The organism is Streptomyces sp. NPDC006385 (assembly GCF_040612485.1).
GTDB lineage: Bacteria > Actinomycetota > Actinomycetes > Streptomycetales > Streptomycetaceae > Streptomyces.
In genome coordinates this window covers 1-55,133 of the sequence record NZ_JBEXQG010000015.1, presented here as the reverse complement: position 1 = coordinate 55,133, position 55,133 = coordinate 1, and the positions used below count along the sequence as shown (strand labels likewise).

Sequence of the window (55,133 nt, the reverse complement as noted above, 5' to 3'; positions counted from 1 at the left end):
CATGTGCTGCTGCGCCGCGTCGAGCGCGCGGCACTGGCCGCCACCACCCCGCGGTCCGGCATCCTGCGGCTCGGCGAGCTGGAGATCGACCACGCACAGCGACGGGTGCGGGTGCGCAGTGAGGACGTCCACCTCACGCCGACCGAGTTCGACCTCCTGGTGTGCCTGGCGAACACCCCGCGCGCCGTGCTCTCGCGCGAGCAGCTGCTCGCCGAGGTCTGGGACTGGGCGGACGCCTCCGGCACCCGGACCGTCGACAGCCACATCAAGGCGCTGCGCCGGAAGATCGGCGCCGAGCGGATCCGCACCGTGCACGGCGTGGGCTACGCCCTGGAGACGCCGACGCCATGAGCGACGGGCCGGCCGCGCGGAGAGGCCCCGGGGAACCCTGGGGCAGCGTCAGTCCGTTCTCGATCAAGACCAAGCTGGGCGCGCTGGTCGTCATCGCGGTGCTGATCACGACAGGTCTGTCGATGATCGCCGTGCGCACCCAGACGGAGCTGCGCTTCATCACGGTCTTCTCGATGATCGCCACCCTGCTCATCACGCAGTTCGTGGCGCACTCGCTCACCGCCCCGCTGGACGAGATGAACGCGGTGGCCCGGTCCATCTCGCACGGCGACTACACGCGCCGGGTCCGTGAGAACCGCCGCGACGAGCTGGGCGACCTGGCCGAGACGATCAACCGCATGGCCGACGAGCTGGAGGCCCAGGACCAGCAGCGCAAGGAGCTGGTGGCGAACGTCTCGCACGAGCTGCGCACCCCCATCGCGGGCCTGCGTGCCGTCCTGGAGAACGTGGTCGACGGCATCGCCGAGGCCGACCCCGAGACGATGCGCACGGCGCTGAAGCAGACCGAGCGGCTGGGCCGCCTCGTGGAGACGCTCCTGGACCTGTCCCGCCTGGACAACGGCGTCGTACCGCTGCGCACGCGGCGCTTCGAGGTGTGGCCGTACCTGTCGGGCGTGCTGAAGGAGGCCAACATGGTCGCCTCGGCGCGCGGGGGCATGGCGTCGGGCTCCGGCAGCCACACCCGCACCGACGTCCATCTGCACCTCGACGTCTCCCCGCCGGAGCTGACCGCGCACGCCGACCCCGAGCGCATCCACCAGGTCGTCGCCAACCTCATCGACAACGCGATCAAGCACAGCCCGCCGCACGGCCGCGTGACGGTCAAGGCGCGGCGCGGGTCCCACCCGGAGTCGCTGGTGCTGGAGGTCCTGGACGAGGGTCCGGGCATTCCGAGGTCGGACTGGCACCGGGTCTTCGAGCGGTTCAACCGGGGCGCCGTCAGCCGGCCGCACGGGCCGGGCAGCGACGGCGGTACAGGTCTGGGGCTGGCGATCGCGCGCTGGGCCGTCGATCTGCACGGCGGCCGGATCGGAGTGGCCGAATCCGATCGGGGTTGCCGGATCCTGGTCACGCTTCCGGGGCAGCCTTCTTTGCCAAGTTGACGTAAAGTTCGAAGCGGAGCCACAAGATCCATGTGCGTCCGGGCCGACGGGCACGTGTGATCAGGTGCAGGCCCGCAGCTTCGCTGTGTCAGGGCCCGCTCGACCCTTCCCGGATGAAGCGGAACCACGCTTGTTTCCCGCCATTTCCTGCCCCGAAACACGCTTTCAGATGTGACTTACGCGACGATGACCTTGCTCGGCCTGACCTTCCCGGCCCTGGAGGCGTAGCCTTAATTCCCGCTGTCCATCACCTTGTGAAGCGGAAGAGGGCGGTTGCCGCCGTGTCGCCACAGTCCCCCAGTAACGCATCGAGCATCTCGACCGACGCAGACCAAGCGGGCAAGAACCCCGCGGCCGCGTTCGGTCCGAACGAGTGGCTCGTCGACGAGATCTATCAGCAGTACCTCCAGGACCCCAATTCGGTAGACCGCGCCTGGTGGGACTTCTTCGCCGACTACAAGCCGGGGGCGGCCGCCGCCTCGGCTCCGGCGGGTACTGCGGCCGCGGGGGCCGCAGAGACCACCACCCCGGCTCCGGCCGCTCCGGCCGCCGCGTCGGTCCCCGCACCGGCCCCCGCGGCTCCGAAGCCCGCGGCCGCCGCTCCGGCCCCGGCCGCGGCGAAGCCCGCCACCCCCGCCCCGGCCGCGAAGCCCGCTCAGCCGAAGAAGGCCGAGCCCGCCGCCGAGGCACCGGACGGTCCCGAGTTCGTGACGCTGCGCGGCCCGGCCGCCGCGGTCGCGAAGAACATGAACGCCTCACTGGAGCTGCCCACGGCCACGTCCGTGCGCGCGGTCCCGGTGAAGCTGCTCTTCGACAACCGCATCGTCATCAACAACCACCTCAAGCGGGCCCGGGGCGGGAAGATCTCCTTCACGCACCTGATCGGCTACGCGATGGTGCAGGCCGTCAAGGCCATGCCGTCGATGAACTACGCGTTCGGCGAGAAGGACGGCAAGCCGACGCTGATCAAGCCGCCGCACGTCAACCTCGGCCTCGCCATCGACCTGGTCAAGCCGAACGGCGACCGCCAGCTCGTCGTCGCGGCGATCAAGAAGGCCGAGACGCTGAACTTCTTCGAGTTCTGGCAGGCCTACGAGGACATCGTCCGCCGCGCCCGCGACGGCAAGCTGACGATGGACGACTTCACCGGCGTCACGGTCTCCCTGACCAACCCCGGTGGCCTCGGCACCGTCCACTCGGTCCCGCGTCTGATGCCCGGCCAGTCGGTGATCATGGGCGTCGGCTCCATGGACTACCCGGCCGAGTTCCAGGGCACCTCCCAGGACACCCTGAACAAGCTCGGCATCTCGAAGGTCATGACGCTCACGTCGACCTACGACCACCGGGTGATCCAGGGCGCCGCCTCCGGCGAGTTCCTGCGCCAGGTCGCGAACCTGCTGCTCGGCGAGAACGGCTTCTACGACGACATCTTCGAGGCGCTGCGCATCCCCTACGAGCCGGTCCGCTGGCTCAAGGACATCGACGCCAGCCACGACGACGACGTCACCAAGGCCGCCCGCGTCTTCGAGCTGATCCACTCCTACCGGGTCCGCGGCCACGTCATGGCCGACACCGACCCGCTGGAGTACCAGCAGCGCAAGCACCCCGACCTGGACATCACCGAGCACGGGCTCACGCTGTGGGACCTGGAGCGCGAGTTCGCCGTCGGCGGCTTCGCCGGCAAGTCCCTGATGAAGCTGCGGGACATCCTCGGTGTGCTGCGCGACTCGTACTGCCGCACCACCGGCGTCGAGTTCATGCACATCCAGGACCCGAAGCAGCGCAAGTGGATCCAGGACCGCATCGAGCGCTCGCACTCCAAGCCGGAGCGCGAGGAGCAGCTGCGCATCCTGCGCCGGCTGAACGCCGCGGAGGCCTTCGAAACCTTCCTGCAGACGAAGTACGTCGGTCAGAAGCGCTTCTCCCTGGAGGGCGGCGAGTCCGTCATCCCGCTGCTCGACGCGGTGCTCGACTCCGCCGCCGAGTCGCGCCTGGACGAGGTCGTCATCGGCATGGCCCACCGCGGCCGGCTGAACGTCCTGGCCAACATCGTCGGCAAGTCGTACGCGCAGATCTTCCGCGAGTTCGAGGGCAACCTCGACCCGAAGTCGATGCACGGCTCCGGCGACGTGAAGTACCACCTGGGCGCCGAGGGCACCTTCACCGGCCTCGACGGCGAGCAGATCAAGGTCTCCCTGGTCGCGAACCCCTCCCACCTGGAGGCGGTCGACCCGGTCCTGGAGGGCGTCGCACGCGCCAAGCAGGACATCATCGGCAAGGGCGGCACGGACTTCACGGTCCTGCCGGTGGCGATCCACGGCGACGCGGCCTTCGCCGGCCAGGGCGTGGTGGCCGAGACCCTGAACATGTCGCAGCTGCGCGGCTACCGCACCGGCGGCACGGTCCACATCGTCATCAACAACCAGGTCGGCTTCACCGCGGCCCCCGAGTCCTCGCGTTCCTCCATGTACGCGACGGACGTGGCCCGCATGATCGAGGCCCCGATCTTCCACGTGAACGGCGACGACCCGGAGGCCTGCGTCCGCGTGGCGCGGCTGGCCTTCGAGTTCCGCCAGGCGTTCAACAAGGACGTGGTGATCGACCTCATCTGCTACCGCCGCCGCGGCCACAACGAGACCGACAACCCGGCCTTCACCCAGCCGCTGATGTACGACCTGATCGACAAGAAGCGCTCGGTGCGCAAGCTGTACACCGAGTCCCTGATCGGCCGGGGCGACATCACCCTGGAAGAGGCCGAGCAGGCGCTTCAGGACTTCCAGGGCCAGCTGGAGAAGGTCTTCACGGAGGTCCGCGAGGCCACCTCGCAGCCGGCCGCCGCCGAGCCCACGGAACCGCAGCCCGAGTTCCCGGTCGCCGTCGGCACGGCGGTCACCACGGAGACCGTCAAGCGGATCGCCGAGTCCCAGGTCAACATCCCCGACCACGTCACCGTCCACCCGCGTCTGCTGCCTCAGCTGCAGCGCCGGGCGTCGATGGTCGAGGACGGCACCATCGACTGGGGCATGGGCGAGACCCTCGCAATCGGCTCCCTCCTGCTGGAGGGCGTCCCGGTCCGGCTGGCGGGCCAGGACTCGCAGCGCGGTACGTTCGGCCAGCGCCACGCGGTCATCATCGACAACCGCACGGGCAACGAGCACACGCCGCTGCAGTACCTCTCCGAGGACCAGGCGCGGCTGAACGTCTACAACTCCCTGCTCTCCGAGTACGCGGCGATGGGCTTCGAGTACGGCTACTCCCTGGCCCGTCCCGACGCGCTCGTGATGTGGGAGGCGCAGTTCGGCGACTTCGTCAACGGCGCCCAGACGGTCGTGGACGAGTTCATCTCGTCGGCCGAGCAGAAGTGGGCCCAGACCTCCGGCGTCGTGCTGCTCCTGCCGCACGGCTACGAGGGCCAGGGCCCGGACCACTCCTCGGCCCGCCCGGAGCGGTTCCTGCAACTGTGCGCGCAGAACAACATGACGGTCGCGATGCCGACGTCGCCGTCGAACTACTTCCACCTCCTGCGGTGGCAGGTGCACAACCCGCACCACAAGCCGCTGGTGGTCTTCACGCCGAAGTCGATGCTGCGCCTGAAGGCGGCGGCCGCGAAGGCGGAGGAGTTCACGAGCGGGCAGTTCCAGCCGGTCATCGGTGACTCCTCGGTCGACCCGGCCGCGGTCAAGAAGGTCGTCTTCTGCGCCGGCAAGGTCTACTACGACCTCGACGCCGAGCGGAAGAAGCGCGGCGTGACGGACACGGCGATCATCCGCATCGAGCGCCTGTACCCGCTGCCGGGTGCCGAGCTCCAGGCCGAGATCGCCAAGTACCCGAACGCCGAGAAGTACCTGTGGGCCCAGGAGGAGCCGGCGAACCAGGGTGCGTGGCCGTTCATCGCGCTCAACCTGATCGACCACCTGGACCTGGCGGTCGGCGCCGACGTCCCGCACGGCGAGCGCCTGCGCCGCATCTCGCGTCCGCACTCCTCGTCCCCGGCCGTCGGCTCCGCCAAGCGGCACCAGGCCGAGCAGGAGCAGCTGGTGCGTGAGGTGTTCGAGGCGTGAGCCTCTGACACCAGGCCGTACCGAAGGCCCGGTTCCAAGTCCAGTGGACTCGGAACCGGGCCTTCGGCGTTGACGGTCGACCGGCTGCACGCACACGTGCCGGGGCTGCACATATCCTCACTGCATGTACTTCACCGATCGAGGCATCGAGGAACTGGAGAAGCGGCGCGGTGAGGAGGAGATCACCTTCGAGTGGCTGGCCGAGCAGCTGCGTACGTTCGTCGATCTGAACCCGGACTTCGAGGTGCCGGTGGAGCGGCTGGCGACGTGGCTGGCCCGGCTGGACGACGAGGACGACGACCTCTAGGGCCTGTTGCGAATGTGGCGTCGTCGCCCGAAGGGCGGCCGCGCGGCGGCGGGCGTCGCGCGGCAGGCGCCACTTTCGCAACCGGCCCCAGGCGATCGGCCGTGCGGGTCGCCTTCGCGTCGTACGCGGTGACACCGCACCGCCACCCCCTCAGTCCAGCGGCCGCACCGCCTCATACGCCAGCCCCAGCGCGCCGTGGGCCAGCAGCACCGCGCCCGCCGCGATCCAGCCGCCGTCGCGGTGCCGCAGACCCCAGGCCGCGAGGGGCAGGCCGGCCGCGACCTGGGTCAGGGCGAGGGCATGGGCCCTGGGGCCGCCTGCCCAGGGCAGCCAAGGGCCGAGGCGGCCGCCCTCGACGGCGTCGAGCTCCGCGCGGAGGGCGTCGCGCCAGCCCGACCACTCGATCCGAATGTGCGGCCGGCCGCGAGCGGCCTCGTGGAGGCTGTCGGCGCTTTCGCCGGGAGTGAGGCCGACGGGCAGGGACACGCCCGCGCGCGTGAGGACGGCGATGAGGCCACGCATGCGTGCCCGTGCGTCGGCCGCGGCGTCGGGGCGCGTCAGCTCGTCGAGGGACTGCATGTCCAGGACCGGATCCAGGCCCAGCCGGCCGGCGAAGGTGCGCATGGCCTCGTCCTCGCCGGCCGGCGTGCCGTTGGCGAGCCAGACGTAGCCGACGGGGCGCCGGAAGCCGGAGGCAAGGGTGTATCCGGCACGGTCGGCGTCCCACCACAGGGCGAGGACGGGCCAGGAGGCGCCGACGGCGAGGGCGGTGGCCCAGCCGGTGAGGACCCGGTCGACCGGTTCGTCGCCCGCCAGCCAGGGCCTGCCCTCCGGGACGAGCACACTCCACTCCCCGCCGGCCGGCACGAGCAGCATGTGCTCGCGCAGCAACTGGGCGGCGTGGGCGACGGACTCGGGCTCCGCGCGGCAGAGCAGCAGGGCTCCCGGGGCGGGACGGGCCTGGCGAGCGGTCCTGGACTCTTCCGTCGGCATGGCAACACGCTAGGCCGGTTTGTCCACCTGGCGTGATTTGTGATCACCAGAACGAGTGCCTTGACTTTCGATGTCCGCGATATATCGTGTTTCTCGTAAGACGCGATATGGCGTGTCGTGTTCAGGTCCGGCCCATGCGGCCGTGTCCGGTCGCCCAGGAGGTCCGCACCATGTCCGAGTGGTCCGTTTCAGAGCCGAGGAAGCTCACCTTCGACGAGCCGGTGAGCGAGCTCCAGGTGCGCATCGTCAACGGAACGGTGAACGTGGTGGGGACGGACGAAGGTTCCGCCCGCCTGGAGGTCTCCGAGATCGAGGGCCCGCCGCTGGTGGTGACCCAGCAGCGCGGCACCCTGACGGTGGCGTACGAGGACCTGCCCTGGAAGGGCTTCCTCCAGTGGCTCGACCGCAAGGGCTGGCGCCGCAGCGCGGTGGTCTCCCTGGCGGTGCCTCCCGGCACCCGTGTCGAGGTGGGCGTGGTCGGCGCCGGCGCGGTGGTCTCCGGGATCCACGGCCCGTCGGTCGTCAAGGGCGTCACCGGCGACACGACCCTCGTCGGCCTGTCCGGCCCGGTCCGCGCCGACACGGTGTCGGGGAACGTGGAGGCCCAGGCCGTCACCGGCGATCTCCGTTTCCATTCGGTCTCCGGTGACCTCACGGTCGTCGAAGGCTCCGGCTCCGCCGTGAAGGCCGACTCCGTGAGCGGCTCCATGATCGTCGATCTCGACCCGGACGGCCCGACCGATGTCCGGCTGACCAGCGTCTCCGGCGAGATCGCCATCCGCCTGCCCGCCCCGGCGGACGCCGACGTCGAGGCCAACACCGCGAGCGGGACGATCTCCAACGCCTTCGAGGGCCTGCGGGTCCACGGCCAGTGGGGTGCCCACAAGATCACCGGCCGCCTGGGCGCCGGCACGGGAAAGCTCCGGGCGACGACGGTCTCCGGCTCGATCGCCCTGCTGCGCCGCCCGCCCAAGGAGGACGAACCGTGGGAGGCGGAGCTGTGGGAGGAGCCCGAGCCCACCCCGCACACCCCAGAGGTCACGGAAGCCGCCGACTCCATGCGTCCCAGTGACGCCACACATCCCACCGACCCGGTGAACAGCGCACAGGACGACTCGGGGGACAATTCCGTCTCCGGCCGGGACGAGGGCCCCACCGACGCCCCGGCCGACGGCACGACCGACAAGAAGGTGCTCTGACATGCCTCCCGTCTTCGCCCACGGACGCCTCCGCCTGTACCTGCTGAAGCTGCTGGACGAGGCCCCGCGCCACGGCTACGAGGTGATCCGCCTCCTCGAGGAACGCTTCCAGGGGCTGTACGCACCGTCGGCCGGCACCGTCTACCCCCGCCTGGCCAAGCTGGAGGCCGAGGGACTGGTCACCCACACCACCGAAGGCGGCCGCAAGGTGTACGCCATCACGGACGCCGGTCGCGCGGAACTGGCCGATCGCAGCGGGGAACTGGCCGACCTGGAGCTGGAGATCAGGGAGTCGGTCGCCGAGCTCGCCGCCGAGATCCAGGCCGATGTGCGCGGCGCGGCCGGCGACCTGCGGCGCGAGATGCGGGCGGCGGCGTCCGAGGCCCGCCAGGGCACCGGCGCCAAGGCGGACCGGCCGTTCGGTGACTTCACGGACTACACCGACAAGGAGGCGTGGCGCGCGGCCAAGGAGGAGATGCGCCGTGCCAAGCAGGAGTGGAAGGAACAGGCCCGACGCGCCAAGGACGAGAGCCGCCGTGCCCGCGAGGAGGCGCAGCGCGCCCGGCGCCAGGCCAAGGAGGCGCAGGACCGCGCCCGGGCCCAGGCCCAGGAGGAGGTCCAGCGCATCGCCCGCCGGGTCCAGGAACACGTACAGGACCACTTCGCGCGCGGCGACTGGCCGACGGGCGTGAGGGAGGGCCTGACGGAACTGGCCAAGGAGTTCGGCGACTTCGGCATGGACCTGGGGAAGGAGTTCGGCAGGGACTTCGGCTTCGGCCGCCAGGGCGCACCCAAGTCGGCGCAGCAGCACCCCGACTACTCCGAGACACCGGAGGACTTCCCGGCGGACTACGAACCCGCCTGGACCCATGAGCCCCCCACCGGAGACCCGGCCCGCGACCTGGACCGCCTGCTGGACCGCTTCCGCGACGACATCCGCGACGCGGCGAGGGACCACGGCGTGACAGCGGACCAACTCCACGACGCCCGCCGCCACTTGTCCACAGCGGCGGCGCACATCGGGGCACTCCTGCGCACACCGAAGCCCTGAGGCACCACTCCGGGCGGTACGGCAGGCAACTCAGCCGCACCGCCCGGGACCGACCACGCAGCCCCCTCAACCAGCCTTGGCCTCCCCTTCCCCGTACAGCACCCGCGTCAGCGCCTCGTACGTCACCCCGTGGTCGGCGAGGACCTCGGCGGGTACGCCGGGCCGGGCCGTCAGGGACAGCAGGATGTGCTCATCCCCGATGCGCCGGTCCCGGCGGGCGACGGCGATGCGCAGGGAGCCCTCCAGCACGTCCTTGGCACCCCGGCTGAAGGAACGGTGCCCGGACCACCACCCCTTGTCCTTCCGGTCCCCTGACATCGCCCCGGCCCCGTGGACCTCCTCCACCCGGGCGACGATCTCCGCCACGTCGATCCCGAGCCCGGCCAGCGCCTCGGCCTCGGCCTGCGACAGCCCGCCCCGCCGCCGGGCCTCCCCCAACGCCCGCTGTACGGACTCCAGCCACTCCCCGCCCCCGAGCGCGGTGAGCGCGAGCGAGGCCCGGCCGCCCTCCCGGTCGAGCAGGGCGAGCAGCAGGTGCTCGGCGTCGACGGTCGAGGTCCCGCCCCGCTCCGCGTGCTCGACGGCACCCGTCACCACGGCCCGGGCATCCTTCGTGAACCGTTCGAACATCAACGCCTCCCGTACTTCTTGTGCACGGCCTGCCTGCTGACACCGAGTTCCGCGGCGATCTCCTGCCACGACCACCCCTGATTGCGCGCACTGCGCACCTGCACGGCCTCCAACTGCTCCAGCAGCCGGCGCAACGCCGCGACGGCCCGGAGTCCGACGCGCGGATCGCGGTCACCGGCACGCTCGGCGAGGTCTGTTGCTTCGGTCATGATGTCAACTTACATTGACACACAGAGCGCGTCAATCCCAGTTGACAGCCGCCCGGGTGGGCACGCGGGCAAGCAGGCAAGGGCAAGCGAACGGCGTGACAAGCGAACGGCGGGCCCGGGCAGAGCCCGAACCCGCCGCAGCTGCCTGCCGGTAGCAGAACCGTCAGTTGGTGAGCACGATCTTCCCGAACTGCTCGCCCGACTCCATCCGTTCGAAGCCCTCACGGGCCCGGTCCATGGGAAGCACCTCGTCGATGACGGGCCGCACACCCGTGGCGGCGCAGAAGGCGAGCAGATCCTCGAGCTCGTCCTTCGTCCCCATCGTGGACCCGACGACCTTGAGCTCCAGGAAGAAGATCCGGGTGAGTTCGGCATGCGAGGGCCGGTCACCACTGGTGGCACCGGAGATGACCAGCGTGCCCCCCGGCTTGAGCGACTTCACCGAGTGCGACCAGGTGGCGGCGCCGACGGTCTCGATCACGGCATCGACCCGCTGCGGCAGGCGGGCGCCCGACTCCAGGGCCTCGACGGCGCCCAGCTCGACGGCGCGCTTGCGCTTGGCCTCGTCCCGGCTGGTGGCGAAGACACGCAGCCCCGCGGCCTTGCCGAGCACGATGGCGGCGGTGGCGACGCCACCCCCCGCCCCCTGCACGAGCACGGAGTCACCGGGCCGTACCCCGGCGTTGGTGAACAGCATCCGGTACGCCGTCAGCCACGCGGTCGGCAGACAGGCGGCCTCCTCGAAGGAGAGCTCCTTGGGCTTGGGCAGGATGTTCCAGGTCGGCACGGCGACCTGCTCGGCGAACGTGCCCTGGTACCGCTCGGTGAGGATGGACCGCGGTTCCTTGGGCCCCACCCCGTGGCCGCTCTGTCCGATCACGGAGTGCAGGACGACCTCGTTGCCGTCCTCGTCGACACCGGCGGCGTCACAGCCGAGGATCATCGGCAGCCGGTCCTCCGGGAGGCCGACGCCTCGCAGTGACCAGAGGTCGTGGTGGTTGAGGGAGGCGGCCTTGACGTTGACCGTGCTCCAGCCGGGACGGGCCTCGGGGGCCGGGCGCTCCCCCGACTCCAGTCCGGACAGCGGCTGGTCGCGGTCGATTCGGGCGGCGTAGACAGCGAACATGACCTTGACGATAGGGGCCCGCGACGACCGACGGAACAGCGGCGCCTTGTGAGACATGCCCTCTTGTCAAGGTGCCCGGCCGGGGGACGTTTCCCGGACGGCCCCTCCTCAGGCAGAGAATTCCCCGGACGGCCCCTCCTCAGGCACAGAAGTGGCCCCGCCCGACCCGGACGGGGCCACTCCGCACAGCCTCAGCGGTACGTCAGCGCCGAGCGACGCCCTCCGCCCGAGCCGCAGCGGCCACGGCGGCCGTGACGGCCGGGGCGACCCGCTCCTCGAACGGCGACGGGATCACGTAGTCGGCGGCGAGATCGTCACCCACGACACCCGCCAGCGCCTCAGCGGCGGCGATCTTCATGCCCTCGGTGATCCGGGACGCCCGCACCTGAAGCGCGCCCGCGAAGATCCCCGGGAACGCCAGCACGTTGTTGATCTGGTTCGGGAAGTCCGACCGCCCGGTGGCCACGACCGCCGCGTACTTGTGCGCGACGTCGGGGTGCACCTCGGGGTTCGGGTTGGCCATGGCGAAGACGAACGCGCCCTCGGCCATGGAGGCGACCGCCTCCTCCGAGACCGTACCGCCGGAGACGCCGATGAAGACGTCGGCACCCGCCAGCGCCTTCTCCAGCGACCCGGTGATGCCCGCCTTGTTCGTGAAGCCGGCCAGCTCCCGCTTGACCGACGTCAGGTCCTCCCGGTCGGCCGACACGACGCCCTTGCGGTCGGCCACCGCGACGTCCCCGATCCCGGCCTCGACGAGCATCTTCGCGATGGCGACACCGGCGGCCCCGGCGCCCGAGATGACGGCCCGGAGATCTCCGAGCCCCTTCCCGGTCAGCCGCGCGGCGTTGCGCAGCGCGGCCAGCGTCACGACGGCCGTGCCGTGCTGGTCGTCGTGGAAGACGGGGATGTCCAGCCGCTCCTGGAGCTTGCGCTCGATCTCGAAGCAGCGGGGCGCCGAGATGTCCTCGAGGTTCACACCGCCGAAGGACGGCGCGAGCCGCACCACGGTCTCGACGATCTCGTCGACGCCGGTGCAGTTCAGCGCGATCGGCACCGCGTCGACGCCGCCGAACTGCTTGAACAGGATCGCCTTCCCCTCCATCACGGGGAGGGAGGCCTCGGGCCCGATGTCGCCGAGCCCCAGCACGGCCGTGCCGTCGGTCACGACGGCGACGACGGACGACTTCCACGTGTAATCGTGCACCAGCTCCGGCTGCTCGGCGATCGCGCTGCACACCTTCGCGACGCCGGGCGTGTACGCCAGGGACAGGTCGTCCTTGTCCCGGACCGGCACGGTGGCCTGCACGGCCATCTTGCCGCCGCGGTGCAGCGCGAACGCCGGATCGAAGGAATCGAGGGGCTCGACCCCGCCGTCCTGATCGGTATTGCTTCCGCTGCGAGGATTGACAATCTCCGCTGCCACTTTGTCTGACCCCTTAAGTCTTCATGGTTTGAGGGTGGGACCACTCCTGGTGAGAAGTGGGCGGGACCGCGTATGACCCTGCTCGTTGATACGTACGACGTACGACGTACGGGACATACGCGACGGGCGCGCCGCACACGCGCCCTGAGCCCCGGATGAGGGGTGTAAAGACCCTTCTTACCGGACGGACCGCACCGACGACGAGTCCAATTGGTGCAAGATCACATGACGGGCACGGAAACAACGGCAGCGACGACACGAATCGGACACGACCGGGCGACGACACGGCTGTGATTCGTGACCAGATAAGCGGACAATCAACACCTGTGACCGCAAAAAACACCAATCACCGCAAACCTGTCATGCGACCGTGCCGCAACGCGGGTCGGGCCGAAGATCTTCCGGCTGGAAGCACAGATTCCCGTAGAAGGTCCGGCCGTGATGTACCGGCCTGAGGCGGTTCGGGGGTCACCCGTTACCCGATTTTGACATGGCGGCCGCCCTGAACGGCCGAGTCCGAATGGCAAGATGCCGTAATCACACGAGGTCGCGACACTCGAAGATGTGTGTGCTCTCATCGATCCGAGACCCAAGGCAACTGCCGAACCCATCGACAGGCGCCCGCCCCATCGGCAACTCCACCCATCCGCCGGAGGAACCCACCATGACCGCATGCTCCACCCGTCGTACGACCGCCGCACGCTCCCGGTTGGCAGCGGTCGGCTCGATCGCGGTCGCAGGCGCCCTGATTCTCACCGGCTGCGGTGACCAGACGGACAACAACAGCGAGAGCGACACCTCGGACACCACGGCGTCGGCGGCACCGCTCGCCAACAAGCTCCCCGAGGACATCCGCAAGGCGGGCGTCATCAAGGTGGGCTCCGACATCGCCTACCCGCCGGTCGAGTACATGGAGGGCGGCAAGGCCGTCGGCATCGACCCGGATCTCGCCGACGCCCTCGGCAAGCAGCTTGGCGTGAAGTTCGAGTTCCAGAACGCCAAGTTCGCGCAGCTCATCGTGGGTCTGCAGTCCGAGCGATTCGACGTGGTCATGTCAGCGATGACCGACACCAAGGACCGTCAGAACGGCATCGACTCCGACACCGGCAAGAAGGTCGGCAACGGCATCGACTTCGTCGACTACTTCACCGCTGGTACATCGATCCTGGTCCAGAAGGGCAACCCCAAGGGCATCAAGTCCCTGGACGACCTGTGCGGCCGGGTCGTGGCACTGCAGAAGGCCACAACATCCGAAGATGTCGCCAAGGCACAGAGCAAGAAGTGCACCGAGGACGGCAAGAAGGCCATCACGCTGCAGACCTTCGACACCGACCCCGAAGCGCTGCTCCGTCTGAAGCAGGGTGCGTCCGTCGCCGACCTGAACGACTTCCCGGTCGCCGCATACAACGCGAAGACCTCGGGTGGCGGCAAGGACTTCGAGGTCGTCGGCGATCAGATCGAGGCCGGCCCGTACGGCATCGGCGTCAGCAAGGAGAACACCCAGCTGCGCGACGCAATCCAAGCGGCCATGAACGCGATCATCGAGAACGGCGAGTACAAGAAGATCATGGAGAAGTGGAACGTCACGGACGGCGCAGTGACCGAGGCCAAGATCAACGGCGGCTCCTGACCCTGCCTGACGCAACACTGAAGGGCAGTCACTGTGACTGACACTGTCGACAAGACACCGGCATCCCCCGTGCCGCCGGAGCAGATCAAGGCCATCCCAGTGCGCCACTACGGCCGCTGGGTGGCCGGCGCGGTTGTCATCGCCATCCTGGTGCTGATCGGGATCGCGTTCTCCAACGCGGACATCAACTACAGCGTCATCCCGGACTACGTCACGGACGGGACGATCCTGTCCGGCGTCTGGCACACGCTGTACATCTCCGTGCTCGCCATGCTGCTCGGACTCGTCCTGGGCGTGGTCCTCGCGGTGATGCGGATGTCGTCAAACCCGGTCACCAGCGCCGTGGGTTGGTTCTACGTCTGGTTCTTCCGCGGCACGCCGGTGCTGGTACAACTCCTCCTCTGGTACAACATCGCGCTTGTGTTCCCCATCCTCAACCTGGGGTTCTACAAGGATGAGATGAACCAGGTGATGACGCCGATGCTGACGGCGCTGCTGGGGCTCGGCCTGAACGAGGCCGCGTACATGTCGGAGATCGTCCGGGCCGGCATCCAGTCGGTGGACGAGGGGCAGACGGAGGCGTCGCACGCGCTGGGCATGACCCAGGGCAAGACACTGCGGCGTGTGGTCCTCCCTCAGGCGATGCGCGTGATCGTGCCGCCGACCGGCAATGAGTTCATCAACATGCTCAAGACCTCGTCCCTGGCGTATGCGGTTCAATTCAACGAACTCATCAAACGGGCCCAGGACGTCTCCAGTACGTCACTGGCGGTCGTCGAGATGTACTTCGTCGCGTCGATCTGGTACCTGATCCTGACCAGCGTCTTCAGCATCGGTCAGTACTATCTGGAACGCCGCTATGCTCGCGGCTCGTCGCGCAGCCTGCCGCCGACCCCGTTGCAGCGTCTCAAGAAGAACCTCCGTCTGTTCGGTTCGTTCCGCCGCCCGGAGGTGGCCCGATGAGCAGCCTCAGCAAGGACATCGGCAAGAGCGCGGGCGGCCACCCGATGGTCAGGGCCGAGGGCGTGCACAAGTCTTTCGGGCTCGCGCACATCCTCAAGGGCATCGACCTGGAGGTGAATCCGCGCGAGGTCTTCTGTCTGATCGGTCCTTCCGGCTCCGGCAAGTCCACCTTCCTGCGGTGCATCAACCATCTGGAGAAGATCAGCGCCGGTCGGCTGTACGTCGACGGCGAGTTGGTTGGCTACCGGCAGAAGGGCGACAAGCTCTACGAGCTGAAGGAGAGGGAAGTGGCTGCACAACGGCGGGACATCGGCATGGTGTTCCAGCGCTTCAACCTCTTCCCGCACATGACGGCGCTGGAGAACGTCATGGAGGCACCTGTCCAGGTCAAACGTGAGACCAGGTCGGTCGCCCGGGAGCGCGCGGAGCGCCTCCTGGACCGGGTGGGCCTCGGCGACCGGAAGGGTCACTACCCTGCCCAGCTCTCCGGCGGTCAGCAGCAGCGCGTCGCCATCGCCCGCGCGCTGGCGATGGAGCCCAAGCTGATGCTCTTCGACGAGCCGACCTCGGCTCTCGACCCGGAACTCGTCGGCGAGGTCCTCGATGTCATGCGCGACCTCGCCGAGGACGGTATGACGATGATCGTCGTCACGCACGAGATGGGTTTCGCCCGTGAGGTCGGCGATTCGCTGGTATTCATGGACAACGGCTTGGTGGTCGAGACTGGCCACCCGCGCGAGGTCCTGACGAACCCTCAGCACGAGCGGACCAAGTCGTTCCTGTCCAAGGTGCTGTAGGCGACATACCCACGCAAACGACTGTCGGGGTGGTACGGGCCATGAACCCCGTACCACCCCGACATCTTCGGTGGCTCACACTGCAAGTCCCCAAGCGGCGGGAGCAGCGGATCCGGTTAGGGAACTCAGCCCATCCACCGGTTGTTCCACTTCCCGTCGTAGTACACCTGCCATCCGTAGTCCACCATCTCGGAGTTACGGGAGCAGAATTCGGTACGGCTGGTCCCTCTCGTGACCGAAGGACCATAGTTCATGGCGGACCCGCCCAGCGCCGCACACTTCGCCATCGCCCGGGCCGGGCGGTTGCAGCGGTTGAGGGCTATGTCGATCTGGTACCCGCCCTGGCCCCCCGATGAGATTTTCTTACCGTAAACGTCCATGGCGCACGGTGGGTCAGCGGCAGCCGGGCTGGCAGCCAACGGAACCATCGCCGCCGCAGCGAGAACGGCCGGCGCCAAAGCGCCAAGTATCTTGCTACGCAAGGTCTTCCCCTCTTTCTTTTTTGCGCCGCCCGGCTGGTCAGAACCGGACGCATGGGCGCATGTTGTCCGGCGGATCACCAAATCCGCCTTGGGGAACGTACACTTCGACCACAGATCGATCAAGAGCCTTTATCTATCGACCATTTTCAGTCGGAAGGGCCCAGGTCGGACGACGAGACGGGGCAATACGGCAACATCCCGGCGCCCCCTTCCCCTGCCCGAGTGTCCCCGCCCCGCTGAAAATGACATACCGCTGCGCCTACTCTCAGCGCCAGCAACAGCGTGTCCGAAGGCGAGCACCACACCGGCCATGCCTCCCCGAAGCCCTTCTCACGCAGCACGCGCATGTGCCACTCGACCCACGGCATGTCGCCGTCGGCGTGCTCGCCGTAGATCGCGAAGCGCCGGGCCGTGGGTTCGGCGAGGCCCAGGCCAGGGAGCGCGCGAGGGAGTTCCTCGGCCGTGTCGGCCTCGCCGACACGGCCGGGATCTACCCCTCCCAGCTCGCCGACGGCCACCAGCAGCGCGTGACATTACCTGGGCGCTGGCGATGGACCCGAAGCTGATGCTCTTCGACGAGCCGATCTCGGCCTTCGACCCGGAGCTGGTCGGTGACGTCCTCGACGTCATGCGTGACCTCGCCGAGTTCGGCATGACGATGGCCGTCGTCGCCCACAAGATGGGCTTCGCCCGCTAGGTCGGGTCGACAGCCTGGTCTTCGTGACTCCACCCACGCGTAAACGCGCGGGCTTCCTGCGTCGGTGGCTAAGCCCCCGCGCAGAGGACCAGCCCGGCCCTGTGTAGGACGTTCAACGCGCCCACCGTGTCGGCGTTCTCAACGAACCCACACTTGACGCACTCGAACTTCGCTTGGGTGATTCGGTTCTCCTTCGCGATATGCCCGCATCCGCCTATCGCAGGCGGGCACGTGCGGGAGGTGTTGCGGGCGTCCACTTCGATCACGCGGCGAGCGGCACTCTCAGCCTTCTGCGCCAGGACCGCAAGGAACTGTCCCCAACCCGCGTCGAGAATGCTTTTGTTCAGCCCGGTCTTCGCGGCGGCGCCGTTCGGCAGGAAGGCGCCAGGCTACTCGGGGTCGGGCTTGGGGGCCGGGGCCTTGGTCATCCCGGCTGTGTTCAGCCTCTCGTGCCCGATCACGTCGTGCTCACGCACGAGCTTCAGGGCCGTCTTGTGGTGGTGGTCCAGGCGCTGGCGCCGGATCTTCGCGTGCAGCTTGGCGACCTTCCGGGCCGCAGCCCGGTGCTTCTTCGTGCGGCGCTTGGTGCGCTTGGGGAAGGTGGCAAGGTACTGCTGGGCTGCGGCCAGCTCGTCCGCCTTCGTGGCGAGGAAGCGCGGGTTCGGCTCATGCCCCCCGCCTGAGTCGGTGAAGAAGTGCACCGTGCCCATGTCTATGCCCACGATGCTGCCCGTCGCTGGGAGCGGTTCGGCGGGGACCTCGTCGCAGGCAAGAATGACGTACCAGCGGCGGCCTTCCCGCTTGATACTGATCGTCTTGACCCTGCCGCGTACTGGGCGGTGCTGGTGCACGCGGATGTGTCCGAGGCCTTGCAGGCGTACGCGGGTCTGGGTGCCGTGGGGGGTGGAGTCCCAGCGGCAGCCGTCCCCGTCCTTCGGGAAAACCACGGTGTCGAAGTGTCCGACGCCCTTGAAACGCGGATATCCCGGCTTCTGACCTGCCTTGACGCGCCGGAAGAACGCCTGGAATGCCTTGTCCAGGCGCCGCAAGGTCGTCTGCTGCGAGCTGAACGACCAGCGCTCCTGACGCTCCGGATCGAAGGCGCGGATTTCCTTGAGCTGCGCCGACTGGTCCCCGTACTTGATGCTGGTCTTCGAGCTGTGCCGATAGGCGTCCCGGCGTTCCTGCAACGCGCCGTTGTAGAGCGAGCAGTGATCAGCCATCATCGCCCGCAGCGCGGCTTCTTGACCGGCGGTGGGGCGCAGGAGGAACTTGTACGCCCGTATCACGAGCGCGCCTCCTCGTCCTTCTTCCAGGGACGTTCCCACTGGGTGTTGATGTACTTCTCCACCGTCGCCGCCGACACGGCGCCGACCGATGCCGCGAAGTACGACGATGACCACAAGGTGGGCATCCGTGACTTCAGGTGCGGGAACTCCTCCCGCAGCACGCGGGAAGTGAAGCCCTTGAACTGGTTTGCCACATACGAGGCAGACGATTTCGCATCGTGCTTGACGAACAGGTGCACGTGGTCGGGCATCACCTCAAGGGCGATGATCTGCCAGCCGCGCTCGTCCGCCTTCTGCCGGATCAGCTCGTCCAGGCGTTCCGCGACCCGGCCGCCGAGGACCGGACGGCGGTACTTCGGGCACCACACCACGTGGAGCCCGAGGTCGCACACACCGCCAGAGAACCGGCGAACCTTCCTGGTCACAGTCACGCGATCACTATACACACGCGACAGGTCTAGTGCGGCAGAGATGTGGTAAAGGCGAACAGTGCAGATCCGTGCACCGAGTTGATGTCAGAGCAGTCCAGAGAAGCGATTCCCCACCCCGCTAAAGTGGGGCACCCCCTCGCTAGATCCCTGATGGACGGCGCGTGGTCGTCGAGTCCGGCGACCCGCGCGAGGTCATGACGAACCCGCAGCACGAGCGGACGCAGGTGTTCCTGTCCAAGGTGCTCTGACGGTCCCGCGAGAAGGGGCGGTACGGGATTCCTGTACCGCCCCTTCCGCACATCTCGCCCCGGCGCTACTTGAGCGCCAGCAGCAGCGTGTCCGAAGGCGAGCACCACACCGGCCGCGCCTCCCCGAAGCCCTTCTCGCGCAGTACGCGCGCGTGCCACTCGACGGGCGGCATGTCACCGTCGGCGTGCTCACCGTAGATCTCGAAGCGGCGGGCCGTCGGCTCGGCGAGGACCGGGTCCTTGGCAGCGAGCTGCCACCACTCGGACCAGTCGAGGGCACCGTCCGCTTTGGCCTGATCCATGCGGGCGTGACGCTGGGCGCGCTCGGCGGCGTTGATCCGGGGCGTGGACTCGTCGATCATGTGGTCCGCGTTGAGGAAGACACCGCCGTCGCGGACGAGTTCCGCGACCTGACCGTAGAGGGCGGCGAGGGGTTCACGGTGCAGCCAGTGCAGGGCCGTGGCGGTCAGGACGGCGTCGTACGAGTCGTACGGCAGCTTCGCCGGCCAGTCGGGCGTCTTCAGGTCGGCCGTCACGAACGAGACCCGCCCGTCGCCCGCGAAGGAGCCCTCGGCGATGGCGAGGAGTGCCGGGTCGAGGTCGACGCCAGTGCTGACGGCGTCCGGGAACCGCGCGAGCAGCCGGGCCGTGATGCTTCCCGTACCGCACGCGAGGTCGAGCACGCGCGGGGCGGGGCCGACGAGGGCCTCGACCATGTCGAGCATGATCCGGAACCGTTCCTCGCGGTCGGGCATGTACCACTCCTGCTGCCGGTCCCAGCTCTCCTGCCAGGCGGCCCAGTCGGCTCCGGCCGTGGTGGTGATGTCCGTGTTCGTCATCGAGCCCCTCCATCGCGCACGTCACGTAATACCCTGGAAGCACGACCGGCTGTTACCCGACCGCACCACGACGATAGAACGCCTCCGTAAGGACTACAAGTGGAACTGGCCTATTACTCGGATTACGCCGTGCGCCTCGTCAACAGCGAGGACCCGGCCCGGGGCAAGGACTCGCTGACCTCGGTGGAGGCCATCCGCGACCTGTTCGGCGTCAACCAGTCGGCGGCCCGCCGCGCCACCGACGCGGACGTCACGCGGTTCCGCTCGGTCCGGGCGAGGCTGCGCTCGGTCTTCGAAGCGGCGGACCAGGGCGACGAGACCCTGGCCGTGGACCTGCTGAACGCACTGCTGCTGGAGTTCCCGGTGAGCCCGCAGATCTCCGGCCACGACTTCCGGGACGACGACGGCCGCCCCCTGTGGCACATGCACCTCGCGGACCACCCGTCGAACGCGACCTCCGGCTACGCGGCCATCGCGGCGATGGGCCTGGCGTTCCACCTGACGGAGTACGGCGTCGACCGCCTGGGCCTGTGCGAGGCGGCCCCCTGCCGCAACGCCTACCTGGACACGTCCACCAACCGCTCCCGGCGCTACTGCTCGGACCGCTGCGCGACCCGCGCCAACGTGGCCGCCTACCGCGCCCGCAAGCGCCTGGAGGCCGACCGGTCGGCGAACACGGGCCGCACGGCCGACAGCGCCCAGCGCGCCAGCGCGAAGGGCGAGCGCTGATCCGGCTTGCGCGGCCGGTAGCGCAGGCGCACCTTGCCCAGAATCAGCTCGTCGGGCACGACGCCGTAGTCGGTGCTGTCGCCACCGGCGTACGCGTTGTCCCCGAGCACCCACCAACCGCCCTCGCGGCGCTCCGCGGCGCGCTTGACGACGAGCAGGTCCTGCTGGAACGGATGCCGCAGGATGATGACGTCACCGGCCCTGATCCGGCCCCGGTGCAGCACGACGAGCAGATCGCCGTGGTACAGCGTGGGCACCATCGACGGCCCGGTCACCTCGGCCCACCCGAAGGGCCGGCCGGCCCGCCCACACTCGGTCTCCTGCGACAGCTCCGGCATCCCCGGCACCTCCCCGGTACGGTCCTCCACCAGTCTCAGTCTCACCCTGGACTTTTGTCCTAAGCCCATGGGGGCACTCGCGAAAACCCGTCTTGCAGGGAGTAATGTCCCACCTGAGAAGACGATCACGAGGAAGGAATGCTCCATGCTTTCCCGCCTGTTTGCCCCCAAGGTCAAGGTCAGCGCGCACTGCGACCTGCCCTGCGGCGTGTACGACCCGGCCCAGGCCCGCATCGAGGCGGAGTCGGTGAAGGCCGTCCAGGAGAAGATGGCCGCCAACGACGACCCGCACTTCCAGGCGCGTGCCACGGTCATCAAGGAACAGCGCGCCGAACTGGCCAAGCATCACGTCTCGGTCCTCTGGAGCGACTACTTCAAGCCCCCGCACTTCGAGAAGTACCCGGAGCTGCACCAGCTGGTCAACGACACCCTGAAGGCCCTGTCGGCCGCCAAGGGCTCGACCGACCCGGCGACCGGCCAGAAGGCGCTGGACTACATCGCCCAGATCGACAAGATCTTCTGGGAGACCAAGAAGGCCTGACCCAGGCGTTTCTTCGTCGCACTCCCGAAGGGCCCAGCCGGAACAACCGGCTGGGCCCTTCGACGTTCTCGGAGGCGACGAACCGTCAATCACCGACGAATGCCGTGAATCCGACGGATCGGGGGACTCAAGGTTCCCTGACCTGCGGGTGATTGTGTTCACGCCGTCGGCACTGGCTGGGGTCTGTCCGGTGCCGTAGGTTCTGGCATGTCCACTCCGTCGCGCTGACCTGCGACGCGAGTGGTGTACGGGGGAAGGTGAGCGACTCTCCGATCTCGTCTCGGCCTGTGCGGCCGAGGCGTTCTGCGGCGTGTTCGGCGACAGCGGGCGAGTGGGGACCACATCGACCGGCGACCTGGCCCCCGCCGGTTGGAATGTCGATCCCTGGAGAATCCCCTGCGCCGCCGCCTGCCCCTGTGGCCGATCCCGCTGCTGTGGACCCTCGCCCTAGGGCTGTGGGGGCTGTCCCGGCAGCACAGCGTGTGGCGGGACGAGGCCGCGACCTGGCAAGTGGCCCGGCGGCCCGTCGCCGACATCTGGCACATGCTGGGGCAGGTCGATGCCGTGCACGGGCTCTACTACCTGCTGATGCGCGCGCTGTTCGCCTGCTTCGGTCCCGGTACCACGACCCTGCGCCTGCCCTCGGTCCTGGCCATGGCGGTGGCGGCGGTCTGCGTGGCGGTCATCGGCCGACGCCTGGCCGGGTACGGGGCGGGGCTGGCGGGAGGGCTGGCGTTCGGGCTGCTGCCGGCCGTGCAGTTCCATCTCCAGGAGGGCCGCCCCTACGCCCTGGTCACGGCCGGAGCCGGGATGTCCACCCTGCTGCTGGTGAGCGCCCTTCAGGGGCGTGGCCGAGCGGTGCACTGGGCCGCGTACGGCGGCACGGTCGCGGTGTGCGGCCTGCTGAACTGGCTGTCCCTGCTGATCCTGCCCGCGCATCTGGCGACCCTGCTGTGGACGCGGGCCCGGCGCCGGACGTGGACGCGCTGGGCGGTGGCCTCGACCGGTGCCGTGGCGGCCGTGCTGCCGTTGGTCCTGTTCAGTCGGCGCCAGGCGGCCCAGGTCTCCTGGATACCGCCGCTGACCTGGCACATGCTGATCGGCCCGGCGATCCTGCTGGCGATCGGCGGCCTCGGCGCCCTGCTGGACCGGCCCCGAGCCGGGCGGCTGTCGGTGGCGGCCGTCGGGCTTCCGCTGCTGGCGGTGCCGCAGCTCTGCCTCCTCGGCCTGTCCCTGGTCCGGCCGCTGTTCCTGGACCGCTACGTCCTGTTCAGCATGCTCGGTCTCGCACTGCTGATCGGTGCGGCGCTGGGCACGGCGGTACGGGTGGCCGGGCCGCGCTTCCCGAGCGGGTCTCGGTGGATCGTGCCGGTCGTGGTCGCCGTGGCGGTGGCGGCGCTGTTGCCGCAGTCGCTCGCCAAGCGGTCGCCGGCAAGCCGGGTGGACGACGTCCTGGCCGTGGCGGCGGACGTACGGCGTCTGAAGGAGAGCGGGGACGCGGTGGTCTTCATACCGGCGGCCCGGCGGGACACCGCGCTCGTCTCCCCCGAGCACTTCGCCGGCCTGCGGGACGTCGCGCTGGCGCGGAGCCCCGTGGCGTCCGGGACGTTGAAGGGCCAGGAGGCGGATCCGGCCCGAATACGGACCGCGATGCTGGCACACCAGCGGATCCTGCTGGTCACCGACGCACCCGATGTGGCCCGGCCCGTGTCGAACGAACGGGACAAGGTGAAGTCCGCCGTGCTGAGGGAGCACTTCAGGGTGGAGGCCGACGAACAGGTCCGCGGGCGGCGGGTGACGGTGTACGAGCGCACCCGGGGTGACTGATGGGCCCGTACGCACCCCGTCAGTGGAACTGCGGAACGATCAGCCAGATCCCGTACGCCACCGCCGCCGCGCACGCCAGGAAGCACAGCCCGGCCTGGACGAGGCCCGCGGCGGAGGTGCCGCCCTCCTCATGGGCCTCCCCGGAGCGGGCCAGTCCCAGCACGCCGAGGGCGAAGACGGCGACCACGGCCACCGTGACGGCGAGGCTCACCGCGGTGACCTGGCCGAGTGCGGTCCAGTCGAGGTTCATGGCGTGAATGTCCCTTCTCAGGCGGCCGTGCCGACCCGCGCCGGCTCCGTGCCGCGGATCGTGACCTCGTGGGTGTCGTTGACGTTGTGCGCGGACACCGGATTGCGGCGGGAGACGAGCACGATGCCGGCGGCCAGGGCCGCCCCCACCAGGGCGACGACGGCCGTACCGATGTCACCGCCGTGCTTGACCACGCTCGCCGAGACGCCACCGACCAGCGCGGCGGCGGGCAGGGTGACCAGCCAGGCCACGACCATGCGGCCGGCCACGCCCCAGCGGACCTCCGCCAGACGACGGCCGAGGCCCGCGCCGAGGATGCTGCCGGAGGCGACCTGGGTGGTGGACAGGGCGAAGCCCAGGTGGGCCGAGGTCAGGATCACCGTCGTGGAGGCCGTCTCGGCGGCGAAGCCCTGCGGGGACCGGATCTCCGTCAGGCCCTTGCCCATGGTGCGGATGATCCGCCAGCCGCCGAGGTAGGTGCCGAGGCCGATGGCCAGTCCGGCCGAGGCGATCACCCACAGGGGCGGGCCCGCGTCGGGGCCCAGCGCGCCCGCCGAGATCAGGGTCAGCGTGATGACGCCCATCGTCTTCTGCGCGTCGTTCGTGCCGTGCGCCAGGGAGACGAGCGAGGCGGAGGCGATCTGGCCGAGGCGGAAACCCCTGGTGACGGACTGTTCGCGGGCGCGGGAGGTGAGCCGGTACGCGAGGTACGTGGCCAGCAGCGCCGCCACGCCCGCCACCACCGGCGAGGCCACCGCCGGGATCAGCACCTTCTCGACGACCTTGTCGAAGTGCACGCCGTGCGACCCCGCACCGACCCAGACGGCCCCGATCAGCCCGCCGAACAGCGCGTGCGACGAACTGGACGGCAGCCCGGCCAGCCAGGTGAGCAGATTCCACAGGATCGCCCCGACCAGGCCCGCGAAGATCATGCCCGGAGTGACGAGGGTGTCCGCCACGATGCCGCCGGAGATCGTCCTGGCGACCTCGGTGGACAGAAATGCGCCGACCACGTTCAGGACTCCGCTGAGGAGAACGGCCGTCCTGGGCTTGAGGGCCTCCGTGGCGATGGAGGTCGCCATCGCGTTCGCCGTGTCGTGGAATCCGTTGGTGAAGTCGAAGGCGAGGGCCGTCGCGATGACGACCACCACCAGGAAGGTGATGTGGTCCATTCCCCCATGCAAACAAGCATGGGCCGATATGCGGGGAACTGACGGGCAAAGCGTGTCCCAGGAGCCGGCGCGCGGACGGTAAGGCGCCCGCAAAGCCGGTGGGGGTGACGGCGACGGCCCGGCACCGCCACTGCCGCCGCCAGCGCCACTGCCACCGCCACCGCCGACTTACGATCGCCCCATGAGCATCCGCTGGCTCTACGCCTTCGTCGACCGTCCCGCCGCGTCCTTCGGCGTCGCGCACGCCTTCTGGACCGCGGTGACGGGCACCCGGCTGTCCGAATTCCGCGGTGAACGGGGCGAATTCGTGACCCTGCTGCCGGGCGGCGGGGCCGACGCCTGTGTGAAGGCCCAGGGGGTCGGCGCGGGCGCCGGTGGCGCCCATCTCGACTTCGCGGTGGACGACGTACCGGAGTTCGTGGAGTCGGCGCTCCGGCTGGGGGCGGGCGTCGCCGCCGAGCACGAGGGGTGGGCGGTGCTGCGGTCGCCCGCCGGGCAGGTGTTCTGTGCCGTGCCCTGGCACGGGGAGTCGGTGCGCCCGCCCGTGGTGCGCGGCAGCCGGCTCGACCAGGTCTGCCTCGACGTGCCGCCATCGGCCTACGATGCCGAAGTCGCCTTCTGGAGCGCCCTGTCGGGCACCTGGAGGTCGCACCGCGGCTCCCTCCCGGAGTTCCATGTGCTCACTCCGCCGCCCGGGCTGCCGATCCGCATCCTGCTCCAGCGGCTGGGCGAGGAGCGCCCCGCCTCCGCCCATCTGGACCTCGCCTGCGCGGACATCGAGGCGACCCGCGCCCGGCACGAGGAGCTGGGCGCCGGCTTCGTGGCCCAGGGCTCCGACTGGACGGTGATGCGGGATCCGGCGGGCGGGACGTACTGTCTGACCGGCCGCGACCCGGAGACCGGGCGGGCCGGCTAACGGCTCCTGATGAAGCAGAGCGTCCGGCCGTTCTCATCGGGCGTGGCGCCCGCGCACGCCGACTCCCACCCCTGAGGCAGTGACGGCGTAGGGCCGGCCTCCTCCCAGCCGTACCGCCGCGGCTCCGCCGAGTCCTGCAACCACAGCGTCAGCCCGCCCGCGACGGCCACGAGGACCGCCCATACCGCCACGGCCCACCGCCATGACCGGCGTCGACCCGTCACGGCCACGGCTCCACGTCCACCACCGCGTCCACCGGGATCGGCCCGTACACATGCGGGAACGCCTCGCCGCCGGGCTCCGGCGCCTCGTACGTCACGGGCACGTCCGGCCGCGTGGGGTCCACGACCAGCACCACCAGCTCCTCGGGGCCGTCGTAGGAGCCGTACAAGAAGGCGGCCACGCGCGGGAGTTGGGCGCGGGTCGAGCAGTGGATGAAGCCCTCCTCCGCGAGGGTGCGACCGCGCGTCGACATCTCGTAGGCACCACGTCGGCGGGCCGCTTCCCACAGCGAGCGCTCGGTGAGGTGAAGGATGTACGTGTGTTCGGACATGGGCCACGCTACGGCCTCAGCCGCGCCGCCCGCGCGCGCAAATAGCGCTGTTCCGGCAGGCTCAGGGTCTTGGCGGCCGCGGACTCGTAGGCTGCGCGGGCCTCGTCGTGGGCGCCCGCCCGCTCCAGGAGGTGGCCGCGGACCGCGTCCAGGCGGTGCCCCGCACCCAACTCGCCCTGCAGTGCGCCCAGTTCGGCCAGTCCCGCGCGCGGGCCACGCACCATGGCGACGGCGACCGCTCGGTTGAGGCGCTCGACCGGGCCGGGGACGAGGCGTACGAGGACGTCGTAGAGGCCGAGGATCTCCCGCCAGTCGGTCTGCTGCGCGGAGGGCGCCTCGTCGTGGACGGCGGCGATGGCGGCGCGGAGCTGGTAGGGGCCGGCGCGGCCCCGGGCGAGGGCCCGTGTGACCAGGGCGACACCCTCGTCGATCGCGGCCTTGTCCCAGTGGTCGCGGTCCTGTTCGTCGAGGGGGACGAGCTCCCCGTGCGGGCCGGTGCGCGCGTCGCGGCGGGCGTCGGTGAGCAGCATCAGGGCCAGCAGGCCGGCCACCTCGCCGTCGTCGGGGAGAAGGCGGTGGACCGCCCGGGTCAGCCGGATCGCCTCGCCCGCGAGGTCCCGGCGCTGGAGGCTCCCGCCCGAGGTCGCCGTATAGCCCTCGTTGAAGATCAGGTACAGGATCTGGAGGACCGCGGGCAGGCGGTCCTCCCAGTTGTCGGGCCGCCCGAACCGCACCCCGCGGACCTTCTGCTTGGCCCGGCTGATGCGCTGGGCCATCGTCGCCTCGGGGACCAGGTACGCGCGGGCGATCTCCGCCGTGGTCAGTCCGCCGACCGCGCGCAGGGTGAGGGCGATCTGGGCGGGCGGGGTCAGGTTCGGGTGGCAGCAGAGGAAGAGGAGCGTGAGGGTGTCGTCCTCGCGCGGAGCACGGTCCGCTCCTGGTGGCGGGGCGGTGAAGGCGTCCCGTGGCGTCAGCGCCGCGACCTTGTCCTCCCTGGCCCGGCGTGCCTCGTCCGCGCGCAGGGCGTCGGTCAGGCGGCGCGCGGCGACCTTGATCAGCCAGCCGCGCGGGTTGTCCGGGAGGCCGGTCCGCGGCCACTGCTCGGCCGCCGCGAGCAGGGCCTCCTGTACGGCGTCCTCGGCGGTGTCGAAGTGGCCGTACCGCCGCACCAGCGCGCCGAGGACCTGCGGCGCGTGGCGGCGCAGCAGGTCCTCGGTCTCGGGTGTGGCGCTCATGTACGGCTCAGACGTCCCCGGAGCCGTCGTCGATGGGCCGGATCACCACCGGGTACACGGGGGCTCCGGCGGGCTGGGGGCAGCGGAGGATGCGGTCGGCGATCTCGGTGACCCGCTCCAGGCTCGCGCAGTCGAGCACCCAGAAGCCGGCCAGCAGCTCCTTGGTCTCGCTGTACGGGCCGTCGGTGATCACCGCCTTGCCGTCCTCGCCCAGCGTGACGTGCCGGGTCTTGGCGGGTTCGGCCAGCCCCTGCCCGTCGACCATCTCGCCGGTCTCGGCGAGGTCGTCGTTGAGGGCGCTCATGAAGGCGTACATCGCCTGGACCTCCTCCTGGGTCCAGGCCGGGGAGTGCTCCGACGCCTTGCCCTGCATCGCCTCGTAGTCCGCCTGCGTGCCCTGCACCATGACCAGGTACTTCATGACTGAACTCCTTCGGTGTCCGTCGGCTCGGGCCACCCTTGGTGGGCGGCTCTCACAGGGGACGTCGGAGCCGGACCAGGATTCTCGACAGGGGCCTCAGGATTTTTCCGCGTCCGTCTGTCCGTCCGCCCCTCCGGCCTCCCGCACGGCCGTCTCTCCGCCCTCCTGCACGGCCGTCCCCCCGGCCTCCCGCACGGCCGTCCCCCCGGCCTCTCCGGCGGTCGCTCCGCCACCTCGGGCGGCCGTCCTTCCGGGCTTCTTCCGGCGCGCCTCCTCGCCGGCCTCGGCGCCCTCCTCGACGTACGCCTCGCACTTCGGGTTGCGACAGGGGCCGGCCACCCACACCGGGACCCACGCGCCCAGCGTCTTGTGACGCTTGACGACCGTCTCCACGGGCTGTCCGCAAGCGGGACAGACGTGTTCTTCGCTGTCCATGTCTTCAGAGTAGGGCGGGCGGGGCGTCAGCGCTTCCTGCTGTACGTCCTCACCAGAACGCCGTTGCCGAACGCGCGCACCGAGTCGAGGGCGAACTCGGTGACGGCGAAGCCGGCGCCGAACATCGGCATGCCCGTGCCGAGCACGATCGGGTACGTCTTGATGACGAGTTCGTCGATCTCGTCGAGCAGTTCACCGGCGATCTTCGAGCCGCCGCACAGGTAGATCCCCAAGGCACCGTCCTCGGCCTTGAGTTCGCGCACCTCGGCGACCAGGTCCTCGCCGAGGATCCGGACGTGGGGGTCGGGTGACTCGGTCAGGGTGCGGGAGGCGACGTACTCGCGCAGATGGGCGTACGGCCTGGTGATGCCCTCCTTCAGGGCCAGGTCGTAGCTGCCACGCCCCTGGATGATCGTGTCGAACCTCTTGTTCTCCAGGTCGTCGACACCGGCGGCCCGGCGGCCGTGGGTCGGCAGGGTCTCCGGGTATTCCGTCTTGAGGAACTCGAAGAACTCCTCGTCGACGAACGGGTACATGGACGAGGCGTCGCCACCCGGGTCCCCGATGAAGCCGTCGAGGGAGCAGGCGATGTAGTACGTGAGCTTTCGCAAGTGGGGCTCTTTCCGTCGACGAACCTCGTTACTACTCCAGTTGTAGTACTCCATTCATAGTGGTCGCAAGGGCATTTCTGGCATCGGCTGGAAGTGCGAGAACGAATTCCGCGATCCGGCGGGGATCGGAGCCCGAGCGGGCCAGGCTTGTCCTGTAGGCGGCTCAGCCGCGCGGCTCGCGCCACATCGGCCACATCTGGGGGCCGTCGGGTAGGTCCAGCGGACGGTCCAGGAGCTCGAAGCCGAGGCGCTCGTACAGCTTCCGGCTGCGGGCGCTGCTCGCCTCCAGGTAGGCCGGCAGGCCCTCGCGGTCGCAGCGGTCGAGGACCGAGGCGATGAGCGCGGTGCCGAGTCCCTCGCCCTGGTGCTCGGGGGCGGCGGCGATCATCCACAGGTACTCGTGCGCACGGCCGACCGGGTGGATACGGGCTGTCAGACGGCCGATCAGCTCGACGCGTTCGTTCTCCGGGTCGATGGCCTCGCGCAGCCGGGCGGGCCCTTCGTCGTCCTGGTCGTGCGCGTCGGCCGGCACGGACATCCACAGCGCGCACGCCGTGCCGTCCTCGGTGACGTCGATACGGCCGACGGTGAGCACGATGTCGGTGAACGCGGCCATGAGCAGGGGATGGGTGGTACGACGGTGCTCCTCGCCCGGGAACACCCAGCCGCTGACCGGATCGTCCTGGAAGGCCGCGTCCAGCAGCCGGACCACCAGTTCCCGGTCCGCCTCGCCCGCCGTCCGGATCGCCACGCCCATGTGTACCCGCCCCTTCCTGTCAACGGCCTTGATCGTAGGGCGATGGGGGCGTGTGCGGCGCCCGTGGGGCCGGTTTGTCGAGATCTGGCCGGTGCGCAGGGACGGGCCCCGCACACCGTGGGGATGTGCGGGACCCGCGGGTCCGGAGCCGCCCGACAGCCGCACGGGGTCAGGAACCGTACGGCCCCGGCGCCTCCGGAGTCTGAACCACGGCCGACTGAGCCGGCCTCGCACCTCACGGCCGCCGGCGGCCGGGGGCTTTGGCGGTGTGCCCGTCGGCTGCCGGGCCTTCGACCGTTGCCCGACGGCTGCCGGGGGCTTTGGCCGTGTGCCCGCCGGCTACCGGACCTTCGACCGTGCGACCGCGGACTGCGGGGCCCTTGATCGTTGCCCGCCGGCTGCCGGGGCCTTCATCTCCACCCGTCGACTGCCCGGGGGCCTTCAGCTCGCCCCGTCGGCTACCGCGGACTTGGTCTCACCACCGTCCGCTGCCACGGCCACGGCCACGGCCGACACGACCGCCGGCCGCCCCGGCACCGTGCAACCGCCGGCTGCTGCGGACTTGGTCTCACCACCGTCCGCTGCCACGGCCACGGCCCATACAACCGCCGGCCACCACCGCCTCGCGCCATACCACCGCCGGCCGCTGCAACCCCGGGACGTATGCCCCGCGGCTGCCACGGCCCCGGCACCGTGCAACCGCCGGCTGCCGAGCCACGGCCCCGGGACGGTGTGACCGCCGGCGACCGTGGGTCTCAGGCGGTGCGACCGCCGGCGGCCGTGGTTCTCAGTTGCTGCGTCGCGTCACGAACTCCGCCAGAGCCAGCAGTCCGCCCGCCTCCTCCGGGTCGGGGACGGCACGGGCCAGTTCCTGCATGGCGCGGGCCATCCGGTCGGCGGCCTGGGCCTGGGCCCAGTCGCGTCCGCCGGCTCGCTCGACGGCGAGCGCGGTCCGCGCGATGTCCTCTTCGCCCTCCTCGTCGTACGGCGACTCGTACAGTGCGGCCAGTTCCGCAGCCGCCGGCCCCCCGGAGGTCAGCGCGGCGACGACCGGCAGGGACTTCTTGCGCGCGGTGAGGTCCGCGCCGACCGGTTTCCCGGTGCGACTCGGGTCCCCCCATATACCGATCACGTCGTCGATGAGCTGGAAGGCGAGCCCGGCCTCCCGGCCGAACGCGTCCAGCGCCGCCACGTCCTCGTCCGCCGCGCCCGCGTACAGCGCGCCGAGGGCGCACGCGCACCCCAGCAGCGCGCCGGTCTTGGCCTCGGCCATGGCGAGCACCTCGTCGAGGCCGACGTCCCCGGGACCCCGCTTCTCCATCGCCGTGTCCGTGTGCTGGCCGGCGCACAGTTCGACGACGCAGCCCGCGAGCCGCGCGGCGGCCGCCGTGGACGCCGGGTGGGTGTCCTCGGCGAGCAGCCGCAGGGCCAGCGCCTGGAGGGCGTCCCCGGCGAGGATCGCGTCGGCGTCGCCGAACACGGCCCACGCGGTGGGCCGGTGCCGACGGGTGGTGTCCCGGTCCATCACGTCGTCGTGCAACAGCGTGAAGTTGTGCACCAGTTCCACCGCGACGGCCGCCCGTACGGCCGCCGCCCGCGCCCCCGGCCCCCCGAGCGCGGCGGCCGCGGTGAGGACGAGGGCGGGACGGATCGCCTTGCCCGCGTTGCCCGTGGCCGGGGTCCCGTCCGGGTGCTCCCAGCCGAAGTGGTAGCGCGCGACCCGGCGCATGGATCCCGGCAACGAAGCGACGGCGGCGCGCAGTTCGGGCTCCACCAATGCCCGGGCACGCTCCAGGATGACCGCCGCCTCGGGGCCGTCGAGCGGACCCGGCCTGCCGTCTCTCTGGGTCGCGATGGACCTCCGCCTTTCGAACGCCTCGGTGGACGGCCCCGCCCCGGTGGGGCGTTGCTGCGTCCCCGTCATGAACTCACCCATGGCATCGTCTCGGAGACGCGGCGGACGGTGTCCCGTCCGCTGTGGCTGGGCGCCTGCCCCGAGGGTGTACCCACGCGCGGGACGCGGGACACGGCGTACCGGAGGGGGAGGTCACCGCCAGCGACCGATCTCGACGTTCTCCAGCACGCCGAGGGCGTCCGGGACGAGCACCGCGGCGGAGTAGTAGGCCGTCACCAGGTACTTGATGATGGCCTGTTCGTTGATGCCCATGAAGCGGCAGGACAGGCTCGGCTCGATCTCGTCCGGGATGCCGGCCTGCTGAAGGCCGATGACGCCCTGCTCCGCCTCGCCCGTACGCATGGCGATGATCGAGGTGGTCCGGGCCTCGGTGACCGGGATCTTGTTGCACGGGAAGATCGGCACACCGCGCCAGGTGGGGATGCGGTTGCCGGCCATCTCGATCGTCTCGGGGACGAGGCCGCGCTTGTTGAGTTCACGCCCGAACGCGGCGATCGCCCGCGGGTGGGCGAGGAACAGCTTGGTGCCGCGCCGCCGGCAGAGCAGCTCGTCCATGTCGTCGGGGCTGGGCACGCCGTCGTGCGGCTGGAGCCGCTGGTCGTACTCGCAGTTGTGGAGCAGCCCGAACTCGCGGTTGTTGATGAGCTCGTGCTCCTGGCGCTCCTTGAGCGCCTCGACCGTCAGCCGCAGCTGCTGCTCGGTCTGGTTCATCGGCTGGTTGTAGAGGTCGGCCACGCGCGTGTGGATGCGCAGCACGGTCTGGGCGATGCTCAGTTCGTACTCGCGGGGCCGGGCCTCGTAGTCGACGAAGGTGTGCGGGATGTCCGGCTCGCCGCTGTGGCCGGCCGCGAGGTCGACCTCCTTCTCGCCGTACTTGTTGGTGCGCTGTTCGGGGATCGCCCGCAGCCGCTCCAGGTGCTCGCGCAGGGAGTCGGCGCGCTCCGCGACCTGCTCGACGTCCTGGCGGGGCAGGACGAGCACCGTGCACGCGGTGACCGCCCGGGCCGTGTACTCCCAGATGGAGTCGGCGTCGAGGAGCGCCTGGTCACCGAGGTAGGCGCCGTCGGCGAGGACCCCCAGCGACTCGTCCTCGCCGTACGGGCCCGTACCGAACTTCTCCACCCTGCCGTGCGCCAGCAGGTACACCTCGTCGGTCTGGCTGCCGAACGAGGCGATCACGTCCCCCGCCGCGAACTCGCGCTGCTCGCAGCGCCGGGCGAGCTCGGACAGCACGTCCTCGTCCTCGTACGACCGCAGCGCCGGCAGCTCGGTCAGCTCGTTGGGGATGACCTCGACGCGGTCGCCGGTCTTCACGAACGTGATGCGTCCGTCTCCCACGGCGTAGGTCAGACGCCGGTTCACCCGGTACGTGCCACCCTGCACGTTCACCCATGGCAGCATGCGCAGCAGCCAGCGGGAGCTGATCTCCTGCATCTGGGGTGCGGACTTGGTCGTGGTGGCCAGGTTCCGCGCGGCCGCAGTGCCGAGGCTCTGCTGCGGCTTGCCCTGCTCTGTGCGGACCTCTTCGCCTACCGACATAGAGAATTGCCCTCCCGGTCATGCACATGGCGCCGATCTGGCGCCGCGCATCGCAATCTGCACGACAGAGCCTTCCATCACGGAGTGCGTCTGTGCTATTACCCGAAAGAGCGGGAATGGATCACTGGCCGCTGGGCAAATAGAAGGCCCTTGTCGACCCGTGGACGTACGGCGGTCGTCCCGGGCGGGCCACGGTGGCTGTCCAAAACCAGTCGTACAGCGTGCGATTCAAGAGGGCCGAGGAGTCCCGTCTGCCCGTTTTCGGTAAAGCACGGGTACGGGACGGCCGCGCACGGCGGCCGACGCACGGCACGAAGGAGGCGGTCATGGCCACACCCATGTCCGCGAGGAGATTCCTGGAGAGACTACGGGCGGAGGGCGCGACGGTCGTCGAGGTCGGTGACTGGGAGCACCACAACCGCAACCACGTGGGCCCGTGGGGCCCCGTCCACGGCGTGATGATCCACCACACGGTGACCAAGGGCAGCGCGCGGACGGTGGAGCTCTGCCGCAAGGGCTACGCGGGGCTGCCGGGTCCGCTGTGCCACGGCGTGATCACCAAGGACGGCAGGGTCCACCTCGTCGGCTACGGCCGCGCCAACCACGCCGGCCTCGGCGACGACGACGTACTGCGGGCGGTCATCGCGGAGACGGCCCTGCCGCCGGACAACGAGGCCAACACCGACGGCAACCGTCACTTCTACGGCTTCGAGTGCGAGAACCTGGGCGACGGACAGGACCCGTGGCCGGAGCCCCAACTGGAGGCGATCGAACGGGTCTCGGCGGCCGTCTGCCGTCATCACGGCTGGACCGAGCGATCGGTGATCGGGCATCTGGAATGGCAGCCGGGGAAGGTGGACCCGCGGGGGTTCACGATGGCGTGGATGCGGGGGCGGATCCGGGAGCGGCTGAGGTAGCACGACCGGGGCGGGGCGACAATGGCCACGTGACCAGCGCCGACCCCACCGCTCTGTGCCCCCGGCTCCCCTCCCCCGTGCAGGAGCCGGCGGACGAACGTTTCACCCGGCACGGCGTCCGCCTGGCCCTCAAGCGCGACGACCTGATCCACCCGGAGCTGACCGGCAACAAATGGCGCAAGCTCGCGCCGAACCTGGCGGCGGCGGCCGGCCGCACCGTCGTCACCTTCGGCGGCGCCTACTCCAACCACCTGCGCGCCACCGCCGCCGCGGGCCGCCTCCTCGGCCTGCCCACCGTCGGTGTCGTACGCGGCCAGGAGCTCGCCGACCGACCGCTCAACCCGTCGCTGGCGCGGTGCGTGGCCGACGGCATGCGGCTGCATTTCGTCGACAGGTCCACGTACCGCCGCAAGACCGAGCCGCAGACGCTGGCGGCCGTCCTGCGGGCGGCGGGTGCGGAGGGGGCGTACGTCGTCCCGGAAGGCGGCAGCAACGCCCTTGCCGTACGAGGATGCCGGGCGCTCGGCGAGGAGCTGCGCGGGCGGGCCGACGTCGTCGCGGTCGCGTGCGGCACGGGCGGGACGCTGGCGGGGCTGGCCGCCGGCCTCGACCCGGGTCAGCGGGCGCTGGGCATCCCCGTCCTGAAGGGCGGCTTCCTGGCCGACGACGTACGGGCGCTCCAGCGGGAGGCGTTCGGCGGGCCGCGGGGAAGGTGGCGGCTCGACGAGCGGTTCCATTTCGGGGGCTACGCGCGCACGACGCCCGAACTCAATGCCTTTGCGGAGGACTTCGAGGAGCGGCACGGGGTGCCTGTCGAGCGTCTTTATGTCGCCAAGTTGCTGTACGGACTTGTCGCGTCGGTACGGGAGGGGGCGTTCGGGGCGGGGACCACCGTGGTCGCGGTGATCACCGGGGCCCCGTTCGCCGGGTGACCGCCGGTCGCGGGGCCGACCACCGGCCGAGGAGCCCTCGGGACCTCACCCCGCCTCCCGATAGGCCGCCGCCTCCTCCAGGTCCAGCCTGCGCAGCAGTGTCCGCAGCATCTCGTCGTCGATGTAGCGGCCGTCCCGCAACTTCACGAACACCGCGCGCTCGGCGCCGATCACCTCACGGGACAGACGCCGGTATGTGTCGTCCACGGACTCGCCGGTGACGGGATTGGCCTGGCCCAGGCGCTCCCAGACGGAGTTGCGGCGCCGTTCCACGACCGCTCGCAGGCGGTCGGCCAAGGGCTCGGGGAGGGCGTTGCGTTCGTCGGAGAGGAGTTCCTCCAGGCGCCGTTCGGCGGCGCGCGAAGCCTGCGCCTGGGCGTTGGCCTCCGCGAGCGTCTCGGCCTGCGCGTCCCGGCCGGGCAGGTTCAGCAGCCTGACCAGCGACGGCAGCGTCACACCCTGGACGACCAGCGTGCCGATGACGGTGGTGAAGGTCAGGAAGAGGATGAGGTTGCGCTCGGGGAAGTCCTCGCCGCCGTGCACGGTGAGCGGGATGGAGAAGGCGATGGCCAGCGAGACCACGCCCCGCATCCCGGCCCAGGAGATGACGAACGGCGCCTTCCAGGTCGGGGCGTCCTCACGCTCCCGGATCCGCGCGGACAGCATCCGCGGCAGGAAGGTCGCCGGGTACACCCACACGAACCGCGAGACGACGACCACGAGGAAGACGGCGAACGCGTACCAGGCGGCGCGGCTGCCCTCGTACTCACCGAGGCCCTTGAGGACCACCGGCAGTTGCAGTCCGATCAAGGCGAAGACGGCCGACTCCAGCACGAACGCGACCATCTTCCAGACCGCCTCCTCCTGGAGCCGGGTGGCGAAGTCGACCTCCCACGCGCGGTGCCCGAGGTGCAGCGCGACGACCACGACCGCCAGCACTCCGGAGGCGTGCACCTGCTCGGCGGCCGCGTACGCGACGAAGGGGATCAGCAGGGAGAGCGTGTTCTGCAGCAGCGCCTCCTTGAGGTGCGTGCGCAGCCAGTGGATCGGCACCATCAGCACCAGCCCCATGCCGATGCCGCCGACCGCCGCGAGCAGGAACTCGCCGATGCCGCCGGCCCAGGTGGCGCCCTCCCCCACGGCGGCCGCGAGCGCCACGCGGTAGGCGGTGATCGCGGTGGCGTCGTTCACCAGTGACTCGCCCTGAAGGATCGTGGTGATCCGGGACGGCAGCCCCACCCGGCGCGCGACCGCCGTCGCCGCGACCGCGTCCGGCGGCGCCACCACCGCGCCCAGCACCAGCGCCGCGGTCAGCGGCAGGTCCGGCACGACGAGATACGCCACCCAGCCGACGGTGAAGGTCGCGAAGAGGACGTAGCCCACCGACAGCAGCATCACGGGTCGCAGTTGGGCCCGCAGGTCGAGGTACGAACTGTCCGTCGCCGCGGTGTGCAGCAGCGGGGGCAGCAGCAGCGGCAGGACGATGTGCGGGTCGAGGGTGTACTCGGGCACGCCCGGCACGTACGACACCGCGAGACCGGCGGCGACCAGCAGCAGCGGCGTCGGCACGGGCGACCGCCGGCCGGCCGCGGCAATGGCGGCACTCCCCGCCACCAGCAACAGCAGCGGCATCACGTCCATACGCCTCGCCCACCCATCGCACCGCTCCCACGCCCGCCGGTCAGCATTGACCCGGGCCTGCTCGCCGCCCGGCCTTGACCTTGGCCTTGGCCTTGGCCACGGATCATGGCCATCGTCCGCTCTCGTTCATCGTCGCCGCAGCCGCCCTCGATTTTCCGCGCGGTCGCGCGCGTGGGCGTCGTAACCTGGCAATCATGAAACAGTGCACGCACGCCGACGTGCTGCCGCACCCGGAACCCGTTCCGCTCAGCGAGACGTGTCCGGAGTGCCTGGCGGACGGAGCGCATCCGGTGCAACTTCGGTTGTGCCTCTCCTGCGGTCACGTCGGCTGCTGCGACTCCTCGCCGGGCCGGCATGCCACGGAGCACCACAAGGAGTCCGGGCATCCGGTCATGCGGACGTTCGAGCCCGGCGAGCGCTGGCGCTGGTGTTTCGTCGACCACGTACTGGTGTGACGCCGACGTACCCTGGACGACCGGGGAGCCGGACGGTTCGACCGTCTGACCTCTGGGTACGTCAATCCGGCGCGCGCTCTTCCCAATTGGGCCCGCAGACCCCCTAGCCACGGAGCGTATCCGTGTGTTTACTATGAGTGACAGCAAGGGGTTGGGGTCCTGGGGACAGGAAACTTCGAAGCGCGGTAGCGTCACCGCTGAACCACACATCGCGTTACCCCGGGGGGCGACCCTCGGCCCCGAGAAGCTTGTACCACCTTGGAGGTGAGGGTGTCCCAGATCGCAGGCGAGCCCGCGACCCAGGACTTCGTGGAAGTCCGGCTGCCGGCCGCGGGTGCCTACCTGTCGGTGCTGCGTACGGCGACTGCCGGCCTCGCGGCCCGTTTGGACTTCACCCTCGACGAGATCGAGGACCTGCGCATCGCGGTGGACGAGGCCTGCGCGATCCTGCTCCAGCAGGCCGTGCCCGGCTCGGTGCTCAGCTGTGTCTTCCGACTCGTCGACGACTCGCTCGAGGTCACCGTCTCGGCCCCGACCACGGACGGCCACGCCCCCTCCAGGGACACCTTCGCCTGGACCGTCCTGTCCGCCCTCGCGGGCAAGGTCTCCTCCGCCGTGGACGAGGACAAAACCGTTTCGATCAGCCTCTACAAACAGCGCGGCGCGGGACCAGGGCCGGCGTGAGGAACGGGGACGGGCCGGTGCGGGACGAAGATCGCGGCACACGGGAGCTGCCGGAAAGCACTCCCCCCTGCTCGGGCGAAGCCGAGAGCCTGGGGGCGGGCACGAGCGGTCCGAGCGCTTCCCGACGCATGGTCGACGGCATCGACGGCATCCCGGAGCAGGCCCGGCCGCACCCGGAGGACGACTCCGTGGCGGCAGGCATCCACGGCGACGGACCGGCTGACGAAGGTGCCGTGCAGGGCGCGCCTCCGGGCGGGCGGATCGGGGTCGTCCCTGTCCATGGGGGTCCCTCCGCTCGAGCCAATCCGAGACTGGGGGCGGAGGCGAGGGCTCGGGAGAGGGCGACGGGCAGGACGATGAGCGAGCACGAGCGAAACGCCGAGGGCGAGGCGACGGGCGCGCACAGCGCGCAGGCCACGCACCACGAACCTCAGGACCGCAGCGGGGCGCGCGCCATGTTCGTCGAGCTGCGCAAGCTGAGGGACGGCAGCCCGGAGTACGCGGAGCTGCGCAATCAGCTGGTCCGTATGCACCTGCCGCTCGTCGAGCACCTCGCACGCCGCTTCCGCAACCGCGGTGAGCCGCTCGACGACCTCACCCAGGTCGCCACGATCGGCCTGATCAAGTCGGTCGACCGGTTCGACCCGGAGCGCGGCGTCGAGTTCTCCACGTACGCGACCCCGACGGTCGTCGGCGAGATCAAGCGGCACTTCCGTGACAAGGGCTGGGCGGTGCGGGTGCCCCGTCGCCTCCAGGAGTTGCGCCTGTCCCTCACGACGGCCACGGCCGAGCTGTCCCAGCAGCACGGCCGCTCTCCCACCGTCCATGAACTCGCCGAGAAGCTGGCGATCTCGGAGGAGGAGGTCCTGGAGGGCCTGGAGTCCGCCAACGCGTACTCCACGCTGTCCCTGGACGTCCCCGACACGGACGACGAGTCCCCGGCGGTCGCGGACACCCTCGGCGCGGAGGACGAGGCGCTGGAGGGCGTCGAGTACCGGGAGTCGCTGAAGCCGCTGCTCGAAGATCTCCCGCCGCGCGAGAAGCGGATCCTGCTGCTGCGTTTCTTCGGCAACATGACCCAGTCGCAGATCGCGCAGGAGGTCGGGATCTCCCAGATGCACGTCTCCCGGCTGCTGGCGCGCACGCTGGCTCAGCTGCGGGAGAAGCTGCTGGTGGAGGAGTGACGGCTTCCTGAGAGCCGACGCTACTTCTGGTCCTGCTCGCTGCCGGGCCCTCGGATCCCGAGGGCCTGGGTGGTCGCCGGGTTGACCAGGAGCACGAGCGTGGTGATCGCGACCACCGCGATCACGATCCCCGCCGGAATCGCGATGCTGTCGGCCTGCAGCAGACTGTAGGCCACCGGCAGCGCCAGGATCTGGGTGATGACGGACGGCCCTCGACTCCAGCTGCGCTGAGCGAACAGGCCCCGCGCGGCGAGCAACGGCAGCAGGGCGAGCGCCACGAGCGTCACACCCAGCGTGACGGCCTGCTGCCGGTCGTCCGGATCCCCGGCGAGCCCCAGCACGAGCACCCAGACACCCCCGACGGCGAGCCCCAGCCCTTCCAACGCGGTGAGAACCGCGGCGTACGTCAGCCGCCGCGGACGCGGCCCGGCGGTTTCCGGGGTGGTGGGGGTCTGCTCCTTGGTCACCCCTGAAGGGTAGCCCTCCCCTAAAGAGCCCCCCACAGCCGATCTCCCCCCTCACTGGCCCTCGCGCCACGCAGCTCGGCTCCCGGCACCGGCTCGCAACGTCATCCACCGGGGCACGGTCATCCAGACCGCACAGCCACGCCCACCGGGTACGGTCAGCCCCACCAACAGCCACGCCCACCGGGTAGTCAGCCCCACCAACAGCGACGCTCATCAGGCCACCGGCCGGTTTGCGCGCCGCCCAGCCAGCCCACGCAGCCACAGGCAGCCACGCCGCACGCCACGCCCCTCAGGCGGCGGGCTGCCACACCACACCACCAGCCACGCGCATGAAGGCGCCGACCAACGTGCGGCCCAGCCACCCCACGAAGCCACGGGCAGGCAACCGCACCCCACAGCCACACCCACCAGACCGCGGGCAGTCGTGCCGCTGAGGCGGCACGGGTGGGCGCGGCGGCACCCCGTGAGCACCGGGCTGCGCGACCCCGCCTCGCCCAGACCCCACGCCGGCGGGACCTCCAAGCGTGCAGCGCGCGCCGTGCACGCCTGCGCGCCCGGCACTCCACGCACGCCCCACAGGCACCGAAGCCGCCCCGCATGCCCCGCACGCCGCACACCCAAGCCCGCCGACCAGTCACCGCTCCCGGTCTACGCGCCCGCGCCACCACCGCCCCCACCCCACCCCGCCCAGCCTCAGCCCGCCCATCGCCAGGCCACCCCAACCCACCCGGCACCCCCGCAACCCAGGCCCAGCCGACAAAGTCCCCCGTGTCGAGCCTCACCCCCGATCCCTTACCGGATGCCCACCTCGACCTGTGCCCAGTACCCCCCAGTAGGTACGCTGCCAGGCATGCGTGCACTTCTCGTGGTCAATCCGGCAGCAACCACCACAAGCGCACGTACGCGCGATGTCCTGATCCACGCGCTCGCCAGTGAGATGAAACTCGAGGCCGTCACCACCGAGTACCGCGGCCACGCCCGCGACCTGGGCCGGCAGGCGGCGGAGAGCCACGACGTGGACCTGGTGGTCGCCCTCGGCGGCGACGGCACTGTGAACGAGGTCGTCAACGGCCTGTTGCACAACGGCCCCGACCCCGACCGCCTCCCCCGCCTCGCCGTGGTCCCGGGCGGCTCCACCAACGTCTTCGCCCGCGCCCTCGGCCTGCCCAACGACGCCGTCGAGGCGACCGGCGCCCTGCTCGACGCCATACGCGAGGGCAGCGAACGCACCGTCGGCATGGGCATGGCGGCAGGCACGCCGGGCACCGCCGACGAGGCCGTACCGGGCAGATGGTTCACCTTCTGCGCGGGACTCGGCTTCGACGCGGGTGTCGTCGGACGGGTCGAGCAGCAGCGCGAGCTGGGCAAGAAATCCACGCACGCCCTTTACCTGCGCCAGGTGGCACGTCAGTTCCTCCAGGAACCCAACCGCCGGCACGGCACGATCACACTGGAACGGCCGGGCAAGGATCCCGTGACCGATTTGGTGCTGTCCATAGTCTGCAACACCGCTCCGTGGACCTATCTGCTCAATCGTCCCGTGTACGCGGCACCTAAGGCCTCGTTCGATACCGGCCTCGACGTACTCGGCCTCAGCCGTATGTCCACGGTCGCGGTTGCCCGGTATGCAACCCAGTTGCTCACTTCGTCCCCCGAGCGGGGACCCCACGGCAAGCACGCCGTCTCGCTGCACGACCTGGACCAGTTCACCTTGCATTCGAAGGTCCCCTTGCCCCTTCAGATGGACGGCGACCACCTCGGGCTGCGTACGAGCGTGACGTTCACAGGCGTACGCCGTGCACTGCGTGTGATTGTGTGAGCGGAACGGGCTAAAGTCCTTTCACTCGAACGTTTAGGCCAGGGTCCACCCCATGGAAGTACGGCTGTGACCTAGTCGACACCGAGGAATCAAAAAAAACTTTCCGGAAGGGGTTGTATCCGTCGCTGAGGTTTGCGAGTCTCTACGTGGCGATCGGGACGGCCCGCAACACCGGCCTCCACTGATCACCGGAACCCCTCTTCAACTCACAGGACCCACGCCAGGGAACCTGGCGATAGGCCCTTCACTTGTTGAGGGATTCGTGAAAGCGTTCACATTCACAAGCAACCCAGCAGTAATACAAGGAGAGGTAGCAGCCATGGACTGGCGTCACAACGCCGTTTGCCGCGAGGAAGACCCCGAGCTCTTCTTCCCCATCGGCAACACTGGTCCTGCGCTGCTGCAGATCGAGGAAGCCAAGGCCGTCTGCCGTCGCTGCCCGGTTATCGAGCAGTGCCTGCAGTGGGCGCTCGAGTCCGGTCAGGACTCCGGCGTCTGGGGTGGTCTCAGCGAGGACGAGCGCCGCGCCATGAAGCGCCGCGCCGCCCGCAACCGGGCCCGTCAGGCCTCCGCCTGACAACATCCACCCCGCTAAACAGCCTGAGCTTGGCGGCGCGTACAGCGAGTACGCATCTCCCGCCCCCGAGCCGCAGCGCGCAGTACCCCCGATGCGCAGCAAATGCTGGCAACGAGCATGGTGAGCCCCAGCCCCCTGAACGGGCTGGGGCTCTTTGCTGTCCGTGAGTAGTCTGCCGCGCGGTCCGTGAGTGGTCCGCGGCGCGCGCCGCGTGTCCGGCGGCCGCGGTCCTCCTCGCGCCGAGCCGCAGCCAGTCGCAGTCCCGCCGCAGCCACCTACTGGCGCCTACTGGCACCTACTTGTGCGCCCGCACCGGAATGTCGAGGATCACCCGAGTCCCCCGCTCCGGCGCCGGGACCATGTCGAACGTGCCCCCCAACTCGCCCTCCACCAGCGTCCGTACGATCTGCAGACCGAGGTTGCCGGCGGTGTGCGGGTCGAAGCCCTCGGGCAGGCCCACCCCGTCGTCCTGGACGGTGACCAGGAGCCGGATCTGCTTGGTCGTACCGCCGCGGACCGCCGAGACCTCGACCGCGCCGGTTTCACCCTCGCGGAAGCCGTGCTCCAGAGCGTTCTGCAGGATCTCGGTCAGGACCATCGACAGCGGGGTGGCGACCTCGGCGTCCAGGATGCCGAAGCGGCCGGTGCGCCGGCCGGTGACCTTGCCCGGTGAGATCTCGGCGACCATGGCGAGCACCCGGTCGGCGATCTCGTCGAACTCCACGCGCTCGTCGAGGTTCTGGGAGAGCGTCTCGTGCACGATCGCGATCGAGCCGACCCGTCGTACCGCCTCTTCGAGTGCCTCGCGGCCGCGGTCGGACTCGATGCGCCGGGCCTGGAGGCGCAGCAGGGCGGCCACCGTCTGGAGGTTGTTCTTGACGCGGTGGTGGATCTCCCGGATTGTCGCGTCCTTGGTGATCAACTCGCGCTCGCGGCGGCGCAGTTCGGTGACGTCCCGGAGCAGCACCAGCGAGCCGATGCGGGGGCCCTTGGGCTTGAGCGGGATCGCCCGGAACTGGATGACCCCGTCGTCCGACTCGATCTCGAACTCGCGGGGCGCCCATCCGCTGGCGACCTTGGCGAGCGCCTCGTCCACCGGCCCATGGGTGGGGGCGAGTTCGGCGGTGGTCTTGCCCAGGTGGTGGCCGACGAGGTCGGCGGCGAGGCCGAGGCGGTGGTAGGCGGACAGCGCGTTCGGGGAGGCGTACTGGACGATGCCTTCGGCGTCGACGCGGATCAGGCCGTCGCCGACGCGCGGTGAGGCGTCCATGTCGACCTGCTGGTTGGCGAACGGGAACGCGCCGGCCGCGATCATCTGCGCGAGATCCGAGGCGCTTTGGAGGTACGTCAGCTCCAGGCGGCTCGGGGTGCGGACGGTCAGCAGGTTGGTGTTGCGGGCGATGACGCCCAGGACACGCCCTTCTCGTCGTACGGGAATCGACTCGACGCGGACCGGCACCTCCTCGCGCCACTCCGGGTCGCCCTCGCGTACGATCCGGCCCTCGTCGAGCGCGGCGTCCAGCATCGGACGGCGGCCGCGGGGGACGAGGTGGCCGACCATGTCGTCCTGGTACGAGGTCGGGCCGGTGTTGGGCCGCATCTGGGCCACGGAGACGTAACGAGTGCCGTCACTGGTGGGGACCCACAGGACGAGGTCGGCGAAGGAGAGGTCGGAGAGCAGCTGCCACTCCGAGACCAGCAGGTGGAGCCACTCGAGGTCGGAGTCGTCGAGGGCCGTGTGCTGGCGTACGAGTTCGTTCATGGAGGGCACGTGGCCGAGCGTACCTGGCGGTACGGACATCACTCGAAATCAGCCATCGGGAAGCGATCCGGCCGCAGAGACACCCGCGGGCCGCGGCGCCTGAGAGGGACCCTCAACCCTCCCGGCACCGCAGCCCGGAGCAACATCGGCCGTGGGGTGTGCGGTCCCGGTCGGCCGAAGGATGAGGAGCCGGGGCAGTCAGGGCAGAGAGCTCCGGTTCCTCGGTCCGTCTTCCTGTGCGGGGAAGACGGAAGTCGGTGCGTTCTTGTCCTACGCACTCCTTCGCATTGTGGACTAGACCACTCGAGTGTGTCCATGCGTGGGAGCTTGTTTGTTGTTGACGTTTTCTCGCGGGGCCCCGACCAGTCGGAGATACCGGTAGGACGTCCTGCTATCCATCACGCAGCCTAACCCGTGTGGGTTCATGTGCGGGGCCAGATGGTCATGGCAATTTCCGCGAGCGCCTCGAGTTCCTCCTGACTCGCCCCGTCGCGCGCCTGTTGTGACATGCCCTGGATCATCGCGCCGGCATGCCGGGCGAGCGCGGCGGCGTCGGTGGCGGCGGGGAGGACTCCTGCGGCGATGTCCGCTTCTATACGGCTCCTGATGGCGGCGATATTGGCGTTGCGCCGCCCTCGTAGCGACTCCTCGACTTCGGGCGTCGAGCAGTTGGTCGCCGCGTGGACGACGAGGCAGCCGTGCGGATGGGCCGGATCGGTGTACTCCGCGGCGGCTTCGCGCAGCATCCGCGTCACGGCGGCGCGGGCCGTGGGCTCCTCGGCGAGGGCACGGTCGGCGAAGGATCCGTACCGCACGCCGTACTCGCGGACGACCTCCTCGAAGAGCGACCGCTTGTCACCGAAGGCCGCGTACAGGCTCGGGGCGCCGATGTCCATGACGCGTGTGAGGTCGGAGACGGAGGTCGCCTCGTAACCATGCTCCCAGAAGGCGAGGATCGCCTTCTCCAGGGCGGTCTCCCGATCGAAGGACCGGGGACGACCGCGGGGCTTGGACGCGGACCCGCCCTTCACCCTCGTCTCGTTGCTCGTCATGGAGTGCATTTTATAGCGGGCACTAGACAAAGACCCGAGACCTGATCTACGGTTATTTTTGTATCGATCGCTAGTTAATTGCGAGGGGGCGGCGGCATGGGCGCGCTTGCGGGCAGGACGGTGCTCGTCACGGGGGCGAGCAGGGGGATCGGCCGGGGGATCGCCGAGCGGCTGGGGCGCGACGGAGCGCGGGTCGGCGTGCACTACGGCAGGAACGAGGCGGCGGCGAAGGAGACGGTCGCCGCGATCGAGGCGACGGGCGGCTCGGCGTTCACCATCGGTGTCGAGCTGGGGGTGCCGGGGGACGCCGAGGCACTGTGGGAGGAGTTCGACCGGCACGCGGACGGGCTGGACGTGCTGGTGAACAACGCCGGGATCGGTAACACCCGGCCGATCGAGGAGATCGACGAGCGGGAGTACGACGCCGTCTTCGCGGTGAACGTGAAGGCGCCGTTCTTCATCGTCAAGCACGGCATGGCGCGGCTGCGTGACAACGGCCGGGTCATCAACATCTCGTCGGGGCTCGCCCGGACCGCGGTGATGCCGGACAACATGGCGTACGCGATGACGAAGGGAGCGCTGGACATCCTCTCCCGGGACCTGTCCAAGGTGCTGGGCCCTCGGGGCGTCAGGGTGAACTCCGTGGCACCGGGCCTGATCGACACCGACAACACCGCCGGGTTCCTGCACGGGACCGAGGACGGCTGGGCGCAGGCCGAGGCGATATCGGCGCTGGGGCGGGTCGGCACACCGGCCGATGTCGCGGATGTGGTGGCGTTCCTGGCTTCGGACGAGGGCCGATGGGTCACGGGGAGCTGGGTGGATGCGACGGGGGGTTCGATCACCTGAGGAGCGGTATCCACCGGTGTCGGCCACCCGAGAGCAGCACCTTGCGCTGCCCGGCACCCTTGGAGCGGCCCGGCGCCGGGGACCGATGGCGAGCAGCTCGGCGCCAGCCGACGGCGAGCAGGTCGGCGCCGGGGTCGAGGGCCGGAGACCGGGGAGACGTTCGCAGCCATGGCGGGCGGGCCGTACAGGGGGCCGGTAGTCACGGGAGGTGATCACCATGCAGTCGGCGAAACGCCGCCCACGGGGATTCCTTCACCTGGGCCTCGGAGTCCCGCTCTGTTAGATTGGTCTAAACCACACGCCCCTCAAGGGTGCCCTTCGAGTCCCTCTTCAGATCGGCAGGCCCAGCGTGGAAGTTGTCATCGTTCCGGACGCCAAGGCAGGTGGCGAACTGATAGCCGAGGCCATGGCGCAGCTGCTCAGGCGCAAGCCCGACGCGCTGCTCGGCGTGGCCACCGGGTCGACGCCGCTGCCCATCTACGCCGCGCTCGCGGCCAAGGTGCGCTCCGGTGCCGTGGATGCCTCGCGCGCTCGGATCGCGCAGCTCGACGAGTATGTGGGGCTGCCCGCCGAGCACCCGGAGTCCTACCGGTCGGTGCTGCGGCGTGAGGTGCTGGAACCGCTGGGGATCGGGATGGACGCCTTCATGGGGCCCGACGGCACCGCCGAGGACGTGCAGGGGGCGTGTGAGGCGTACGACGCGGCGCTCGCCGCGGCCGGGGGCGTCGATCTGCAGTTGCTCGGGATCGGGACGGACGGGCACATCGGGTTCAACGAGCCGTGCTCGTCGCTGGCCTCCCGGACGCGGATCAAGACGCTGACCGAGCAGACGCGGGTCGACAACGCACGGTTCTTCGACGGGGACATCGAGCAGGTGCCGCATCACGTCATCACGCAGGGGATCGGCACGATCCTGGAGGCGCGGCACCTGGTGTTGCTCGCGACCGGCGAGGGCAAGGCGGACGCGGTCGCCGCCACCGTCGAGGGGCCGGTCGCGGCCGTCTGCCCGGCCTCGGCACTGCAACTGCACCCGCACGCCACGGTCGTCGTCGACGAGGCCGCGGCGTCGAAGCTGAAGCTGGCCGACTACTTCCGGCACACCTACGCCAACAAGCCGCAGTGGCAGGGAATCTAGGACGCGCGAAGGCCGGCGAGGCACGCGAGAGCGCACGCGGCGGCGGACGCCCCACGGGAATCCCGTCGTGCGCCCGCCGCGTCTGAGCCGGTCGGTTTCTCGTCGGTTCTAGACGATGGCCGCCTCGTCCTCGGCCGGCTCGTCCTGGGCGGTCAGGCCGGCCACCCACAAGGGCATCAGCCAGTGGGCCACAAGGACGATGGCGAGGGTGGGCGCCGCATAGGTGCGCAGGGCGTCACCGTCGGCCGCACCCGCCGCCAGCAGGGCCGCCACGGCCGCGAGCAGCAGAGTGGTCATCGTCCGGTGGGCTCGGGCGAGCACCCGCCGGCGTTCGGCCGACTGGCGCTCGTCCAAGGCGTGTTCGCGCAGTTCCAGCATGCCCCGGGTGGCACTGTTGATCACTCCTGTCGCCACCATCCAGGGCACCATGAGCACCGCTCCGACGGCGACGGCCCACATCGGTTCCGGCTGCGAGAGACAGAAGTGCGCGATCAGCGCCACGATGGCCACGGTGAGGGCCACATGCGCGGCGACGGTCACCCGCCGTCGCGTGGCCGTCGCGTGCAGGACCCGCCCCCGGGGGTCGTTCATCAACCGCAGCATGCTCCGGTCGTAGCGCGTCATCCGCGTCGTCGTCATGGCTGGTTCCTCCCGTAGACCTCGTCCGTGAGCGGCCGGAACGGTTCGAGGGAGAACAGGGCCTCGACCGGCAGTCCGAAGAACTTCGCGATCTTCAGTGCCAGGTCGAGGCTCGGGTTGTACTGCCCTCGCTCGATGTAGCCGATGGTCTGGTAGTGGGCTCCCACCGCCTCGGCCAGGCTCTGGCGCGACACCTTGCGCTCGGCGCGCACCATCGCCAATCTGTTGTGCACCTGCTCGCTCATGTATAAGAAGTACTACATACCGAGAGAGACCTGCAACCTCCATGAGTCGTGCGATGCCGCGCGGTGCGAGTGCCCTCCGGGGTGTGGCACGGCGGGCCTCACACCTCTCGCGCCTCTCAGACCCCGGCGATGACCTCCGCCGCCGCCCGCCCGCACACACGTGCCGCACCGTGCGTGGCGATGTGCGGGGCGCCGCGGGGTGGTGCCTGGGGCACGCCCATCTCGACCACGATCGTGTCCGGGCGGGACCGCAGCAGGGTGTCGAGTGCCGTCGCCATCCAGGGGTGACGGTGTTCGTCGCGGACCACCGCCACGATCCGCCGCTCCCCCGCCGCCTCCAGGGCTTCGCGCCCCGCGTCCCGCCCCGCGAAGCTGCCCGTCTCCGTCCCCGGCAGCAGTCGCTCCAGCTCCGCCGCCACGCCCCACGGCGTCTCGTCGCCGACGGCGATGTTCGCGACCGGGGCGAAGGCGGCGACGTAAGGCGCTTCGGTGAGCGGGCCGAAGTCCCCCGCGCCGGTCGTCCTCAGGGCGCGGCGGGCTGCTGCGAGGCCGATGTCCGGCCGGGGCTCGGCCTGCGCCCTGACGGCGGTCGCCGTCCAGCGGGCCAACTCGCGCACCCGTTCCGCCGCCTCGGCCAGCCGTTCCTCGGGGAGTTCACCGGCGCGGACCGCCGCGACCAGGGCGTCGCGCAGGCGCCGTACCGTCTCGTCGTCGGCCAGGCCGCCGCCCACGCAGATCGCGTCGGCGCCGGCCGCGACGGCGAGGACGCTGCCGCGCTCGATGCCGTAGGTGGCGGCGATGGCCTGCATCTCCATGCCGTCGGTGACGATCAGGCCGGTGTAGCCGAGGTCGCCGCGCAGGAGGTCGGTCAGGACCGGGCGGGACAGGGTCGCCGGGCCGTCGGGATCGAGGGCGGGGACGAGGATGTGCGCGCTCATCATCGCCCTCGTGCCGGCGGCGAGCGCCGCGCGGAACGGGGCGAGTTCGCGGTCCGCCAGCACGTCCAGGGCGGCGTCGATGCGCGGCAGCGCGTGGTGGGAGTCGACCGCCGTGTCGCCGTGGCCCGGGAAGTGCTTGGTGCAGGCCGCGACGCCCGCCGACTGGAGTCCGGTGACGTAGGCCGCCGTGTGGCGGGCGACCAGGGCGGGGTCGGCGCCGAAGGAGCGTACGCCGATCACCGGGTTGGAGGGGTTGGAGTTGACGTCCGCCGACGGAGCCCAGTTGAGGTTCACCCCGCAGGCGGCCAGACGGCGGCCCAGCTCGGACGCCACCTGCCTCGTCAGCTCCACGTCGTCCACCGCGCCCAGGGCGTGGTTGCCGGGGAAGCTGGAGCCGGTCCTCACCTCCAGCCGTGTCACATCACCCCCCTCCTCGTCGATCGCGACCAGCACATCGTCGCGCTCGGCACGCAACTGCGCGGTCAGGGCGGCCAGTTGCTCGGGCGAGGCGATGTTGCGGCCGAACAGGCCGACCGAGGCGAGGCCCTCGCCGAGGCGGCGCAGCAGCCAGTCGGGGGCGGTGGTGCCGGTGAAACCGGGCTGGAGGACCGTCAGCGCGTCGCGCGTCAGGGTGTCGGTGCCGCTGGCGATTGTCGTCATCGGGTTGCGTTATCCCTTCACCGCGCCGGCCGTCAGGCCGCTGACTGCCCTGCGCTGCAGGAAGACGAAGAGGATCAGGATCGGGATGGCGAAGAGGGAGGACGCCGCCATCGTCGCGCCCCAGTCGTTGCCGAACGCGGTCTGGAAGCTCGCCAGCCACAGGGGCAGGGTCTGCGCCTCGGCCTCCTTGTTCAGTACCAGGACGAGGGGAAATTCATTCCACGCGGTGATGAAACCGAACAGGGAGGTGGACATCAGGCCCGGGGCCAGCAGCGGCAGGATGACCTTGCGGAACGCCTGGGCACGGGTGCAGCCGTCGACCATCGCGGCCTCCTCCAGCTCCCGGGGCACCGCGGCGACGAAGCCGCGCAGGGTCAGGATGGTGAAGGGCAGGATCATCATCATGTAGAAGACCGTCAGCGGCAGCAGGCTGTTCAGCATCGACGCGTCCCGCACGATCATGTACATCGCGATGATCATGACCTCCCAGGGTGCCATCTGCGCCAGCATGAAGCCGATGACGAAGCCGCGCCGCCCCTTGAACCGCATCCGGGCGAGGGCGAAGGAGCCCGCGAGCGCGATGACCAGGGCCAGGACGACCGCGCAGACCGTGACGATCAGCGAGTTGGTGACGTAGGTCCAGAAGTGGTCGACGCCGGTCGCCCTCTTGAAGTGCTCGAAGGTGATGTCGGTCGGGAACCAGACCGGGTCCTCCGAGACGATGTCGCCGGTCGGTTTGAGGGCCGTGGCGAACATCCAGTACACGGGGAAGACGAAGCCGATGAACAAGGCGACGGCCGTGACGTTGGGCCACAGGCGGCCGAGGATCGAGCGCTTCACAGCCCGGCCTCCTCTTCCTCTCGCTTGAGCACGATCCTGAGGTAGTAGGCCGTCAGGCCGAGCAGGATCAGGATGGTCAGGACGGCGATCGCGGCGCCCATGCCGTAGTGCTGGTTGCCGACGCCCTCGATGTAGGCGTAGACGGGCAGGATCTCGGTGAGCCGGTCGGGGCCGCCGCCGTTGATGGTGAAGACCTGCACGAACGCCTTGAAGACCCAGATGATCTCCAGGAAGGTCGTGGCGTAGAGGAAGGGGCGCAGGAACGGGAGCGTCACCGTGGTGAAGCTCGTCCAGCCGCCCGCCCCGTCCAGCGCCGCGGCCTCGTACAGCTCGCCCGGGATGGTCGTCGTGGCTGCGTACAGGTTGATGGCGACGAACGGGATCGACTGCCAGACGATCAGTACCGTGACCACGAAGAACGTCGACATCTGGCTGCTGGTCCAGCTGTAGTCGGCCATGGAGTGCCAACCCAGCTTGTCCAGGACCCAGTTGACGACGCCGAAGCGCTGCGCGAACAGCCACTGGTAGACGGTGGTCGCGGCGACCACGGGCATCGCCCAGGCCAGCACGAGCCCGATCATCAGCATGACCCGCATCCGCCTGCCGAGGCGGGCCAGCAGCAGGCCGACCAGGGTGCCGAGGACCATGATCAGGGCGACGTTGACCGCCGTGAACAGGATCGAGCGCAGGGTGACGCGCCAGAAGTCCTCGCCGGTGAGGACCTCCCTGTAGTTGTCGATGCCGTTCCACTCGGTGGCGTGCTGGATCAGCTGCGCCATGTTGAGGTTCTGGAACGACAGCAGCACGTCCTTCAGCAGCGGCCAGCCCAGCAGCAGCACGGTGGCCGCGCAGGCCGGCAGCAGCAGGAGGTACGGGGCGAGCGCCCCGAGACGCGCCGCGGCTCGCGGCCTGGGCCCGGCGGGCCCGCTCGCGTCCCTCTTGGCCACGTCCACCGGGCCGGAGGGCGGCCGTTCGGTCTGCACGGTCATTGCTCGCGATCTCTCTTCTCGACCTACGTCCGTAGACCCGCGTACGGTCGCCGGGGCGGGGGCGTCACGCGCGTCCCCCGCCCCCGGCGCGCACGCCGGCGCCTTACTGCAGCCGGCTTACTGCCGCCGCTTACTGCTGCTGCGCGAGGCGCTTGTTGAACTCGTCCTCGACCTGCTTGGCGGCCTCGGCCGGGGACTTGCCGTTCAGGACGGCGGTCATGTACGTCTTGATCGGGTTGGGCGCGTTCTCGACGGCCGCCCACTCCGGGATCAGCGGCGTGGTGCCACCACCCGCGGCGGCCGACGCGGCGGCCTCGGCGACGACGTTGCCCTTGAGGTTGGTCTGCAGCGACTCCTTGTTGGGGATGACGCCGTTGAGCTTGGCCAGCTCGCCCTCGTACTCGTCGGACAGGGCGATCTTCAGGAACTCCTTGGCGAGCTCCTGCTTCTGGCTGCCGGCGGCGACGGCGAGGTTGGAGCCGCCGAGGAAGACACCCTCGGGCTTGTCGGCCGTGGCACCGGGGATGGTGAAGTAGCCGATCTCCTTCTCGATCTTCGGGTTGGCCTTGATCGCGATGCCGGCCTCCCAGCCCATGCCGATGAAGGCGCCGACGTCGCCCTTGCCGAAGACCTCGCCCTGCTGCGGGGTGGCCTCGTCCTTGTCCTTGGGCGCCTTGGACAGCGCCTGGAACTTCTTGTACGTCTCCATGGCGGCGGCGATCTTGGGGTCGTCGAGGTTGGAGACGTACTTGTCGCCGTCCTTCTTCACCAGCTCGGCGCCCTCACCGATGGTCAGGCCGACGAAGTGGTACCAGTTCTGCCCCGGCAGGTAGAGGGGCTCGGCGTCGGTCTTCTCGCCGATCTGCTGGAGGTCGGCGTAGAACTCGTCGCGGGTCTTGGGAGTGTCCTTGATGCCGGCCTCGGCCCAGATCTTCTTGTTGTAGAGGACGACGCGGTTGGCGAAGTACCACGGGGCGGCGTACTGCTTGCCGTCGTAGATCGAGGACTCGTTCAGGGACTCGGTCCACTCGGCGCCGATCTCGGTCTTGAGGTCGGCGAGGTCGGCGAGGCCGCCGGTCTTGGCGTAGGCGGGGGTCTGGGTGTTGCCGATCTCGAAGACGTCCGGCGGGTTCTCCTCCGACAGGGCGGTGGTCAGCTTCTGCTGGATGCCGTTCCACTGCTGGATCTGGAACTCGACCTTGGCCTTGGTCTTCTTCTCGAAGGCCGCGGCGACGTCCTTCTGCCACTGGTCGGGCGAGGAGCCGTCCATCACCCACACGGTGAGCGTCTGGCCCGCGTAGCCGTCCGCCCCGGCCTTGCCCCCGCCGTCGCCGTCGTCTCCCCCGCACGCCGCCAGCGAGATCATCATGCCCGCGACACCGATCGCGGATATCAGCTTGCGCTTCACGCCACCCTCCTCAGGGATGCCCACACCTCCCGCCCATGGGCGGACCTGGACCAATGGTGTAGACCAGTACGGGGAGCTTGGACCAGGCCATGAAGCGTGTCAAGGGCGGCCGAATAGCCCCTGACCAGCCGTTATGGGACCTACATATGCAGGAACCTTTAAGTAAGAAGGCAGCGAAAACAGCGGCGCCAGAGTACTCTCGTCCGCTAGACCACTCGGCAGTGTGGACTAGACCAGAAGAGGTGGCGACGGTATACACGAGGGATCACGATGTGACCCGCATCCGGAGCCGGGAAGGCAGAGCATGAGCACCGACGTCAGCAGTGCGGAGAACGAGACCGGCGCCACCGTCCGTACCGCCCGCGTGCCCAAGTACTACCGCCTGAAGAAGCATCTCCTCGACATGACGGAGACCCAGTCCCCCGGCACCCCGGTCCCTCCCGAGCGCACCCTGGCCGCCGAGTTCGACACCTCCCGCACGACCGTGCGCCAGGCCCTCCAGGAACTCGTCGTCGAGGGACGTCTGGAGCGCATCCAGGGCAAGGGCACCTTCGTCGCCAAGCCCAAGGTCGCGCAGGCCCTGCAACTCACCTCGTACACCGAGGACATGCGCGCCCAGGGCCTGGAGCCCACCTCGCAGCTGCTGGACATCGGCTACATCACCGCCGACGACCGCCTCGCCGAACTGCTCGACATCACGGCGGGCGGACGGGTGCTGCGCATCGAGCGACTGCGCATGGCGAACGGCGAGCCGATGGCCATCGAGACGACCCACCTGAGCGCGAAGCGCTTCCCGGCCCTGCGCCGCTCCCTGGTGAAGTACACCTCTCTCTACACCGCGCTCGCCGAGGTCTACGACGTCCATCTCGCCGAGGCCGAGGAGACCATCGAGACCTCCCTGGCGACCCCGCGCGAGGCCGGTCTGCTCGGCACCGACGTGGGCCTGCCGATGCTGATGCTGTCCCGGCACTCGCTGGACCGGGAGGGGCAGCCGGTGGAGTGGGTGCGGTCCGTCTACCGGGGCGACCGCTACAAGTTCGTCGCGCGGCTCAAGCGGCCGCGGGAGTAGGTCGGTTCGCGGTACGGCACGCGGTGTGGCACGCGGTGTGGCGCAACCGCACATCCTGCTCTACGTTCCGCCGGACCCGCGCCAGGGCTTCCGCTGCTGCTGAACGGTGCGCTGAATCCGTTATGCGGACAGGGGTTCCATAAAGCGGAACCGTCGCCTAGATTTCCTGCGCATTGCCCAGGTGATCAGTGAGGGGACGGAGCCGCCGTATGTCTGATGCGCCAGAAGTGAGACCACCGGTGGTGACACCCGTGCGCGTGGTCATCGCCCTCTGCCTGCTCGCGCCGTTCGCGGCGATGCTGTGGGTCGGCTCCTACGCGAAGGCGGACCCGGTCTTCGCCGGCATCCCGTTCTTCTACTGGTACCAGATGCTGTGGGTCGTCATCTCCACGGCGCTGACCATGATCGCGTACAAGCTGTGGCAGCGTGACCAGCGTGCACGTCGTGGGGGTGCCAAGTGAACGACGGCGTCAACGGCGTGGCACTCGCCGTCTTCATCTTCTTCTTCCTGCTCGTCACGGTGATGGGCTTCCTGGCCGCGCGCTGGCGCAGGGCCGAGAACGAGCACAGCCTCGACGAATGGGGCCTGGGCGGCCGGTCGTTCGGCACCTGGGTCACCTGGTTCCTGCTCGGCGGCGACCTGTACACGGCGTACACCTTCGTGGCGGTCCCGGCGGCGATCTACGCGGCTGGCGCGGCGGGCTTCTTCGCGGTGCCCTACACGATCCTCGTCTACCCCCTGATCTTCACGTTCCTGCCCCGCCTGTGGTCGGTCTCCCACAAGCACGGCTACGTGACGACCTCCGACTTCGTGCGCGGCCGGTTCGGCTCGAAGGGCCTGTCGCTGGCGGTCGCCCTCACCGGCATCCTCGCGACGATGCCGTACATCGCGCTCCAGCTCGTCGGCATCCAGGCGGTGCTGGACGTGATGGGCGTCGGCGGCGGCGAGAACACCCACTGGTTCATCAAGGACCTGCCCCTGCTGATCGCCTTCGGCGTGCTGGCGGCGTACACGTACTCCTCGGGTCTGCGGGCCCCCGCGCTGATCGCGTTCGTGAAGGACACGCTGATCTACATCGTGATCGCGGTGGCGATCATCTACATCCCGATCAAGCTGGGCGGGTTCGACGAGATCTTCGGCGCGGCGGAGAAGAAGTACACGGAGGCCGGCGCCGGTGGGCTGATCCCGGCTCCGGCGGCCCACTGGACGTACGCCACCCTGGCGTTCGGTTCGGCGCTGGCACTCTTCATGTACCCGCACTCGATCACGGCGACGCTGTCCTCGCGCAGCCGTGAGGTGATCCGCCGCAACACGACCATCCTGCCCCTGTACTCCCTGATGCTCGGCTTGCTGGCCCTGCTCGGCTTCATGGCCGTCGCGGCCGGAGTCCTCGTCACCAACCCGCAGCTGGCGATCCCGCAGCTTTTCGAGGACATGTTCCCCGCCTGGTTCGCGGGTGTGGCCTTCGCGGCGATCGGCATCGGCGCTCTGGTGCCGGCGGCGATCATGTCCATCGCGGCCGCGAACCTGTTCACCCGCAACATCTACAAGGACTTCATCAAGCCGGACGCGACGCCCGAGCAGGAGACGAAGGTCTCCAAGCTGGTCTCGCTGCTGGTGAAGGTGGGCGCGCTGGCCTTCGTGCTGACGATGGACAAGACGGTCGCGATCAACTTCCAGCTCCTGGGCGGCATCTGGATCCTGCAGACCTTCCCGGCCCTGGTCGGCGGCCTGTTCACCCGCTGGTTCCACCGCTGGGCCCTGCTGGCCGGCTGGGCGGTCGGCATGATCTACGGCAC

General features: G+C 69.8%; 55 protein-coding genes and 3 pseudogenes (1 of these 58 running past the window's edge). 26 read left to right on the top strand and 32 right to left on the bottom strand.

Annotation, left to right across the window (positions count from 1 at the left end; genetic code table 11):
- The 4 genes from ABZ078_RS14565 to ABZ078_RS14550 form a co-directional block, all read left to right on the top strand.
- A protein-coding gene (locus tag ABZ078_RS14565) for a response regulator transcription factor (protein ID WP_003997964.1) crosses the window boundary here: on the top strand, positions 1-351 show its 3' end. It extends 387 nt beyond the left edge of the window; only the last 351 of its 738 coding nucleotides appear in the window; the start codon falls outside the window, past its left edge; it ends in the stop codon at positions 349-351.
- The gene (locus ABZ078_RS14560) at positions 348-1,454 is read left to right on the top strand and encodes an ATP-binding protein (RefSeq protein WP_356575103.1); all 1,107 of its coding nucleotides are present in this window, start codon (positions 348-350) and stop codon (positions 1,452-1,454) included. Before ABZ078_RS14565 ends, ABZ078_RS14560 begins: the two co-directional genes overlap by 4 nt.
- Positions 1,455-1,735: 281 nt before the next feature.
- On the top strand, positions 1,736-5,515 hold the full coding sequence (locus ABZ078_RS14555; protein WP_356575101.1) for a multifunctional oxoglutarate decarboxylase/oxoglutarate dehydrogenase thiamine pyrophosphate-binding subunit/dihydrolipoyllysine-residue succinyltransferase subunit: 3,780 nt from the start codon (positions 1,736-1,738) through the stop codon (positions 5,513-5,515).
- A gap of 124 nt (positions 5,516-5,639) precedes the next feature.
- Positions 5,640-5,822: a DUF6104 family protein gene (locus tag ABZ078_RS14550; protein WP_356575099.1), complete on the top strand. Its 183-nt coding sequence runs from the start codon at positions 5,640-5,642 to the stop codon at positions 5,820-5,822.
- A gap of 150 nt (positions 5,823-5,972) precedes the next feature.
- On the opposite strand, the gene ABZ078_RS14545 is transcribed toward ABZ078_RS14550, so the two are convergent.
- Positions 5,973-6,815, bottom strand: a complete 843-nt coding sequence (locus ABZ078_RS14545) for a hypothetical protein (RefSeq protein WP_356575097.1) — start codon at positions 6,813-6,815, stop codon at positions 5,973-5,975.
- A 170-nt stretch (positions 6,816-6,985) separates the two neighbouring features.
- Between ABZ078_RS14545 and ABZ078_RS14540 the strand changes: the two genes are divergently transcribed.
- Together ABZ078_RS14540 and ABZ078_RS14535 are read left to right on the top strand one after the other, a co-directional pair.
- The gene (locus ABZ078_RS14540; RefSeq protein ID WP_356575095.1) at positions 6,986-8,014 is read left to right on the top strand and encodes a DUF4097 family beta strand repeat-containing protein; all 1,029 of its coding nucleotides are present in this window, start codon (positions 6,986-6,988) and stop codon (positions 8,012-8,014) included.
- Between the two features lies 1 nt (position 8,015).
- A complete protein-coding gene (locus ABZ078_RS14535; RefSeq protein ID WP_356575094.1) occupies positions 8,016-9,065 on the top strand; it encodes a helix-turn-helix transcriptional regulator in 1,050 nt (349 codons plus the stop codon).
- 66 nt (positions 9,066-9,131) lie between these two features.
- Here the strand turns inward: ABZ078_RS14535 and ABZ078_RS14530 are convergent, their stop codons facing one another.
- The 4 genes from ABZ078_RS14530 to ABZ078_RS14515 all read right to left on the bottom strand — a co-directional run bounded on the left by ABZ078_RS14530 (position 9,132) and on the right by ABZ078_RS14515 (position 12,456).
- The gene (locus ABZ078_RS14530) at positions 9,132-9,695 is read right to left on the bottom strand and encodes a Clp protease N-terminal domain-containing protein (RefSeq protein ID WP_356575092.1); all 564 of its coding nucleotides are present in this window, start codon (positions 9,693-9,695) and stop codon (positions 9,132-9,134) included.
- The gene (locus tag ABZ078_RS14525) at positions 9,695-9,904 is read right to left on the bottom strand and encodes an HTH domain-containing protein (RefSeq protein WP_003997975.1); all 210 of its coding nucleotides are present in this window, start codon (positions 9,902-9,904) and stop codon (positions 9,695-9,697) included. Before ABZ078_RS14525 ends, ABZ078_RS14530 begins: the two co-directional genes overlap by 1 nt.
- Positions 9,905-10,067: 163 nt before the next feature.
- The gene (locus ABZ078_RS14520) at positions 10,068-11,030 is read right to left on the bottom strand and encodes a zinc-binding dehydrogenase (RefSeq protein WP_356575090.1); all 963 of its coding nucleotides are present in this window, start codon (positions 11,028-11,030) and stop codon (positions 10,068-10,070) included.
- A 202-nt stretch (positions 11,031-11,232) separates the two neighbouring features.
- Entirely contained in the window at positions 11,233-12,456 is a 1,224-nt protein-coding gene (locus tag ABZ078_RS14515) for an NADP-dependent malic enzyme (protein ID WP_356575088.1), read from the bottom strand.
- A gap of 664 nt (positions 12,457-13,120) precedes the next feature.
- Between ABZ078_RS14515 and ABZ078_RS14510 the strand changes: the two genes are divergently transcribed.
- The 3 genes from ABZ078_RS14510 to ABZ078_RS14500 are packed head-to-tail and all read left to right on the top strand — an operon-like array spanning position 13,121 to position 15,846.
- Entirely contained in the window at positions 13,121-14,086 is a 966-nt protein-coding gene (locus ABZ078_RS14510) for an ABC transporter substrate-binding protein (RefSeq protein ID WP_356575086.1), read from the top strand.
- A gap of 33 nt (positions 14,087-14,119) precedes the next feature.
- Positions 14,120-15,049: an amino acid ABC transporter permease gene (locus ABZ078_RS14505; RefSeq protein ID WP_356575084.1), complete on the top strand. Its 930-nt coding sequence runs from the start codon at positions 14,120-14,122 to the stop codon at positions 15,047-15,049.
- The gene (locus ABZ078_RS14500) at positions 15,046-15,846 is read left to right on the top strand and encodes an amino acid ABC transporter ATP-binding protein (RefSeq protein ID WP_356575082.1); all 801 of its coding nucleotides are present in this window, start codon (positions 15,046-15,048) and stop codon (positions 15,844-15,846) included. The genes ABZ078_RS14505 and ABZ078_RS14500 overlap by 4 nt, the downstream gene beginning before the upstream one ends.
- 125 nt (positions 15,847-15,971) lie before the next feature.
- On the opposite strand, the gene ABZ078_RS14495 is transcribed toward ABZ078_RS14500, so the two are convergent.
- Both ABZ078_RS14495 and ABZ078_RS14490 read right to left on the bottom strand, forming a co-directional pair.
- Positions 15,972-16,451, bottom strand: a complete 480-nt coding sequence (locus ABZ078_RS14495) for a hypothetical protein (protein ID WP_356575080.1) — start codon at positions 16,449-16,451, stop codon at positions 15,972-15,974.
- A gap of 140 nt (positions 16,452-16,591) precedes the next feature.
- Positions 16,592-16,753, bottom strand: a pseudogene (locus ABZ078_RS14490) (SAM-dependent methyltransferase); the annotation flags it as partial.
- On the opposite strand from ABZ078_RS14490, the pseudogene ABZ078_RS14485 reads away from it, so the two are divergent.
- Positions 16,754-17,022: pseudogene (locus ABZ078_RS14485) on the top strand (ATP-binding cassette domain-containing protein); the annotation flags it as partial. It lies immediately after the preceding pseudogene.
- A 71-nt stretch (positions 17,023-17,093) separates the two neighbouring features.
- Here the strand turns inward: ABZ078_RS14485 and ABZ078_RS14480 are convergent.
- From ABZ078_RS14480 to ABZ078_RS14470, 3 genes and pseudogenes are all read right to left on the bottom strand, one after another.
- Positions 17,094-18,314, bottom strand: a pseudogene (locus tag ABZ078_RS14480) (transposase).
- The gene (gene tnpA / locus ABZ078_RS14475) at positions 18,311-18,739 is read right to left on the bottom strand and encodes an IS200/IS605 family transposase (protein WP_356575242.1); all 429 of its coding nucleotides are present in this window, start codon (positions 18,737-18,739) and stop codon (positions 18,311-18,313) included. The pseudogene ABZ078_RS14480 and the gene tnpA overlap by 4 nt, the downstream one beginning before the upstream one ends.
- 319 nt (positions 18,740-19,058) lie before the next feature.
- Complete coding sequence (locus ABZ078_RS14470; RefSeq protein ID WP_356575078.1) at positions 19,059-19,832, bottom strand: class I SAM-dependent methyltransferase; 774 nt, start codon at positions 19,830-19,832, stop codon at positions 19,059-19,061.
- A 99-nt stretch (positions 19,833-19,931) separates the two neighbouring features.
- Between ABZ078_RS14470 and ABZ078_RS14465 the strand changes: the two genes are divergently transcribed.
- A complete protein-coding gene (locus tag ABZ078_RS14465; protein WP_356575076.1) occupies positions 19,932-20,561 on the top strand; it encodes a CGNR zinc finger domain-containing protein in 630 nt (209 codons plus the stop codon).
- Here the strand turns inward: ABZ078_RS14465 and sodX are convergent.
- On the bottom strand, positions 20,465-20,899 hold the full coding sequence (gene sodX / locus ABZ078_RS14460) for a nickel-type superoxide dismutase maturation protease (RefSeq protein ID WP_356575240.1): 435 nt from the start codon (positions 20,897-20,899) through the stop codon (positions 20,465-20,467). The two genes, ABZ078_RS14465 and sodX, sit on opposite strands and share 97 nt — an antisense overlap.
- 145 nt (positions 20,900-21,044) lie before the next feature.
- On the opposite strand from sodX, the gene sodN reads away from it, so the two are divergent.
- Positions 21,045-21,440, top strand: coding sequence for a superoxide dismutase, Ni (gene sodN, locus ABZ078_RS14455; protein ID WP_031140564.1), 396 nt, complete (start codon positions 21,045-21,047; stop codon positions 21,438-21,440).
- 369 nt (positions 21,441-21,809) lie between these two features.
- Positions 21,810-23,267 carry a glycosyltransferase family 39 protein gene (locus tag ABZ078_RS14450; RefSeq protein WP_356575074.1) on the top strand — a complete coding sequence of 486 codons (1,458 nt, stop codon included), beginning with the start codon at positions 21,810-21,812 and terminating at the stop codon, positions 23,265-23,267.
- 19 nt (positions 23,268-23,286) lie between these two features.
- On the opposite strand, the gene ABZ078_RS14445 is transcribed toward ABZ078_RS14450, so the two are convergent.
- Positions 23,287-23,517 carry a hypothetical protein gene (locus ABZ078_RS14445; protein WP_356575072.1) on the bottom strand — a complete coding sequence of 77 codons (231 nt, stop codon included), beginning with the start codon at positions 23,515-23,517 and terminating at the stop codon, positions 23,287-23,289.
- A gap of 17 nt (positions 23,518-23,534) precedes the next feature.
- Complete coding sequence (locus ABZ078_RS14440; RefSeq protein WP_356575070.1) at positions 23,535-24,689, bottom strand: inorganic phosphate transporter; 1,155 nt, start codon at positions 24,687-24,689, stop codon at positions 23,535-23,537.
- A gap of 181 nt (positions 24,690-24,870) precedes the next feature.
- Between ABZ078_RS14440 and ABZ078_RS14435 the strand changes: the two genes are divergently transcribed.
- Entirely contained in the window at positions 24,871-25,605 is a 735-nt protein-coding gene (locus ABZ078_RS14435) for a VOC family protein (RefSeq protein ID WP_356575068.1), read from the top strand.
- On the opposite strand, the gene ABZ078_RS14430 is transcribed toward ABZ078_RS14435, so the two are convergent.
- From ABZ078_RS14430 to ABZ078_RS14390, 9 genes are all read right to left on the bottom strand, one after another.
- On the bottom strand, positions 25,602-25,829 hold the full coding sequence (locus tag ABZ078_RS14430; RefSeq protein ID WP_356575066.1) for a hypothetical protein: 228 nt from the start codon (positions 25,827-25,829) through the stop codon (positions 25,602-25,604). The two genes, ABZ078_RS14435 and ABZ078_RS14430, sit on opposite strands and share 4 nt — an antisense overlap.
- Positions 25,826-26,158, bottom strand: coding sequence for a DUF952 domain-containing protein (locus ABZ078_RS14425; RefSeq protein WP_356575064.1), 333 nt, complete (start codon positions 26,156-26,158; stop codon positions 25,826-25,828). The genes ABZ078_RS14430 and ABZ078_RS14425 overlap by 4 nt, the downstream gene beginning before the upstream one ends.
- A gap of 8 nt (positions 26,159-26,166) precedes the next feature.
- A complete protein-coding gene (locus ABZ078_RS14420; protein WP_356575062.1) occupies positions 26,167-27,393 on the bottom strand; it encodes a sigma-70 family RNA polymerase sigma factor in 1,227 nt (408 codons plus the stop codon).
- 7 nt (positions 27,394-27,400) lie between these two features.
- Positions 27,401-27,814: a YciI family protein gene (locus ABZ078_RS14415; RefSeq protein ID WP_356575061.1), complete on the bottom strand. Its 414-nt coding sequence runs from the start codon at positions 27,812-27,814 to the stop codon at positions 27,401-27,403.
- A gap of 96 nt (positions 27,815-27,910) precedes the next feature.
- On the bottom strand, positions 27,911-28,249 hold the full coding sequence (locus tag ABZ078_RS14410; protein WP_356575250.1) for a hypothetical protein: 339 nt from the start codon (positions 28,247-28,249) through the stop codon (positions 27,911-27,913).
- Between the two features lie 26 nt (positions 28,250-28,275).
- Positions 28,276-28,860, bottom strand: coding sequence for a dihydrofolate reductase family protein (locus tag ABZ078_RS14405; RefSeq protein WP_356575059.1), 585 nt, complete (start codon positions 28,858-28,860; stop codon positions 28,276-28,278).
- Between the two features lie 163 nt (positions 28,861-29,023).
- On the bottom strand, positions 29,024-29,617 hold the full coding sequence (locus ABZ078_RS14400; protein ID WP_356575057.1) for a GNAT family N-acetyltransferase: 594 nt from the start codon (positions 29,615-29,617) through the stop codon (positions 29,024-29,026).
- A gap of 787 nt (positions 29,618-30,404) precedes the next feature.
- A complete protein-coding gene (locus ABZ078_RS14395; protein WP_356575055.1) occupies positions 30,405-31,553 on the bottom strand; it encodes a family 2 encapsulin nanocompartment cargo protein polyprenyl transferase in 1,149 nt (382 codons plus the stop codon).
- Positions 31,554-31,664: 111 nt separating this feature from the next.
- Positions 31,665-33,071: a family 2B encapsulin nanocompartment shell protein gene (locus ABZ078_RS14390; protein ID WP_356575053.1), complete on the bottom strand. Its 1,407-nt coding sequence runs from the start codon at positions 33,069-33,071 to the stop codon at positions 31,665-31,667.
- Positions 33,072-33,397: 326 nt separating this feature from the next.
- Here ABZ078_RS14390 and ABZ078_RS14385 point away from each other — a divergent pair, with 326 nt between their 5' ends.
- Both ABZ078_RS14385 and ABZ078_RS14380 read left to right on the top strand, forming a co-directional pair.
- The gene (locus tag ABZ078_RS14385; protein ID WP_356575051.1) at positions 33,398-33,988 is read left to right on the top strand and encodes an N-acetylmuramoyl-L-alanine amidase; all 591 of its coding nucleotides are present in this window, start codon (positions 33,398-33,400) and stop codon (positions 33,986-33,988) included.
- A 29-nt stretch (positions 33,989-34,017) separates the two neighbouring features.
- On the top strand, positions 34,018-34,920 hold the full coding sequence (locus ABZ078_RS14380; protein WP_356575049.1) for a pyridoxal-phosphate dependent enzyme: 903 nt from the start codon (positions 34,018-34,020) through the stop codon (positions 34,918-34,920).
- A gap of 45 nt (positions 34,921-34,965) precedes the next feature.
- Here the strand turns inward: ABZ078_RS14380 and ABZ078_RS14375 are convergent, their stop codons facing one another.
- Positions 34,966-36,561, bottom strand: coding sequence for a Na+/H+ antiporter (locus ABZ078_RS14375; RefSeq protein WP_356575047.1), 1,596 nt, complete (start codon positions 36,559-36,561; stop codon positions 34,966-34,968).
- A gap of 194 nt (positions 36,562-36,755) precedes the next feature.
- On the opposite strand from ABZ078_RS14375, the gene ABZ078_RS14370 reads away from it, so the two are divergent.
- The 3 genes from ABZ078_RS14370 to ABZ078_RS14360 all read left to right on the top strand — a co-directional run bounded on the left by ABZ078_RS14370 (position 36,756) and on the right by ABZ078_RS14360 (position 38,884).
- Positions 36,756-37,016, top strand: a complete 261-nt coding sequence (locus ABZ078_RS14370; RefSeq protein WP_356575045.1) for a UBP-type zinc finger domain-containing protein — start codon at positions 36,756-36,758, stop codon at positions 37,014-37,016.
- A 270-nt stretch (positions 37,017-37,286) separates the two neighbouring features.
- Entirely contained in the window at positions 37,287-37,700 is a 414-nt protein-coding gene (locus ABZ078_RS14365) for an anti-sigma regulatory factor (protein WP_004925829.1), read from the top strand.
- A 17-nt stretch (positions 37,701-37,717) separates the two neighbouring features.
- Positions 37,718-38,884 carry an RNA polymerase sigma factor SigF gene (locus ABZ078_RS14360; protein WP_356575042.1) on the top strand — a complete coding sequence of 389 codons (1,167 nt, stop codon included), beginning with the start codon at positions 37,718-37,720 and terminating at the stop codon, positions 38,882-38,884.
- Positions 38,885-38,904: 20 nt separating this feature from the next.
- Here the strand turns inward: ABZ078_RS14360 and ABZ078_RS14355 are convergent, their stop codons facing one another.
- On the bottom strand, positions 38,905-39,351 hold the full coding sequence (locus tag ABZ078_RS14355) for a hypothetical protein (RefSeq protein WP_356575041.1): 447 nt from the start codon (positions 39,349-39,351) through the stop codon (positions 38,905-38,907).
- A gap of 850 nt (positions 39,352-40,201) precedes the next feature.
- Between ABZ078_RS14355 and ABZ078_RS14350 the strand changes: the two genes are divergently transcribed.
- Both ABZ078_RS14350 and ABZ078_RS14345 read left to right on the top strand, forming a co-directional pair.
- Positions 40,202-41,170, top strand: coding sequence for a diacylglycerol kinase family protein (locus tag ABZ078_RS14350; RefSeq protein ID WP_356575039.1), 969 nt, complete (start codon positions 40,202-40,204; stop codon positions 41,168-41,170).
- A gap of 319 nt (positions 41,171-41,489) precedes the next feature.
- The gene (locus tag ABZ078_RS14345; protein ID WP_003992873.1) at positions 41,490-41,747 is read left to right on the top strand and encodes a WhiB family transcriptional regulator; all 258 of its coding nucleotides are present in this window, start codon (positions 41,490-41,492) and stop codon (positions 41,745-41,747) included.
- A gap of 295 nt (positions 41,748-42,042) precedes the next feature.
- On the opposite strand, the gene ABZ078_RS14340 is transcribed toward ABZ078_RS14345, so the two are convergent.
- A complete protein-coding gene (locus ABZ078_RS14340; protein ID WP_356575238.1) occupies positions 42,043-43,509 on the bottom strand; it encodes a PAS domain-containing sensor histidine kinase in 1,467 nt (488 codons plus the stop codon).
- Between the two features lie 422 nt (positions 43,510-43,931).
- Positions 43,932-44,570, bottom strand: a complete 639-nt coding sequence (locus ABZ078_RS14335) for a TetR/AcrR family transcriptional regulator (protein ID WP_356575037.1) — start codon at positions 44,568-44,570, stop codon at positions 43,932-43,934.
- Positions 44,571-44,657: 87 nt separating this feature from the next.
- Between ABZ078_RS14335 and ABZ078_RS14330 the strand changes: the two genes are divergently transcribed.
- Together ABZ078_RS14330 and nagB are read left to right on the top strand one after the other, a co-directional pair.
- A complete protein-coding gene (locus ABZ078_RS14330; RefSeq protein WP_356575035.1) occupies positions 44,658-45,410 on the top strand; it encodes an SDR family oxidoreductase in 753 nt (250 codons plus the stop codon).
- A 349-nt stretch (positions 45,411-45,759) separates the two neighbouring features.
- On the top strand, positions 45,760-46,545 hold the full coding sequence (nagB, locus tag ABZ078_RS14325) for a glucosamine-6-phosphate deaminase (protein WP_356575033.1): 786 nt from the start codon (positions 45,760-45,762) through the stop codon (positions 46,543-46,545).
- A gap of 108 nt (positions 46,546-46,653) precedes the next feature.
- On the opposite strand, the gene ABZ078_RS14320 is transcribed toward nagB, so the two are convergent.
- The 6 genes from ABZ078_RS14320 to ABZ078_RS14295 all read right to left on the bottom strand — a co-directional run bounded on the left by ABZ078_RS14320 (position 46,654) and on the right by ABZ078_RS14295 (position 52,264).
- Positions 46,654-47,184 (bottom strand): hypothetical protein, encoded by a 531-nt coding sequence (locus ABZ078_RS14320; protein WP_356575031.1) that lies wholly within the window; start codon positions 47,182-47,184, stop codon positions 46,654-46,656.
- Entirely contained in the window at positions 47,181-47,429 is a 249-nt protein-coding gene (locus ABZ078_RS14315; RefSeq protein ID WP_356436346.1) for a helix-turn-helix transcriptional regulator, read from the bottom strand. The genes ABZ078_RS14320 and ABZ078_RS14315 overlap by 4 nt, the downstream gene beginning before the upstream one ends.
- A 116-nt stretch (positions 47,430-47,545) precedes the next feature.
- The gene (locus ABZ078_RS14310; RefSeq protein ID WP_356575029.1) at positions 47,546-49,027 is read right to left on the bottom strand and encodes a glycoside hydrolase family 3 protein; all 1,482 of its coding nucleotides are present in this window, start codon (positions 49,025-49,027) and stop codon (positions 47,546-47,548) included.
- A 9-nt stretch (positions 49,028-49,036) separates the two neighbouring features.
- Entirely contained in the window at positions 49,037-49,867 is an 831-nt protein-coding gene (locus ABZ078_RS14305; protein WP_356575027.1) for a carbohydrate ABC transporter permease, read from the bottom strand.
- Positions 49,864-50,856: a sugar ABC transporter permease gene (locus tag ABZ078_RS14300; RefSeq protein WP_356575025.1), complete on the bottom strand. Its 993-nt coding sequence runs from the start codon at positions 50,854-50,856 to the stop codon at positions 49,864-49,866. Before ABZ078_RS14300 ends, ABZ078_RS14305 begins: the two co-directional genes overlap by 4 nt.
- Before the next feature lie 130 nt (positions 50,857-50,986).
- On the bottom strand, positions 50,987-52,264 hold the full coding sequence (locus ABZ078_RS14295) for an extracellular solute-binding protein (RefSeq protein WP_356575023.1): 1,278 nt from the start codon (positions 52,262-52,264) through the stop codon (positions 50,987-50,989).
- A gap of 304 nt (positions 52,265-52,568) precedes the next feature.
- Between ABZ078_RS14295 and ABZ078_RS14290 the strand changes: the two genes are divergently transcribed.
- From ABZ078_RS14290 to mctP, 3 genes are all read left to right on the top strand, one after another.
- On the top strand, positions 52,569-53,333 hold the full coding sequence (locus ABZ078_RS14290) for a GntR family transcriptional regulator (protein ID WP_356575021.1): 765 nt from the start codon (positions 52,569-52,571) through the stop codon (positions 53,331-53,333).
- A 209-nt stretch (positions 53,334-53,542) separates the two neighbouring features.
- Entirely contained in the window at positions 53,543-53,794 is a 252-nt protein-coding gene (locus tag ABZ078_RS14285) for a DUF3311 domain-containing protein (protein ID WP_356575019.1), read from the top strand.
- On the top strand, positions 53,791-55,133 hold a 1,343-nt coding region (gene mctP, locus ABZ078_RS14280), incomplete at its 3' end, for a monocarboxylate uptake permease MctP (protein WP_356575017.1). The genes ABZ078_RS14285 and mctP, both read left to right, overlap by 4 nt.

Bases quoted from the DNA above. Each gene is read 5' to 3' on its own strand.
- ABZ078_RS14560 (WP_356575103.1), top strand. From the start codon at position 348: ATGAGCGACGGGCCGGCCGCGCGGAGAGGCCCCGGGGAACCCTGGGGC.
- ABZ078_RS14550 (WP_356575099.1), top strand. From the start codon at position 5,640: ATGTACTTCACCGATCGAGGCATCGAGGAACTGGAGAAGCGGCGCGGT.
- ABZ078_RS14545 (WP_356575097.1), bottom strand. From the start codon at position 6,815: ATGCCGACGGAAGAGTCCAGGACCGCTCGCCAGGCCCGTCCCGCCCCG.
- ABZ078_RS14540 (WP_356575095.1), top strand. From the start codon at position 6,986: ATGTCCGAGTGGTCCGTTTCAGAGCCGAGGAAGCTCACCTTCGACGAG.
- ABZ078_RS14535 (WP_356575094.1), top strand. From the start codon at position 8,016: ATGCCTCCCGTCTTCGCCCACGGACGCCTCCGCCTGTACCTGCTGAAG.
- ABZ078_RS14530 (WP_356575092.1), bottom strand. From the start codon at position 9,695: ATGTTCGAACGGTTCACGAAGGATGCCCGGGCCGTGGTGACGGGTGCC.
- ABZ078_RS14525 (WP_003997975.1), bottom strand. From the start codon at position 9,904: ATGACCGAAGCAACAGACCTCGCCGAGCGTGCCGGTGACCGCGATCCG.
- ABZ078_RS14520 (WP_356575090.1), bottom strand. From the start codon at position 11,030: ATGTTCGCTGTCTACGCCGCCCGAATCGACCGCGACCAGCCGCTGTCC.
- ABZ078_RS14510 (WP_356575086.1), top strand. From the start codon at position 13,121: ATGACCGCATGCTCCACCCGTCGTACGACCGCCGCACGCTCCCGGTTG.
- ABZ078_RS14500 (WP_356575082.1), top strand. From the start codon at position 15,046: ATGAGCAGCCTCAGCAAGGACATCGGCAAGAGCGCGGGCGGCCACCCG.
- ABZ078_RS14470 (WP_356575078.1), bottom strand. From the start codon at position 19,832: ATGACGAACACGGACATCACCACCACGGCCGGAGCCGACTGGGCCGCC.
- sodX (WP_356575240.1), bottom strand. From the start codon at position 20,899: ATGCCGGAGCTGTCGCAGGAGACCGAGTGTGGGCGGGCCGGCCGGCCC.
- sodN (WP_031140564.1), top strand. From the start codon at position 21,045: ATGCTTTCCCGCCTGTTTGCCCCCAAGGTCAAGGTCAGCGCGCACTGC.
- ABZ078_RS14445 (WP_356575072.1), bottom strand. From the start codon at position 23,517: ATGAACCTCGACTGGACCGCACTCGGCCAGGTCACCGCGGTGAGCCTC.
- ABZ078_RS14440 (WP_356575070.1), bottom strand. From the start codon at position 24,689: ATGGACCACATCACCTTCCTGGTGGTGGTCGTCATCGCGACGGCCCTC.
- ABZ078_RS14435 (WP_356575068.1), top strand. From the start codon at position 24,871: ATGAGCATCCGCTGGCTCTACGCCTTCGTCGACCGTCCCGCCGCGTCC.
- ABZ078_RS14425 (WP_356575064.1), bottom strand. From the start codon at position 26,158: ATGTCCGAACACACGTACATCCTTCACCTCACCGAGCGCTCGCTGTGG.
- ABZ078_RS14420 (WP_356575062.1), bottom strand. From the start codon at position 27,393: ATGAGCGCCACACCCGAGACCGAGGACCTGCTGCGCCGCCACGCGCCG.
- ABZ078_RS14415 (WP_356575061.1), bottom strand. From the start codon at position 27,814: ATGAAGTACCTGGTCATGGTGCAGGGCACGCAGGCGGACTACGAGGCG.
- ABZ078_RS14410 (WP_356575250.1), bottom strand. From the start codon at position 28,249: ATGGACAGCGAAGAACACGTCTGTCCCGCTTGCGGACAGCCCGTGGAG.
- ABZ078_RS14400 (WP_356575057.1), bottom strand. From the start codon at position 29,617: ATGGGCGTGGCGATCCGGACGGCGGGCGAGGCGGACCGGGAACTGGTG.
- ABZ078_RS14395 (WP_356575055.1), bottom strand. From the start codon at position 31,553: ATGGGTGAGTTCATGACGGGGACGCAGCAACGCCCCACCGGGGCGGGG.
- ABZ078_RS14390 (WP_356575053.1), bottom strand. From the start codon at position 33,071: ATGTCGGTAGGCGAAGAGGTCCGCACAGAGCAGGGCAAGCCGCAGCAG.
- ABZ078_RS14385 (WP_356575051.1), top strand. From the start codon at position 33,398: ATGGCCACACCCATGTCCGCGAGGAGATTCCTGGAGAGACTACGGGCG.
- ABZ078_RS14375 (WP_356575047.1), bottom strand. From the start codon at position 36,561: ATGGACGTGATGCCGCTGCTGTTGCTGGTGGCGGGGAGTGCCGCCATT.
- ABZ078_RS14370 (WP_356575045.1), top strand. From the start codon at position 36,756: ATGAAACAGTGCACGCACGCCGACGTGCTGCCGCACCCGGAACCCGTT.
- ABZ078_RS14350 (WP_356575039.1), top strand. From the start codon at position 40,202: ATGCGTGCACTTCTCGTGGTCAATCCGGCAGCAACCACCACAAGCGCA.
- ABZ078_RS14345 (WP_003992873.1), top strand. From the start codon at position 41,490: ATGGACTGGCGTCACAACGCCGTTTGCCGCGAGGAAGACCCCGAGCTC.
- ABZ078_RS14340 (WP_356575238.1), bottom strand. From the start codon at position 43,509: ATGAACGAACTCGTACGCCAGCACACGGCCCTCGACGACTCCGACCTC.
- ABZ078_RS14335 (WP_356575037.1), bottom strand. From the start codon at position 44,570: ATGCACTCCATGACGAGCAACGAGACGAGGGTGAAGGGCGGGTCCGCG.
- ABZ078_RS14330 (WP_356575035.1), top strand. From the start codon at position 44,658: ATGGGCGCGCTTGCGGGCAGGACGGTGCTCGTCACGGGGGCGAGCAGG.
- ABZ078_RS14320 (WP_356575031.1), bottom strand. From the start codon at position 47,184: ATGACGACGACGCGGATGACGCGCTACGACCGGAGCATGCTGCGGTTG.
- ABZ078_RS14315 (WP_356436346.1), bottom strand. From the start codon at position 47,429: ATGAGCGAGCAGGTGCACAACAGATTGGCGATGGTGCGCGCCGAGCGC.
- ABZ078_RS14310 (WP_356575029.1), bottom strand. From the start codon at position 49,027: ATGACGACAATCGCCAGCGGCACCGACACCCTGACGCGCGACGCGCTG.
- ABZ078_RS14300 (WP_356575025.1), bottom strand. From the start codon at position 50,856: ATGACCGTGCAGACCGAACGGCCGCCCTCCGGCCCGGTGGACGTGGCC.
- ABZ078_RS14290 (WP_356575021.1), top strand. From the start codon at position 52,569: ATGAGCACCGACGTCAGCAGTGCGGAGAACGAGACCGGCGCCACCGTC.
- ABZ078_RS14285 (WP_356575019.1), top strand. From the start codon at position 53,543: ATGTCTGATGCGCCAGAAGTGAGACCACCGGTGGTGACACCCGTGCGC.